Origin of the sequence: Nocardioides imazamoxiresistens (assembly GCF_032378595.1) — a bacterium.
Lineage (GTDB): Bacteria > Actinomycetota > Actinomycetes > Propionibacteriales > Nocardioidaceae > Nocardioides > Nocardioides imazamoxiresistens.
In genome coordinates this window covers 338,579-394,941 of the sequence record NZ_JAVYII010000001.1, presented here as the reverse complement: position 1 = coordinate 394,941, position 56,363 = coordinate 338,579, and the positions used below count along the sequence as shown (strand labels likewise).

Here is a 56,363-nt window from a genome sequence, read left to right as displayed (position 1 = left end):
CGGCCAGTCGGCCTGCCTGGTCGGCGCCGTCGCCACCCCCGTCGCGGTGAACGCCAAGATCAACGGCACCACCACCGGTCGGGTGCAGACCCCATCGCTCGTCGCCGGCTCCGTGCGCCTCGGCGTCACGCTGGTGACGTCGACGCAGATCGCCACGGACAAGGCGTACTGGCTGGTCTCCGCGACGCGCTTCGAGCTCTCGCACTCCGGCACCGCCCCGCGCAACGGCAACCACACCGCGACCATCCTGGGCGCGGCCGCGTTCGAGCCCATCACGGTCACGCTGAACGGTCGCGTCGTGCTGCGCACCAGGGCGGACGTGAACGGTCGCGCGGTGCTGACCTTCCCGGTGGGATCGACCGTGGGCCGCCAGCCCTTCGTGATCCGCGGCGAGTCCGCCGACCGCTACCGCACGTCCACGGTCAACGTGACCCGGTGAGCCTGCTGCGCAGCGTCGTCGCCGCCACCGCCCTCGCGGTGGCGGCGACGGCCGCCCTCGTCGGCCTCCCCGTGCCGGCGGCCGTCGCGGCCGACTGTGCGGGCGTGACCGTCGTCGTCGACGCGTCCCGGCTCTCGGGCGGGATCGACCAGAAGTGCCAGGGCAGCAGCGGCGGCACGGCCCGGGGCCTGTTCGCCGCGGCCGGTCACACCCAGGAGGACGACCCCCGCCAGCCGGGCTTCGTCTGCTACGTCGACTCCCAGCCCTCGCAGCGCCAGTGCGCACGCGACTCCGCGGCCGGCAGCTACTGGTCGCTGTGGGTCTCCGACGGTCGCTCCGGCACGTGGAGCTACTCCTCGCTGGGCGTCGACGGGCTCAGCGTGCCCGCCGGCGGCTACGTCGCGTGGGTCTGGCAGAGCGGTGGCCGGTCGGCGCCCGGAGTCGCGGCGACGCCGCGCTCCAGCGGCTCCAGCGGCTCGGGCGACTCCGGCGGCGGCTCGTCGAGCGGCGGCTCCGGCGGTGGCTCGTCGAGTGGCGGATCCGGCTCGTCCGGCTCCGGTTCCTCGGGCTCCGGCTCCTCCGGCTCGGGCTCGTCCGGCAGCCGTGGCAGCGGCTCCGGCTCGTCCGGTACGCCCGGTGCCCGCGGCTCCGCGGACGCCCCGGGCTCGGCGGCGCCCGGCGCCTCCGGCAACCCGTCCGACCCCGGCGCCTCCGGTGACCCGTCCGACCCTGCGGACCCCTCCGCCGGCGCGAGCGCCGGCGCGGACGCGACCGCCGACCCGTCGGCCGCACCGACCGACGGCGCGAGCACCGAGGGCGGCGAGCCGTCCGCGAGCGGTGACGCGACGGCGTACGACGTCGAGACCGAGGCCGGCCGCGTCGACGACGCGGCGGGCACGGAGCCCGGCGGCACCCTGCCCTGGTGGGTCGTCGTCCCGGTCCTCGTCGCGCTGGCCGGCGGCGGTGGCGCCGCGGTCGTCTGGCGCCGGAAGCAGGCCCCGCAGGGACCCCTGCTGTGACGTGGCGGGCCGGCGTCGCCCGCCTGCCGCGCGAGCTGCACCCGCTCGCGTGGTGGGCGTGGGCCGTCGGCCTCGCCGCGGCGGCGTCCCTGACGTCGAACCCGTACCTGCAGCTGCTCGTCGTCGCGGTCGTCTGCCTCGTCGTCCTGCTGCGCCGCTCCGCCCACCCCTGGTCGCGGGTCTTCGGGCTGTACCTGGCGCTGGGCGTCGTCATCGTGCTCACCCGGGTGTTCTTCCGGGTGCTGGTGGGCGGTGCGTACGGCACCGAGGTCCTGCTCATGCTGCCCGAGATCCCGCTGCCCGAGTGGGTCCGGGGCATCCAGATCCTCGGCCCGGTCACGCAGGAGGCCGTCCTCGGCGGTCTCTACGACGGGCTGCGGCTGGCCACCATCGTGATCTGCGTCGGCGCCGCCAACGCGCTGGCCAACCCCAAGCGCCTCCTGGCCTCGATGCCGGCCGCGCTCTACGAGGTGGGCACGGCGCTGGTCGTCGCGGTGAACGTGATGCCCCAGCTGGCGGCCGCGGTACGCCGCGTGCGCGCGGCCCAGCGGTTGCGTCCGGCCCCGCGGGGTCGCCGCCGGCGGCTCACGAGCGTGCGCCGCGTGCTGGTGCCGGTGCTGGAGGACGCGCTGGAGCGCTCCCTGTCGCTGGCGGCCGGCATGGACACCCGCGGCTACGGCCGCTCCGGTGGACAGACCCGCCGGCAGCGCTGGACGGCCGGCGGTCTCCAGCTCGCCGGGCTGGCGGGCATCGCCGTGGGCGTCTACGGCGTCCTGGACCTGACGGCGCCCCGCTGGCTCGCCCTGCCGATGCTGGCCGTCGGCACCGCGCTGGCGTTCGCCGGGATCGCGGCGTCGGGCCGCCGCGTCGGGCGCACGCGCTACCGCCCCGCCCCCTGGCGCTGGCCCGAGACGGTCGTCACCCTCGCGGGCGTGGCCGTCGCCGTGGGCGTGTGGCTCGTCGGTCGTTCCGAGCCGCTCGTCGCCCAGCCCTCCCTGCTCGCCCCGCCGCTGCTGACCCTCGGCGCGCTGGCGGCACCCCTGGTGGGTCTGGCCGCCCTGCTCGCGCCCCCGCCGCCGCAGACCGACGCCCGGCCCGACGACCGCTCCGACGCCGCCCCGCACGGGCGCGTCGAGCTCGAGGAGGTCGACGCGTGATCGAGCTGCGCGACGTCACGTTCGGCTACGACGACGAGTCCGGGCCCGTGCTGCGCTCGGTCGACCTCGAGGTCGACGAGGGCGAGCTCGTGCTGGTCGCCGGACGCACCGGCGTCGGCAAGTCCACCCTGCTCGGCGTGGTGCCCGGCCTCGTGCCGCGCTTCACCGGCGGCACCCTGCGCGGCGACGTGCTGGTCGACGAGGTCAGCGTGGTCGACCTGCCGCCGCGCGAGCGGGCGCACCTGGTCGGCTACGTCGGTCAGAACCCCGTCGCCGGCTTCGTCACCGACACCGTCGAGGAGGAGCTGGCCTACGGCATGGAGCAGCTCGGGCTGGCGCCCGCCACGATGCGCCGCCGCGTCGAGGAGACCCTCGACCTGCTCGGCATCGCCGACCTGCGCGCCCGCGACCTGCGGGCGCTGTCCGGCGGCCAGCAGCAGCGGGTCGCGATCGGCTCGGTGCTCGCCGTGCACCCGCGCCTGCTGGTGCTCGACGAGCCCACCTCCGCGCTGGACCCCACCGCGGCCGAGGAGGTGCTCGCCACCCTGACCCGGCTCGTGCACGACGTCGGCCTCTCGGTGCTGCTCGCCGAGCACCGCCTCGAGCGGGTCGTGCCGTTCGCGGACCGCACCTGCCTGCTCGTCGGCGACGGCACCGTCCGCGTCGGCGAGACGGCCGAGGTGCTGCGCACCGCCCCCGTCGTGCCGCCGATCGTCGACCTCGGGCGCCGGCTGGGCTGGGACCCCCTGCCCCTCTCCGTGCGGGAGGCCCGGCGGGCCGCACGGCGCACCGGCCTGCCCGCGGCGCCGCGCGTACCCGCCGCCGCGACCCGGCCGCCCGTCCTGCGCGCCGAGGCGCTCACCGTCGCCCACGGCCGTCGCGCCGTGCTGCGCGAGCTCGACCTCGCCCTGCCCGGCGGCGCCGTGACCGCGCTGATGGGCCGCAACGGCGCCGGCAAGTCGACCCTGCTGTGGGCGCTGCAGGGCAGCCGCAAGCGGTACGCGGGCACCGTCGCCGTGGCCGCCGACCTCGCCGACCCGACGGGGCCGACGCTCGACCCGGCCGCGCTCGCGGCCGACGACCGCGTGCGTCGCGTCGGGCTGGTGCCGCAGACCGCGGCCGACCTGCTCTACCTCGAGACGGTCGCGCAGGAGTGCGCCGCTGCGGACGACGGGGCCGGCGCGCCACCCGGCGCGAGCGCGGCGCTGCTGGAGTCGATGGCCCCGGGCATCGACCCGGAGCGGCACCCCCGCGACCTCTCGGAGGGCCAGCGGCTCGCGCTCGTGCTGGCCGTCGTGCTCGTCGCCGAGCCGCCGGTCGTGCTGCTCGACGAGCCGACCCGCGGCCTGGACTACCCGGCCAAGGAGGCGCTCGCCGCCACCCTCGGCCGGCTCGCCGGCGCGGGGCACGCCGTGCTGGTGGCCTCCCACGACGTCGAGTTCGTCGCGCGCGTGGCCGACCGGGTGGTCGTGCTCGCCGACGGCGAGGTCGTCTCGTCCGGCCCGGTGCGCGACGTGCTCGCCGAGTCGCCCTCGTTCGCGCCGCAGGTCGCCAAGATCGCGGGGGAGCGGTGGCTGACCGTCGACGAGGTCGTCGCGGCGCACGAGCAGTCCCACGGGCAGGCGGGCTCGTGAGCGCCCCCGGCGTCGCCGTGCCCCTCGGTCGCCGCTCCGCGCTCGTGCTCGGCGCGGCGTCGGTGGCGGGCCTGATGATGCTGCTGTGGCCGCTGCTGGTGCAGGCGGAGGACGGGGCGCGGGTGCAGCCGCCGTTCCTGTTCCTCGCCCTGCTGCCCGTCGTGCTCGCCGTCGTGCTGGCCGAGATGAGCGAGGGCGGGCTCGACTCGCGGGCGCTGGCGATCCTCGGGGTGCTCGTCGCGATCAACGCCGTGCTGCGCGGGATGGGCGCCGGCGTCGCCGGGCTGGAGCTCGTGTTCTTCCTGCTCATCCTCGGCGGACGCGTGTTCGGCGCCGGGTTCGGCTTCGTGCTCGGCTGCCTGTCGCTGTTCGCCGGCGCGCTGCTCACCGCCGGCGTCGGGCCCTGGCTGCCCTACCAGATGCTGGTCTCGGCGTGGGTCGGGATGGGCGCCGGCCTGCTGCCGCGGCGCGTGGTCGGGCGCTGGGAGGTCGCGATGCTGGCGGCCTACGGGGTGCTCGCGGCGTACGCGTACGGCCTGCTGCTCAACCTCCAGGGCTGGCCCTACCTCCTCGGGATCGGGATCCCCGGCGTCGACGGGCAGGGCCTGATGTTCGTGCCCGGCGACCCGCTGCTCGACAACCTCGGCCGGTTCCTCGTCTACACGCTGGTCACCTCGACCACGAGTTGGGACACCGGCCGCGCGATCACGACCTGCCTGGCGCTGGTCGTGCTGGGCCCGGCGGTGCTCGTCACGCTGCGCCGGGCGGCGCGCCGCGCCCGCATCACCCGCGATGTGATGGGGTGAGCGGGTGGACACCCCGCTGCCTGACTACCTGACCGAGGTCCTCGACACGTGCGGGGGTGACGACGGCGGCGAGCTCGCCGCGTACATCCCCGAGCTCGCCGAGGCCGACCCCGACCGGCTCGCGCTGGCGCTGTGCATGCTCGACGGGGTGGTCTACGCGGTCGGCGACACCGACGCGCGCTTCAGCATCCAGTCCATCTCGAAGCCGTTCGCGTACGCCCTGGCGCTGGCCGACCACGGCCTCGACGCGGTCGTCGAGAAGGTCGGGGTCGAGCCGTCGGGGGAGGCCTTCAACGAGATCTCGCTGGAGGTCGGGTCCGGGCGGCCGTTCAACCCGATGATCAACGCCGGCGCCATCACGGTGCACTCGCTGCTCGACGACGAGCGCGTCCGGGCCGGCTTCTCCGCGTTCGCGGGCCGCGACCTCGAGGTGGACGAGGAGATCCTCGGCTCCGAGCTGGAGACCGCCGACCGCAACTACGCGATCGCCTACATGCTGCGCAACCACGGCGTCATCGACGCCGACCCCCGTGCCGCCGTCGCCGGCTACGTCCGCCAGTGCTCCTACCTGGTCGGGGTCGAGGACCTCGCCGTGATGGCCGCGACCCTGGCCAACGGCGGCGTGCAGCCCGTGACGGGCGAGCGGGTCGTCGAGCGGTGGGTGGCGCGCCAGGCGCTCAGCGTGATGACGACGTGCGGGATGTACGACGCCGCCGGCGACTGGTTCACCAGCGTCGGGATCCCGGCCAAGTCGGGCGTCTCCGGCGGGCTGATCGGCGCGCTGCCCGGCAAGGGCGGCTTCTCCGCGTTCTCGCCGCGGCTCGACGGCCACGGCAACTCGGTGCGCGGCGTGCAGGTCTTCGAGCGGCTCTCGAGCGACATGGGCATGCACGTGCTGGAGACGCCGCCGCCCGCCCGGCCGCCGCTACGCGAGCACGCCTCGGTGCCGCAGGCCTGCGCGCTGGACGGCACGCAGGAGGGCTCGCTCTACGAGATCCAGGGCTCCGTGGACTTCGTGGCGATGGAGCAGCTGCTGCGTGAGCTCGACCGCGACCCGCCGCCCGAGGTGGGCAACGTCGTGCTCGACCTGACGCACGTGCACGAGGTGCGCGACGTCGGGCGGCGGATGCTGCTCGAGGGCGCCCGACGCCTCGACCTCGACGGCCACCACGTGAGCTTCGTCGACCCCGAGGGGATGCTGCGCGCCTTCTCCGACGACGACCCCGACGGCGACGGCACCATCGACGTCGGCGACGGCACCGAGGTGCCGGTCGTCCGCTCCCGCTGACCGGAGCCGCGTCGGTAGGATGAGCGGGTGCCGCGGGGACACCATCGTCGAGATGTTCCGCGCCCGCGGGCCAAGGTCGTGGGCGCGGTGGCCGCTGCCTCCGTGCTGACCGTCGCGCTCGTGGCGGGAGAGGTGCGGCGCGGCGCGGCGCCGTCGGTCGTGGCCGACGCCCCGACCACCGAGGCCGCCACGGGCGCACCGGCCGACCTGGCCGCCGACCGCCCGAAGCGCCGCCCGGCCGGCCTCGCCTCCCCCCACCAGGACGACACCGTCGCCCCGTTCGACCTGTCCGCCCGCTCCACCACCGACCCGGCCTCGCCGTGGGTGGTGGTCAACAAGCAGCGCCCCCTGGACCCGCTCGACTTCCGCCCCGCCACGACCACGGTCGAGGGCCTCGAGGTCGCCGAGGTCGCGGCCGGCCCGCTGGCCGACATGCTGGCCGCCGCCCGCGCCGAGGGCGCCCCGCTCGGCCTCACCAGCGCGTACCGCTCCTTCGACCACCAGAGCCGCATCCACGCCGACCTCGTCGACGACCACGGCCGCGCCGAGGCCGAGCGCCTCTCCGCGCGTCCCGGCCACAGCGAGCACCAGACCGGCCTCGCCGTCGACGTCGTCGACCCGGGCCGGCGGTCCTGCGACCTGTCCGCGTGCTTCGCGGAGACGCCCGGCGGCCGCTGGGTCGCCGCCGAGGCGTGGCGCTTCGGGTTCCTCGTGCGCTACCCCGCGGGTGCGGAGGCGGTGACCGGGTACGCCCCGGAGCCGTGGCACCTGCGCTACGTCGGGACCGAGCTCGCCGCCGAGCTGCGGCGCACGGGCACGGCGACGCTCGAGGAGCTGTTCGCGGTGCCGGGCGGTGGCTACCCGGACTGACCGGATGCGGCGGGCTCGCCCGTGGCGTCGGGGGAGCCGGCCGCGCGGCCCGAGGCCAGGATCGTGGCGGTCACCGTCGTCGCCGCCTCGGTCGTCGTCACGTCCCAGCGGTGGCTGAGGCCCTGCACGATCAGCAGGCCGCGCCCGCGCGGCGCCGCCAGGTCCGGCTCGCGCGCCTCGATCGTGACGCCCGTCCGCCCGGCCGGAGCGCCCGCGGGCGGCTCCAGGGGGTCGACCTCGCCGAAACGGGCGGGGTGGCAGCGCGAGCAGCGCGGGTGCGGGCCGTGGTCGGTGACCCGCAGGTCGACGCGGTCGGGCCGCACGTCCCAGGACAGCTGCAGCGTCTCGTTGGGACAGGGGTACGCGTGGTCGATGCAGTTGCTGACCAGCTCGTGCAGCACCAGCATCGCGTTCTCGGCCAGCACGCGACCGGCGCCGCCCTGGTGGAGGTGGTGGCGCAGCAGCGAGCGCGCCAGCGTGGTGCTGCGCTCGGCGAACGGCAGCTCCGTGCTGAAGCTGATCGCGTCGTCGGTCCTCTCGTCCACGCGCCGGAATCTACCGTCGCGGAGGCCCGTCGGCCCATCCTTCGGGCGTGGGTCTCGTCGCAGGCGTCGAAGTCGTCGCCCCGACCCCCTCAGCCGAGGGTGAGCCGCACGATCCGGTCGTCGCCGTCGCGCGGCTCGACGCGTCCGTCGGTGTTATTGGTCAGCAGCCACAGCGTCCCGTCGGGGGCGGGCGTGACCTGGCGCAGGCGGCCGTACTCCTCCGTGAGGAACGCGGTCGGCTCCCCGCTGACGGCCCCGGCGGCCGGGTCCAGGTCGATGCGCCAGAGCCGCTGGCCGCGCAGGGAGGCCATCCACAGGGAACCCTCGGCGTACGCGAGACCCGAGGGCGAGGCCTCGGAGGGCGCCCAGGTCGCCACGGGGTCGACGAAGCCGGAGCCCTCGCCGCCCGCGCCCTCGACCTCGGGCCAGCCGTAGTTGCCGCCCGCCTCGATCAGGTTCAGCTCGTCGAACGCCTGGTTGCCGAACTCGCTGGCCCACAGCCGGCCCTCGGGGTCGAAGGCGAGGCCCTGCACGTTGCGGTGGCCCAGCGAGTAGACCGGCGAGCCCGGGTCGGGGTTGTCGGGCGCGGGCTGACCGTCGGGCGTGATCCGCAGGATCTTGCCGGCCAGCGAGTCGGGGTCCTGGGCCAGCGACGCCTCGCCCGCGTCGCCGGTCGAGACGTAGAGCAGCCCGTCGGGCCCGAACACCACCCGGCCGCCGTCGTGGCGGTTGGAGCTCGGGATGCCCGTGAGCACGTCGCTCTGCTCGCCGAGCGTGCCGTCCTCGGTGAGCACGCGGCGTACCACCCGGTTGTCCTCGGCGGTGGTCAGGTAGAAGTACAGCGCCCGGTCGCTCCCGAAGTCGGGCGAGACCGCGACGCCGAGCAGCCCGGCCTCGTCCTCGCCGTCGGCCTCGGGGAACTCACCGGCGTCGATCGTGAGCCCGTCGGGGTAGACGATCCGCACCAGGCCGGAGTCGCGCTCCGGCACGATCGCCGCTCCGTCCGGCATGAACGCCACGTCCCACGGCGCGTCGAGGCCGGTCGTGACGTCGCCGTCGGTCTGCGGGGTACGCGGCGGGGTCGCGGTCGGCGAGGCGGTCCCGGTGGTCGGCTCCGTGGCGCTCGGCGTCACCGCGGTGCCCGTGGACGAGGGGTCCGACGAGGAGTCCCCGCCGTCGGCGCAGGCGCTGAGCACGAGCAGGGAGCCGGCCGCAGCGAGGGCTGCGGGCCGCACGAGCGGGCGGGAGAGGGGGCGGCGCATGCCCTCCAGCCTAGGCAGACCGGCGGGAGCGGCTCAGCCCTCCGCGGCCACCTCGGCCACGGCCACCCGGGCCAGCAGCTCGCGCAGCAGCCCGTGCACCACGGCGGGCTTCTCCATCGCGACGAAGTGGGAGCCGTGCAGCTCCACGAACGTCGCGTCCTTCATCCGCGCCGCGGCCGACTCCATCGCGCGGGCACCGGCGAGGATGTCGTGCGACCCGGCCACGAAGGTCGCGGGCACCTCGATCGCGCTGAGCGAGACCCGCTGGTGGCGCGCGGCGTGCAGCGCGAGGTGGAAGTACCAGTCGAACGGCGTGGTGAGGAAGTCGCGCACCGCCACGGCGCTGGCCTCGTCGTCGGCCTGGTCGAACATGAACCGGGTGCGCGCCAGCAGCCGCACCGTCGTGGGCGTGATCGGCAGCGCCGGGGCGACGGCGCTCAGCGCCGGCCCGAGCAGGCGCGCCACCCGCGTGACGTTGACGGCGACCTGCTCGCGCACCGGGGCCGGCAGACGGGTGGGCTCGAGCATCGTGGAGAAGGTCGCGCCGGGCACGCCGGCGACGGCGAAGAGACCGGAGACCCGCTCCGGGTGGCGGTGGGCGAGCTCGAACTGCGTGTTGACGCCCATCGACCAGCCCATGGTGGGGGCCCGGTCGAGGCCGGCGTCGTCCATCACCGCGACGGCGTCCTCGACCAGCGAGGTGATCCCGACGTGGCGTCGGTCGGTCGGCCGCTCCGAGCCGCCGACCCCGCGGTGCTGCCACGACACGACGCGGACGTCGCAGTCGGGCGCCAGCAGGGCGGGCCAGGTGTACGGGTTGGTGCCGAGGCCGTTGCACAGCAGCACCGTCGGGCCGGACAGCGCCCGGTCGGGGTCGTTGGTCCAGGCACGCAGCCGCGTGCCGTCGGCGCTGACGACGTCGCGGAACGTCAGGCGCACGGGGGAGGTGGGCTGGCGGGCGCTGTCGCCGTCGACGGCCCTCAGTGTGGGAGGCACGGCCACCGATTGTGCACGAGCAGGCCCCGTTGTCGAGCCCCCCGCGTCCGCTCCGCGGCTCAGTCGGGCGCGGGCTCGGTCTGCGCCGGGCCGCCGCGCGAGGTCGCGGTCGCGCCCGCGACGGCCGCGACGACGCAGGCCAGCGCCGCGACCTGCAGCGCGGTCAGCAGCTCGCCGAGGACCAGCAGCGCCGCGAGCGCGGCCGCCGCCGGCTCGAGGCTCATCAGGATCCCGAAGACCGACGGCGGCAGGGTGCGCAGCGCGGTCAGCTCGCACGAGTAGGGGATCACCGAGCTCAGCAGCCCCACGGCCAGGCCGACGAGCAGGATCCGCGTGTCGAGGACCTGGCCGCCGTGCGCCAGCAGGACGTACGGCGTCAGCGGCAGCGTCGCGACCAGGCTCGCGACCGCGAGCCCGTCGAGGCCGGGCCAGCGCGCGCCGGTGCGGGCGCTGAGCAGGATGTACGCCGCCCACGCGGCGCCCGCCAGCAACGCCCACGCCACGCCGACCGGGTCGAGGTCGGCCGGCTCGGCGCCGAGCAGCACGACGCCGGCGGCGGCCAGGCCCACCCACAGCAGGTCGCGCAGCCGGCGCGAGCCGACCAGCGCCAGGGTGAGGGGGCCGACGAACTCGATGGTGACGGCGACGCCGATCGGGATCAGCGCGAACGACTGGTAGATCGCCCAGTTCATCGTGCCGAGGCTGAGGCCGAAGCCCAGGACGGTCAGCCAGTCGTCGCGGGTGCGGCCCCGCAGCTGCGGGCGGGCCCAGGCCAGCAGCACGATCGTGCTGGTGAGCAGGCGCAACCACACGATGGTGGTCGGGGAGACCTCGTCGAAGAGGCCCTTGGCGAACGCGGCGCCGAGCTGCACCGACGCGATCCCCACCAGCACCAGACCGACCGCTCGCCTCACGGCGGTGATCGTAGGTCCGGCGCCGGCGGGGGAGCGCGGCGGGCGGGTGCGGCGGGTGCGGCGGGTGGAGCGGGTGCTGCGGTGGCTCAGAGCTCGTCGTCGGGACCCACGACCGGGCTGGGCACACCGGCGGTGATGATCGTGCCGTCGGCACGGTGCCCGCCGATCAGCGGCCGGTCGCCGAGCACGCCGTCGATCCGCTCGCCCTGGTCGGCCAGCGGGACCTCGACGTCCTCGCCGGTGCGCGCGACGTGGTCCTCGCCGCGCACGCGGAACGCGAACTCGCCGTCCCCGTCGACCGCCACGGACAGGGCGTCCTGCGTGACGGTGACCCGGGCGGTGACGCCGTGCCACTGCAGGGCGAACTCGAGCGAGGGCCACTCGGCGGGCAGGCGCGGGTCGAACGAGATCCGTCCGCCGTGGTCGCGCATGCCGGCGAACCCGCTGACCAGCGCCGACCAGACGCCGCCCATCGAGGCGACGTGCAGGCCGTCGACCGTGTTGCCGTGCAGGTTGCCGAGGTCGACGAAGAGGGCGGAGCGGAAGTACTTCATCGCCACCTCGTGGTAGCCGACCTCCGCCGCCATCACCGACTGCACGACCGCCGAGAGCGTCGAGTCGCCCGTGGTGATCGGGTCGTAGTACTCGAAGTCCGCCTTCTTCTCCGCCGCCGTGAACCGGTCGCCCTGCAGGAACAGCGCGAGCACCACGTCGGCCTGCTTGAGCACCTGGAACCGGTAGATCACCAGCGGGTGGTAGTGCAGCAGCAGCGGACGCAGCTCGATCGGCGTGCGGGACAGGTCCCAGACCTCGCGGTCCAGGAAGTGCTCGTCCTGCGGGTGGATGCCCAGCGCCTCGTCGAACGGGATGGTCATCCCGGCCGCGCAGCGGGCCCACTCGTCGACCTCGTCGGCCTTCAGCCCGGTGCGCGCGACCACCTGCGCGTACGCGGCGGGGTCGCTGGCGGCGACCTCGCGCACGGCCTGCACGGCCCGCTCGAGGTTGTAGCGCGCCATCACGTTGGTGAAGAGGTTGTTGTTGACGACAGTCGTGTACTCGTCCGGACCCGTGACGCCGTGGATGTGGAACGTGTCCTCGCCGTTGGTGCGCCAGAAGCCGAGGTCGGCCCACATCCGCGCGGTCTCGATGAGGATGTCGACGCCGTCGCGCGTCAGGAAGCCGGTGTCGCCGGTGGCGTCGACGTACTTGCTCAGCGCGTACGCCACGTCGGCGTCGATGTGCACCTGCGCGGTGCCCGCCGCGTAGTACGCCGAGGCCTCCTCGCCGTTGATGGTGCGCCAGGGGAACAGGGCCCCCTCCTGCGCCATCTCGCGGGCGCGCTCGCGCGCCGCCGGCAGCATCCGGGCCCGGAAGTGCAGCGCGTTGCGGGCGGCGTCCGGCTGCGTGTAGGTCAGGAACGGCAGGACGTAGACCTCGGTGTCCCAGAAGTAGTGGCCCTCGTAGCCCGAGCCGCTCACGCCCTTGGCGGGCACGCCCTGCTGGTCGGCGCGGGCGCTGGCCTGGGCGAGCTGGAAGAGGTTGTAGCGGATCGCCTGCTGCAGCTCGGGGTGGTCGGCCACCCGGACGTCGGCGTGGCTCCAGAACCGGTCGTACCAGGCGCGCTGGTCGGCGACGTAGTGGTCCACGCCGAGCCGGCGCGCCCGGTCGAGGGTGCGGTCGCAGCGGTCGGAGAGCTCGCGCACGGGCACGCCGCGCGAGGAGTGGTACGCCACCAGCTTGTCGAGGCGCACGACCTTGCCCTGGGTGGCGTCGACGCGCAGGACGTACTTCGCCATGTCCTCCTCGGCGTGCCGGATCACCTCGTGGGTGTCCTCGCAGGTGAGCACGTGGTCGACGGCGACCGCGACGGTCATCTTGGAGCGGGCGCACTGGTAGCCCAGCATCATCCGCTCGTCGTCGGCGTAGTGGCCGCGCGGGAGCAGCACGCGGTGCTCGAAGCCGGCCGCCTTGCGCGGGTCGATGCCCTCGCCGAGGGAGGCGCCGGGCACGTGGTACTCGTCCTTGCCGTCCTGCCGGTTGAGCACCTGCGACGAGATCACGATCGGTGCGTCGCCGTCGAGCATCTCGACCTCGAGCGCCAGCAGCGAGAGGTGCCGCTCGGTCATCGAGACCATCCGCGACGACTTCACGCGCACCCGCTTGCCCGCCGGCGTGCGCCACACCAGCGAGCGGGTGAGGATGCCGGAGGCGAAGTCCAGGCTGCGCTCGTAGTGCTCCAGGTCCGCCGTGCCGAGGTTGAGCGGCTCGTCGTCGACGTAGAGCTTCATGACCTTGACGTCGGGGACGTTGACGATCGTCTGGCCGGTGCGCGCGAAGCCGAACGCGCTCTCCGCGTGCTTGATCGGCCAGGTCTCGTGGAAGCCGTTGATGAAGGTGCCGTGCGCGTGCGCGTCGCGGCCCTCGGCCGGATTGCCCCGCATGCCGAGGTAGCCGTTGGCCACCGTGAACAGCGTCTCGGTCAGACCGAGGTCGCCGGGGAAGTGGTCGGTCTCGACGAGGCGCCACGGGTCGACGGGGAACCGTCCGCGGTCCATCGGGTCGTCGGCGATGTCCTCGATCATCGTCGCCATCAGCGGGTTCCTCCGGTGGTCGTCGGGTCGGCGGGCACCAGGTCGGCGAGGTCGGCCACGACCACCGTCGCGCCCGCGGCGCTCAGGTGCTCGGCCCCCACGCCGCGGTCGACGCCGACGACGGCGGCGAAACCGCCCGCGGCGCCGGCGCGGACGCCGGAGACGGCGTCCTCGATCACGACGCTGGTGGAGGCGTCGGCGCCGAGCACCTCGGCGGCGTGCAGGAACGTGTCGGGAGCCGGCTTGCCCGGCAGGCCGAGCTCCTTGGCGACCGCCCCGGAGACGACGGTCTCGAAGCGGTCGGCCAGCCCGGCGGTCTCGAGCACCGCGGGCGCGTTGGCCGAGGAGGAGACGACGGCGAGGCGGACGTCGAGGGTGGCGAGGTGGTCGAGCAGCGCGACGGAGCCCGGGTACGCGCGTACGCCCTCGCGCTCGAGCACCGCGTTGAACGCGTCGTTCTTGCGGTCGCCGAGGCCGTGCACCGTGTCGGCGTCCGGCCCGTCGGCCTCCGAGCCCTCGGGCAGCTCGATGCCGCGCGAGGCCAGGAAGTCGCGCACGCCGTCGTAGCGCGGCTTGCCGTCCACGTGGTCGAAGTAGTCGCGGTCGGTGTAGCGCGAGGTGTCACCCGCACCGTCCCAGCCGGCGAGGAACTCGTTGAACATCACCTCCCACGCCCGCATGTGCACCTCGGCCGTCGGCGTGATCACGCCGTCGAGGTCGAACAGGGCGGCCCGGAAGGAGGTCCATTCGATCGATCCAGTCACGGGCATCAGGCTAGGCCCCCCGGCGCCGTCGTGCGGACGGAGCGTCGGCATCGGTGCACGAAGATCGGTGGATCAGATCACACCGAGGGCGAGCATGGCGTCCGCGACCTGGATGAAGCCGCCGATGTTGGCGCCCGCGACGTAGTCGTCGGGCAGGCCGTAGGCGTCCGCGGTCGTCAGGCAGCGCTCGTGGATCCCGCGCATGATCTCGCCGAGGCGCGCCTCGGTGTGCTCGAAGGTCCAGGAGTCGCGGCTCGCGTTCTGCTGCATCTCCAGCGCGCTCGTGGCGACACCGCCGGCGTTGGCCGCCTTGCCCGGGCCGAAGGCGACCTTCGCGTCGGCGAGCACCTGCACAGCCTCGGGGGTGGTCGGCATGTTGGCGCCCTCGGCGACCAGCACGCAGCCGTTGCCGACCAGCGTGCGGGCGTGGGTCTCGTCGAGCTCGTTCTGCGTCGCGCACGGCAGCGCGATGTCGCACGCCACGTCCCACACCGATCCCGTGGTGACGTGCGTGGCGTCGCGGACGTCGGCGTACGCGCTCAGGCGCGCGCGGTCGCGCTCCTTGACCTGGCGCAGCACCTCGAGGTCGATGCCGGCCTCGTCGACGACGTAGCCCTGCGAGTCGGAGCAGGCCACGACCGTGCCGCCCAGCTGATGCACCTTCTCGATGGCGTTGATCGCGACGTTGCCCGAGCCGGAGACCACGACGCGGCGACCGTCGAAGTCGGTGCCGCGGTGGGCCAGCATCTGCTCGGCGAAGTAGACGAGGCCGTAGCCGGTGGCCTCGGGACGCACCTGCGAGCCGCCCCACGTGACGCCCTTGCCGGTCAGCACGCCGGACTCGTAGCGGTTGGTGATCCGCTTGTACTGCCCGAACAGGAAGCCGATCTCGCGCGTGCCCACGCCGATGTCGCCGGCCGGCACGTCGGTGTGCTCGCCGAGGTGGCGGTAGAGCTCGGTCATGAAGGACTGGCAGAAGCGCATCACCTCGGCCTCGCTGCGACCCTTCGGGTCGAAGTCGGAGCCGCCCTTGCCGCCGCCGATGGGCATGCCGGTGAGCGCGTTCTTGAAGATCTGCTCGAAGCCCAGGAACTTCACCGTGCCGGCCAGCACGCTGGGGTGGAAGCGCAGCCCGCCCTTGAAGGGACCGAGCGTGGAGGAGAACTCGACGCGGAAGCCGCGGTTGATCTGCACCCGGCCGGCGTCGTCGACCCACGGCACGCGGAAGACGATCTGGCGCTCCGGCTCGCACAGGCGGGTGATGACGCCGGCGTCGGTGTACTCCGGGTGGCGGGCGACGACCGGACCCAGGGACCCGAGCACCTCGCGGACGGCCTGGTGGAACTCCAGCTCGCCGGGGTTGCGTCGCAGGACGTCCTCGTAGGTGTCCCGCAGGTGGGGGTCCAGGTGCTCCGTCACGCTCGTCCTCCGCTCGTCGTGCTCACGTCGCGGCCGCGGTCGCAGCCGGCTGAGACGCTAGTGCCACGACGGAACGGGTGTTTCAGCGGGGACGCGCGGACCGCGGGCGTCCGGCCCACCCGGTCCGAGCACCGGCCGCCGAGCGCCGGCGCGTCCGCGCAGGTCTACCCTGACGCCATGACCGGTGGCACGCCCTCGACGACCCCTGCCGCGACCGCGGCTCCCAGCACGCCCGACATCAAGCCGCGCTCGCGCGACGTCACGGACGGCCTCCAGGCGACGGCCGCGCGCGGCATGCTGCGCGCCGTCGGCATGGGTGACGACGACTGGCAGAAGCCGCAGATCGGCGTCGCGTCGTCGTGGAACGAGATCACGCCGTGCAACCTGCCGCTCGACCGGCTCGCGAAGGCCGTGAAGAACGGCGTGCACGCGGCCGGCGGCTACCCGCTCGAGTTCGGCACCATCTCGGTCTCCGACGGCATCTCGATGGGCCACGAGGGCATGCACTTCTCGCTGGTCTCGCGCGAGGTGATCGCCGACTCCGTCGAGACGGTGATGATGGCCGAGCGCCTCGACGGCTCCGTGCTGCTCGCGGGCTGCGACAAGTCGCTGCCCGGCATGCTGATGGCCGCGGCCCGCCTCGACCTGGCCAGCGTCTTCCTCTACGCCGGCTCGATCATGCCCGGCAAGGTGGACGGCCGCGACGTCACGATCATCGACGCCTTCGAGGCCGTCGGCGCCTGCCTGGCCGGCAAGATCTCGCAGGAGGAGGTCGACAAGGTCGAGCGGGCGATCTGCCCCGGCGAGGGCGCCTGCGGCGGCATGTACACGGCCAACACCATGGCCGCCGTGGCCGAGGCGCTCGGCATGTCCATCCCCGGCTCGGCCGCGCCGCCGGCCGTCGACCGCCGTCGTGACGGCTTCGCCCACAAGTCCGGCGAGGCGGTCGTGGAGATGCTGCGCCGCGGCATCACCGCGCGCCAGATCATGACGAAGGAGGCGTTCGAGAACGCCATCACCGTCGTGATGGCCCTGGGCGGCTCCACCAACGCGGTGCTGCACCTGCTGGCCATCGCCCGCGAGGCCGAGGTGGACCTGACCCTCGACGACTTCAACCGGGTCGGCGACAAGGTCCCGCACCTGGGCGACCTCAAGCCCTTCGGCAAGTACGTGATGTACGACGTCGACCAGAAGGGCGGCATCCCGATGGTCATGAAGGCCCTGCTCGACGCGGGCCTCCTGCACGGCGACTGCCTCACGGTGACGGGTCGGACGATGGCGGAGAACCTCGCCGACATCGCCCCGCCGCAGGTCGACGACGACGTGATCCGCAAGCTCGACCGCCCGATCCACGCCACGGGCGGCCTGACGATCCTGCACGGCACGCTGGCCCCGGAGGGCGCCGTCGTGAAGTCGGCCGGCTTCGACGAGTCGGTCTTCGAGGGCACCGCGCGCGTCTTCGACGGCGAGAAGGCCGCGATGGACGCCCTCGCGGCCGGCGAGCTGAAGGCGCGCGACGTCGTGGTGATCCGCTACGAGGGCCCCAAGGGCGGTCCCGGCATGCGCGAGATGCTCGCCATCACCGGTGCGATCAAGGGCGCCGGTCTCGGCAAGGACGTGCTGCTGCTGACCGACGGCCGCTTCTCCGGTGGCACGACCGGCCTGTGCGTCGGCCACGTCGCGCCCGAGGCCGTCGACGCCGGTCCGATCGCGTTCGTGCGCGACGGCGACCCGATCACCCTCGACGTGGCCAACCGCCGCCTCGACGTCGACATCGACCCCGAGGAGCTCGAGCGCCGCAAGGTCGGCTGGGAGCCGCTGCCCCCGAAGTACACCCGCGGCGTGCTCGGCAAGTACGCCCGCACCGTGCAGTCGGCGGCGCACGGCGCCGTCACGGGCTGACGAGCACCCGCGTGACGCACCGCGACCCGGCGGGCCTCGACCGCGAGGACCCGCTGGGTCCGCTGCGCGAGCGCTTCGTCGGCGCCGGCACCGACCTGGTCTACCTCGACGGCAACTCGCTGGGCCGCCCGCTCGCCGCGACGGCGGCCCGGATGGCCGCCTTCGTCGAGCAGGACTGGGGCACACGGTTGATCCGCGGCTGGGACGAGGGCTGGTTCGACCTGCCGCTCACCCTCGGCGACGAGCTCGGCCGCGTCGTCCTGGGCGCCGGGCCCGGGCAGACGGCGGTGGGGGACTCCACCACCGTGCTGCTCTACAAGATGCTGCGTGCCCTCGTGGCCGAGGCCCGCGACCGCGACCCGGCCCGGGTCGAGATCGTCGTGGACACCGACAACTTCCCGACCGACCGCTACGTCGTCGAGGGCGTGGCCGCGGAGACCGGCGCTGTCGTGCGCTGGCTCGAGGTGCCCACCGACGGCGGCATCGAGGTGGAGGCCCTCACCGGCGTGCTGGGCCCGACGACGGCGGTCGTCCTGGCCAGCCACGTGGCGTACCGCTCGGGGCACCTGCTGGACCTCGCCGCCCTCACCGCGGCCGCCCACGCGGCCGGGGCGACGGTGCTCGCCGACCTGTGCCACTCCGCCGGGGCGGTGGAGGTCCGGCTCGACGCGGCGGACGTCGACGTCGCGGTGGGGTGCACGTACAAGTACCTCAACGGCGGCCCGGGCTCCCCGGCGTACGTCTACGTCGCCCGCCGGCTGCAGGAACGGCTGCGCCAGCCCATCACGGGCTGGATGGGGCACGCCGACCCGTTCGCGATGGGGCCGGGCCACACGCCGGCGACCGGGATGCGCCGCTTCCTCTCCGGCACCCCCGCCGTGCTGGCGATGCAGCCGCTGGCCGCGACCGTCGCCCTCCTCGACGAGGTGGGCGTGGCCGCGGTGCGGGAGAAGTCGGTGGGGCTGACGGGGTACGCCGTCGAGCTCGCCGACGACCTGCTCGCCCCGCTCGGGGTGGAGCTCGCCACCCCGCGCGACCCGGCCCGCCGCGGTGGGCACGTCACGCTGCGCCACCCGGCGATGCGCGAGGTGGTCGCCGCGCTATGGCGCCGCGACGTGCTCCCCGACTACCGCGATCCCGACGGGCTGCGGGTGGGCCTGGCGCCGCTCTCGACGTCGTACGCCGAGGTGCGCGCCGGTCTCGTCGCGGTGCGCGACGAGCTGGTCCGGGTCGGTCAGGCCGGCGAGGCGTAGACCACGCGGTTCTCCGTGTAGCGCCCGATCGCGCGGTCGTAGGGACCGGTGCAGGTGATGAGGCGCAGCTGGTCGTCCGGGGTCGCCCCGAAGACCGCGGTGGTGGGGAACTCGTCCTGCGGGACGTCCTCGGTGCGGTCGACGACGTAGCGCACCGCCGTGCCGTCGGCCGTGGTCACCACGACCTCGTCGCCGGCGACCAGGTCGGGCAGGTCGGCGAAGACCGCGGGCCCGTCCACGGCGTCGAGGTGACCGACCACGACGGTCGGCCCGCGACCGCCCGGTCGTCCTCCGCCGGTGAACCACCCGACGCGGTCCGGGTCCTCGGGCACCTCCAGCTCGCCGTTGGCGGCCGTGCCCAGGTCGATGGGCGCCTCGTCGACGCCGATGGCCGGGATCTCGACGCGCACGGGCTCGTCGCCGTCGCCGGTCCCCTCCGGCGTCCCGTCCGATGACTCGGCCGTCACCCCCGGTGCGGCCGAGCCCGACGAGGTGGGCGCCGGGGCGTCGTCCGAACCCGCGGCGCCGTCACCGCTGTCACCGCCGCCACCGCCGCACCCCGCGAGGAGCACGGCGGCGACGACGGCGACGGCTGCGGCGCGGCGACGACGCCGGGACGCGGGTCGGGTCACGCCTTGCGGCGCAGGGCGACCGCGCCGGCGGCCCCGACCACGGTCAGGAGCGCGACGCCGGTCAGGGCCGCGGCGGTGGCCCCGGTGCCCGCGGCCTCGGTGGTGGTGGCGAGGCCGCCCGCACCGGTGTCCACGCCGCCGACCGGGATCTCGGTCAGCTGGCCGCGCACGGCGCCCGCCACGAACTCGGCGGTGTGCGTGTCGGCCGAGAAGGAGGCCGGGTCGGCCTCGAGGTCCGCGAGCGTGAAGCCGTCGCCCGTGTCCGCGCCGTCGGCCTCGACGCCGGTGGTGAACGGACCCTGCAGGCAGCCGCTGGAGGTGCGCGACGAGTCGTCACCCTCCGGGTTCGGGAACGCGATGCGCGGGGGACCGCCCTGGCCGGCCGGGGCCGCGTGGATGTGCGTGGCGGTCTTCGCCGGGCTCTCGTACTCGCCCGTCACGCCCTGGAGGGTGATGTCGTAGCAGATGATCTCCTCGTCGGAGTTGACCCGGAAGGTGAAGGTGCCGGTGGCGCCCTCCTCGCCCGGGACGGCCTCGCCGTCCGGGTTGATGATCGTGTCGGGCGTCGCCATGACGGTGAACGCGCTCGTGAAGGAGTCGGGCTCCGGCACCTCGGTCTCGGCGGAGGCCGGCGCCGCGGTGGCGGCCAGGGTGAGGGCGGCGGCGCCCGCGAGGGCGGTGAGCCGGAGGACGGGTCGGGTCGTGGACATTCCATCTCCTTCGTCGTCGGGCACGCCGAGCGACGCACCTCGGCAGGGAGTACGCCGCCCGCGGCCGCCGCGTTCACCCCCGTCCCGGATTTCTTCCCGGGCGACCCGATCGGGGCGGGAGTGAACGCGGCGGCGACCCACGGCGTACCCCTTGCGTGTCCCTCGCCCCCGACCTGCCCGCCGCGCCCGTGGCCCTCGGCGCTCGGCCCCGGCTGGCTATCGTGACCGCGATGGCCGACCTCGACCTCGCCGAGGCCCACCGGCTCCACGCGCCGGAGCTGCTGGGCTTCGCCCTCAACGCGCTGCGCGACCGCGGCACGGCGGAGGAGTGCGTGCAGGACACCTTCACGCGGGCCTGGCAGGCACGCGAGCGCTACGACCCCCGCCGGGCCGGCGTGCGGACCTGGCTGTTCGCGATCGCCCGCAACGTCGTCGTCGACCACGTCCGCGCCCGCGACCGCCGGGCCCGCCGGAGCCTCGTGGCGGTCGGCAGCGAGGAGGCCGCCCACCCGGGGCACGCCGAGACCGTCGAGGACCGCGTGACCCTCGTCTGGGCGCTCGCGCAGCTGAGCGAGGAGCACCGCGCCGTGGTGGTGGCGGTGCGCCTGGAGCAGCTGACGTACGCCGAGGTCGCCGAGCGCGAGGGCGTGCCGATCGCGACGCTGCGCACGAGGATGTACCACGCGCTGCGCGCGATGCGGCGCCTGCTGGAGGACGCCGACCGGACCACGGGTGGGGAGGACGCACGATGAGCACGACACCGGAGCAGCAGCGCCGCGAGGAGCTCGTCGCCGCGGCGGCCACCGGCGACCTCGACGCCGCGGAGCGCGCCGAGCTCGACGCGCTGTGCGCCGCGGACCCGGCGCTGGCGGCCGAGGTCGCGGAGCTGACGCTCCTGTCCGACCGCGTCGGCGACCTCGACCCCTGGCTGGTGCCGACGCCCGCCGAGCCCGCCGCCGAGCCCGCCGTCGCGCCCGTCGCGTCGCGGCCGCGTCGCGCGCCGCTCCTGGCCGCCGCGGCGGCGCTGGTCGTGGGCGCCGGCCTGGGCGCCGTCGCGACGGGCGTGCTCTCCGACGGCGACCCCGCGGGCGGACCGGGCGACGCCCCGGCGGCCGCGCCGACCGGACCGCCGGGCACCCTCGGGGCGCACGAGCCGGTGCGCTTCGAGGGGGAGAGCAGCCCCGGGGCGGACGACCCCGACGGCGCCACGGACGTCGACGCCGTGCTCGTGGCGCACACCTGGGGCACCGAGGCCGTCCTGGACGTCGAGGGCCTGGAGGCCGGCGCGACCTACGAGGTGAGCTTCGTGGCGAGCGACGGCGAGCGCTACAGCGCGGGCGCCTTCCTCGGCTCCGAGGTGCCGATCCACTGCAGCCTCAACGCCGCGGTGCTGCGCGAGGACGTGCGCGAGCTCGTCATCGAGGCCCCCGACGGCGCCGTCGTGCGCACCGCCGCGCTGCCCGTCGTCGACGGCTGACCCGCAGCAGCGGCCCGGGGGACGACGAACGGCCGCCGCCCCCGGAGGGGCGACGGCCGTCGCGCGGTGGTGCGGTGGTGCGATCAGCTCACGCCGGGCACCGAGACGATCTCGCCACGGCGACCGGGGGCCCCGTAGAGGTGGAGGACGAGCGCGTCCGCGCCGCCCGCACCGCTGAGGTCGATCGTGGCGCCGTCGTTGTCCTCGAACAGCGGACCGGCGGTGGAGATGGCCGGCGTGCCGGCGTCGAAGGTGATGTCACCCGTCGAGTCGGCGTCGCCACCCGTGTAGGCGTCGAAGACGCCCACGCTGTAGGTGATCGGTGCGCTCGAGCCGTCGGTCGAGAGGCCGACGGCCTCCTTGGAGACCGGCAGCAGCACGACGTCGGTGTCGAACACGTTGGTGTCGACGTCGGCGTCGAAGAAGTTCACCGGCTGCAGGTCGAGCGTCGCGCCGTTCGAGAGGTCCACCGTCACGGAGTAGAGCACGTCCGTGTCCGGCAGGAACTGCAGGGACGTCTCGACGTCGGGGGTGCCGTCGCCGTCCACGTCGTAGGTGACGTACGGGATCGCCGTGCGACCCTGCGTCGCCCAGTCGGCCCACGTGTCGATGCCGAACCAGAGCCACTCGTCGGTGGCGCCGGCGCCCACGGCCTGCAGGTCGTTGCCGCGGTCGGAGCCCTGGTCGACGCAGCCGACGACCTGGGTCGGCGTGCACACGGGCAGCTGGCCCGAACGCTCGCCGAGCTCGAGGACCGAGACGAGGGAGCGCTGGCGCGAGGTGGACTCGCCCTGGTCGACCCCGGCGCCGTCGAGGACGAGCTGGTTGTTGGCCAGGCTGGTCGACGTCGTCGAGTTCGGACGGGCCACGCCGTGCACCGGCACGCGGTGCTGCAGCTTGCCGGACGCCTGGACCGTGATGCGGCCCGAGGCGGCGCTGACGAACTGGCGCGGGACGCCGAGCTGGTCGAGCTCCATCGTCGGGTCGATCGTGCGCCCGAGGGCGTCGGTGTCGACCACCATCGTGACCGTGAACGTCCGCGAGGAGCGGGCGGGCACCGTCAGCGACCGCGACGAGAGGGTGTAGCTGACGCCCGGCTGCTCGGTCGCGGCCTCGTAGCCGAGGGCGTACGTCTGCGACCGCGCGTCCGCGTTGCGGACCGTGATCGTCTTGGAGCGCGTGACCTGGCCCTCGGTGATCGGCACGTTGACCACGCCGAACGTCGCGGACACCGGGCTGTTGGCGCCCTGGGCCCACACCTGGGTGCGGGTCGTGGTGGCGGAGCGCGCGTCGATGCGACCGGCGCCCACGCGGGCCGGGCCGTAGACCTCGCCCGAGCGGTCGGCGCCCGTGTAGAGGTCGTTGTTGGCCGTGTTCATGACCGCGGCCTTGACCTCGCCCGGCGTGAACGTCGGGTTCTGCGCGAGCACGAGGGCGGCGACACCGGCGGTGACCGGGGCGGCCATCGAGGTGCCCGAGAGCGACGCGGCGCCGTTGCCGCTGCCGACGGCGGCCGAGCTGATCGTGTCGCCGGGAGCGGCGACGTCGGGCTTGACCACGCTGCGGGTGCCGTGGCCGCCGCGCGAGGTGAAGCCGGAGACCGTGTCGGTGATGTCGTCGTCGTAGGTCGGCAGGCTCTGCGCGAGGTCGCCGTCGAAGGTCACCTCGAGGGTGCCCTCCTCCGCCGCGGCGCGCAGGCGCTCCGTCTCGGTGCCCGTGAGCTGGACGACCGGGATCTCGGTGTCGCCGGAGATGCCGGCGCCGAAGACGTCGAGGTCGCTGGTGAACAGCGAGCCGATCGCCCCGGCCTCACGAGCGTTCTGGGCGCGGGCGACGGAGCCGCACGCGCGGGTCGCGTCGTTGTCGTCCCACTCCAGCCAGGCGACCTTGCCGGCCACCAGCGCGGCCTGCTCGCTGGTGAAGGGCGCGCAACCGTCGAGGTTGCCGGGGACCGTGGCGACGGTGCCGGAGACCGGCGGCTCGCCCGCCCAGTCGTAGGCGACCGAGAACTGGCCGGCGGCCTGGCCGGCGACGGAGGACGGAGCCGTGACCTCGATGGCGTCACGCGTCTGCAGCGCGTCCACCGAGCTGGCGACCGTCAGGGCGCTCGTGGCGCTGCCCGGGGAGCCGCCGGCGTCGGTGAGGTCGCCGGAGTTGCCGTTGGAGGCGACCGTCAGCACGCCGTGGCGCGTGAGCTCGTCGATGACCGCGTTCTCCGGGTCGTCGGTCGGCGCGAACGACGAGCCGAGCGACATGTTGACGATGTCGAGGCGGTCGTCGAAGCGACCGTCGCCGTTGGGGTCGAGCGCCCAGTCGAGGGCGGCGATGACCTGGTCGGTGCTGCCGGCGCAGCCGAAGACGCGCAGGCCGTAGAGGCTGGCGCGCGGCGCCATGCCCGGCCCGATCTGCATCTCCTCGAGCGCGTCGGCGTCGAGCGAGCCGTACTTGCCCGCGAACGTGTCGCCGTCGCCCGTCACGCCGTAGCCGCCGGCGCTGCCCGCGACGTGCGTGCCGTGGCCCTCGCAGTCGAGCGGGTTCGGGTCGGGCGCGGGGACCGGGTTGTACGCCTCGCCGGCCTCGGGGTCGGCGTTGTAGTCGTCGCCGACGAAGTCGTAGCCGCCGGCGATCTTGGCCTGGCCCAGGGCGGGCAGCGCCTCGCGCCAACCGGCCTCCGTGCCGGCCGCGAACGCCTCCTCGTAGGCCTCGCGGGTGCCCTCGCCGCCGAACGTGGCGTGGGTGTAGTCGATGCCGGTGTCGATGACGCCGATCTTGACCCCGGCGCCCGCGTTGGCGGCCGCCTGCCACACCGTGTTGGAGCGCAGCAGCGCCGCGGCGCTGGAGTTGTTCGTCTCGTGGCGGCGCACCGGCGAGACCTTGACGACGCCGCGCTGGTTGGCCAGCGCGCGGATGCCGACCGAGTTGGCCGTCACGGCGACGCCGGGCACCGCGTTGGTGACCGTGTACGCCTCCGTCGCGCCGCTGTCGGCACGCTGGGCCGCGCCGACGACGGTCTCCGCGGTCGACTCGATCTGCGAGCGGCGCTGGGTGGCCGTCGACTGGGCGCGGGACGCCGACGCGGCGGCGGCCGCGGACGCGGCACCCTGGCCGGAGAGCTGGACGAAGACCGTCTGACGGCCCTGGCGGTCGAGGTCGAGGCTGGGGGAGAGGACGGTGCGACCGCCCTCGGGAGCCGCGGACTCGGGGATCTCGACCGGCTCGGCGCCGGTCGCGGCCCCGCCCTCGGTCGGTGTGGACGAAGCGGGGGAGATGCTCAGCAGGGACGCGCCGAGAGCGGCGACGGCGATGCCGACCCATCTGCGGGACGGACTCAGGGACACCGGGTATTCCTTTCGACCGACGGGCGCGACCTCGATCCCGATCTCGAGGGCGGAAGACGTCCGGCGGTTGCTGCACCTTAGACCGCGGATCGCCGGTTGCCCACCGGTGCGCGGACGGAATTTTCCAGACCGTGACCCGTCGTGACCGAGGCCGACGAAGCGGGTCCGGCGGCCCCCATGGGGGTCCCGTCGCGGACGTCGCGGTGCTTTCATGGACCCCATGGCCACCGTTCCCACGCTCACGGGCGAGCAGGTGCTCGCCGCCGACCTGCCGGACTGGCGGCTGCTGCTGACCCGGCTCCACGCCCGCTTCGTCGTCGACGACTACCGCACGGCCACCGAGCTCACGGCCCGCGTCGCCGCAGCGGCCACCGAGCTCGACCACCACCCCGAGCTCGACCTGCGCTTCGGTGCGCTGCGCGTGGTGACCTGGAGCCACGACGCGAACGGCGTGACCGAGCGCGACGTCGAGCTCGCACGCCGGGTGAGCGCCCTGGCCGCGGAGCTCGGCGCCCGTGCGCAGCCGCGCACGGTCCAGGCGCTCGAGATCGCGCTGGACACCCCCGACCACGCCGCGGTCAAGCCCTTCTGGCGAGCCGTGCTCGGGATGGAGGACGGACCGCTGCCCGACGACCTCGCCGACCCCGCCACCGGCCTGCCCGGGATGTGGTTCCAGGAGTGCGAGCCCGAGCCGGCCGACGCCCCGGCGGGGCGGATGCGCTTCCACCTCGACATCACCGTGCCGCACGACGTGGCGCTCGGCCGGGTGGACGCCGCCCTGGCCGCCGGCGGCCGGCTGGTCAGCGACGCGGCGGCCAAGGCCTTCTGGGTCCTCGAGGACGCCGAGGGCAACAAGGCCTGCGTCTGCACCTGGCAGGACCGGAGCTGACCTGCGCCGCTCGGCCGAGGGCCGCGATGGTCGGAATGTGGGACCGGCGTACCAGAGTGTGGGACGCGATGGCAGACTGGTTGACGTGGTGAGGCCCACCGGCGACCGTTGGACCCATGCGCACCGACCTTCTCGTACGCACGCGACGCGTGAGCTGAGGCCTACCGGCCCCAACGCCCACGTGTCATCCCCTCGTCGCCGACAGGCCGAGGGGTTTTTTGTTGGCCCGACCCGGGCGGAGGACACTGGTCCGCAGCCGGAGCGGGCCGGCGCCGACCAGCACGACCACGACGAGCAGCGCCGGAGCGAGCACGCACCGGCCGACGAGGAAGTTCGACTGATGAGTGAGCAGAGCGAGGCGGCGTCCGCGACGATGACCGGGGCCCAGAGCCTCGTCGCGTCGCTGGAGAGCGCCGGTGTGGACACCATCTTCGGCATCCCGGGCGGGGCGATCCTCCCGGCGTACGACCCGCTGATGGACTCCACCCAGATCCGCCACATCCTGGTGCGCCACGAGCAGGCCGGCGGCCACGCCGCCCAGGGGTACGCCACGGCGACCGGCCGCGTCGGCGTCTGCATGGCCACCTCCGGGCCCGGTGCGACGAACCTGGTCACGCCGCTGGCCGACGCCCACATGGACTCCGTCCCGATGGTGGCCGTCACCGGCCAGGTCGGCGCCTCCATGATCGGCACGGACGCCTTCCAGGAGGCGGACATCCGCGGCATCACCATGCCGATCACCAAGCACAACTTCCTCGTCACCGACCCGGCCGAGATCCCGGTGCGGATCGCCGAGGCCTTCCACATCGCGCAGACCGGCCGCCCCGGTCCCGTGCTCGTCGACATCGCGAAGTCCGCGCTCCAGGCGCAGACGACGTTCCGGTGGCCGACCGAGCTGAACCTGCCGGGCTACCGGCCCGTCACCCACCCGCACGCGAAGCAGATCCGCGAGGCGGTCAAGCTCATCCTCGAGGCGCGCAAGCCGGTGCTCTACGTCGGCGGCGGCGTGATCCGCTCCGGCGGGTCGCGCGAGCTGCTCGCGCTCGCGGAGTTCACCGGCATGCCGGTCGTGACGACCCTGATGGCGCGCGGCGCCTTCCCCGACAGCCACCCGCAGCACCTCGGCATGCCGGGCATGCACGGCACGGTGGCCGCGGTCGCGGGCCTGCAGAAGAGCGACCTCATCATCAGCCTCGGCGCGCGCTTCGACGACCGCGTCACCGGCAACCTCGACTCGTTCGCGCCCGGCGCGAAGGTCGTGCACGCCGACATCGACCCGGCCGAGATCGGCAAGAACCGCCACGCGGACGTGCCGATCGTCGGCGACGCCCGCGAGGTCATCGCCGAGCTGCTCGCGCTGCTGCGCACCCAGGCCGACGCCGGCCACACCGGCGACTACGAGGGCTGGGTGGCATTCCTCTCCGGCGTCAAGAGCAAGTACCCCCTCGGCTACGACGCGCCGGCCGACGGCTCGCTGGCGCCGCAGCTGGTGATCGAGCGCCTCTCGGCGATCGCCGGTCCCGAGGCCATCTACTGCGCCGGCGTGGGCCAGCACCAGATGTGGGCCACGCACTTCGTGCAGTACGAGAACCCCCGCACCTGGATCAACTCCGGCGGTCTCGGCACCATGGGCTTCTCCGTGCCGTCCGCGATGGGCGCGAAGGTCGGCCGCCCCGACACGACGGTGTGGTCGATCGACGGCGACGGCTGCTTCCAGATGACCAACCAGGAGCTCGCGACCTGCGCGATCGAGGGCATCCCGATCAAGGTCGCCGTGATCAACAACGAGTCGCTCGGCATGGTGCGCCAGTGGCAGACGCTCTTCTACGAGGGCCGCTACTCCAACACCGACCTGCACTCGAAGCGGATCCCCGACTTCGTGAAGCTCGCGGACGCGTACGGCTGCGTGGGCCTGGCCTGCGAGCGCCCCGACGACGTCGACGCGGTGATCGAGAAGGCGATGTCGATCGACGACGTGCCCGTCGTCGTCGACTTCCGCGTCCACCGCGACGCCATGGTGTGGCCGATGGTCGCCGCCGGCACGAGCAACGACGACATCAAGTACGCGCGAGACCTCGCGCCCGACTTCGACGAGGACGACCTCTGATGAGCAGCAGCAAGCACACGCTGTCCGTGCTGGTCGAGGACAAGCCCGGCGTGCTGGCGCGCATCGCGGCCCTGTTCAGCCGGCGCGGGTTCAACATCGACAGCCTCGCCGTGGGCCCCACCGAGCACCCCGACATCTCTCGGATGACGATCGTCGTCGACGTCGAGTCGGTGCCGATGGAGCAGGTCGTCAAGCAGCTCAACAAGCTGGTCGAGGTGATCAAGATCGTCGAGCTCGACCCGACGAACTCGGTCAACCGCGAGCTGGTCATGGTCAAGGTGCGCGCCGACGCCGAGACCCGCGGCCAGGTCCTCGACACCGTGCAGCTCTTCCGCGCCAAGGTCATCGACGTGGCGCCCGACGCCGTGACGATCCAGATCGCGGGCAACGCCGGCAAGATCGCCGACTTCCTGCGGATCCTCGAGCCCTTCGGCATCCGCGAGCTCGTCCAGTCCGGCATGGTCGCGATCGGGCGCGGCTCCCGGTCGATCACGGAGCGCACCGCGCGTCCCGTGCCGGTCCCGGCGCCCGCCTCCGCGCGGGTCGCACCGGTCGCCGGCTGAGCGCCGGCACCACCGACGTACCCCCTGAAGTAGTCAACCCAGAAGGAGAAGCCCGACGTGGCTGAGATCTACTACGACGACGACGCCGACCTGTCCCTGATCCAGGGCAAGAACGTCGCCGTCATCGGTTACGGCAGCCAGGGCCACGCCCACGCGCTCAACCTGCGCGACTCCGGCGTCGACGTCCGCGTCGGCCTGCCCGAGGGCTCGAAGAGCCGGGCCAAGGCCGAGGACGAGGGCCTGCGGGTCGTCACGCCCGCCGAGGCCGTGGAGGAGGCCGACGTCATCGTCGTGCTGGCGCCGGACCAGGTGCAGCGCCACCTCTACAAGGAGTCGATCGAGCCCCACATCGCCGAGGGCGACACCCTCGTGTTCGGCCACGGCTTCAACATCCGCTTCGGCTACATCGAGGCGCCGGCCGGCGTCGACGTCATCCTCGTCGCCCCGAAGGCGCCGGGACACACCGTGCGCCGCGAGTACGTCGCCGGTCGCGGCATCCCCGACATCATCGCGGTGGAGCAGGACGCCAGCGGCTCGGCCTGGGACCTCGCGAAGTCGTACGCCAAGGCGATCGGCGGCACCCGCGCCGGCGTCATCAAGACGACCTTCACCGAGGAGACCGAGACCGACCTGTTCGGCGAGCAGGCCGTGCTGTGCGGCGGCGTGAGCCACCTCGTCCAGGCCGGCTTCGAGACGCTGACCGACGCCGGCTACCAGCCGGAGATCGCCTACTTCGAGGTGCTCCACGAGCTCAAGCTCATCGTGGACCTCATGTGGGAGGGCGGCATCGCCAAGCAGCGCTGGAGCGTCTCCGACACCGCGGAGTACGGCGACTACGTCTCCGGCCCCCGCGTCGTCGACGCCGGCACGAAGGAGCGGATGAAGGGCATCCTCGCCGACATCCAGGACGGCACCTTCGCCAAGCGCTTCATCGACGACCAGGACAAGGGCGGCGAGGAGTTCAACCGCCTGCGCGCCGAGGAGGCCGGTCACTCGATCGAGAAGACGGGCAAGGAGCTGCGCGCCCACTTCTCGTGGCAGCAGACCGACGCCGACTACACCGAGGGCACCGCGGCGCGCTGAGCCGCCGCGTCCGGCGGGCGTACCGCGCGCACGTCCACGAGGCCCCCGGGACCAGCTGGTCCCGGGGGCCTCGTGCTGCGCGGGTGCCCGTCTCGGCGAGGGTCTCGGTGACGGCTGGGCCTCACTTCACCTCGGAGCGGCGCACGAACCACAGGCCCAGGGCCAGGGGCAGGACCAGCCACGGCAGCGAGGCGACCGCGAGCTGCGCCCACTGCTCGCCGTCGGGCCAGCCCTCGAAGAGGGCGGTCTGCGCGTAGCCGAAGTCGGCCCACGGCTGCAGGTCGGCCCACCACTCCTGGAACGCGGCCAGCGTCATCGAGAGGGTCGGCACGACGAACGAGAAGACGAAGTAGCCGACGATCGCGGCCGGCGAGCTGCGCAGCACCACGCCGAGCATGAAGCCGACCGCCATGCCGAGCAGGTTCGCGATCACGATCGACACGACGTTGGCGGCGCCGACGTCCCAGACCGGGCCGACGCCCGCCAGCCCCGTGCCCAGCAGCATCCCGAGGGCGCCGACGCCCAGGGCCACGAGCATCGAGACGACACCGACCAGCACGGTGACCACGGCCTTGGCCCCGATCACCCGTCCGCGCGAGGGCACCATCGTGAAGGTGGTGAGGCCGGTGCGCTGGCTCCACTCGCTGGTGACCGAGAGGATCGCCAGCATCGGCAGGACGATCGCCATCGGGATCCCGACGGCCGAGGAGAACTGCGCGTAGGTCAGGGCGGAGTCGGGCGCGAACGCGATGACGGCGCCGGTGGCGACGACCGCCAGCACCACGATCGAGACGCAGAGCCAGAAGCCGGCGCGGGTGTCGAAGGTCTTGCGGGCCTCGACCCCGACGAGCCGCGCGAAGGACGGCCGCCGGACGTCGGTGCGGCGGGGGCGGACGACGTCGGTCGGCGCCGGTGCCGCCGTCGCGGTGGCGGGGCGCGGTGTGGTGGCGGTGCTCATGCTGCTGCTCCTTCGGGGTGGGTGGCGTCCTCGCGCTGGGTGTCGGCGGTCAGCTGCAGGAACATCTCCTCGAGCCCGGCTCCGTCCGCGGCCTGCAGCCGGCCGAGGGGTACGCCCGCGGCGTGGGCGAGGCGGCCGACCGTCGTGCCGTCGGCCTCGACGCGCAGGGCGCCGTCGCCGAGGCGCACGACGTCGAGCCCGGCCCCGGCGCAGGCCCGGACGAGCGCGGCGCCGTCCGTGGCCTCGGCGGGCGCGACCACGGTGCCGGCCTGCTCGAGCAGCTCGGCCTTCGTGCCCTGCGCGACGATGCGTCCGCGGCCGATCACGACGATGTCGTCGGCGACCACCTCGATCTCGTGCAGCAGGTGGCTGGAGAGCAGCACCGTGCCGCCGTCGGCCGCGAAGCCGCGCAGCAGGTCGCGCATCCAGCGGATGCCCGCGGGGTCGAGGCCGTTGGCGGGCTCGTCGAGGACCAGCACGTCGGGGTCGCCGATCAGCGCGACCGCGATGCCGAGCCGCTGGCGCATGCCGAGCGAGTAGTCGCGCACCCGTCGGTCGGCCTCGGTGCGGGTCAGCGAGACGAGCTCGAGCATCTCCTCGACGCGGCGGCGGGGCAGCGCGGCGGTCTGGGCGGCGACGGCGAGGATCTCGCGCCCGGTGCGGCCGGCGTGCTGGGCGGACGCGTCCAGCAGCACCCCGACCTCACGGGGCGGGTTGGGCAGTGCGGCGAAGGGCACGCCGCACACGGTGGCGGAGCCCGAGCTGGGCGGCGTCAGGCCGACCATCATCCGCATAGTCGTCGACTTCCCGGCGCCGTTGGGGCCGAGGAAGCCGGTCACGCGCCCGGGGCGGGCGCTGAAGGTCACGTCGTCGACGGCGCGGTGCGCGCCGTACGTCTTGGTCAGTCCCTGGACTTCGATCATGGGGCGAGCCTGTCCGTCGCAGGTGCCGGTCGGCATCGGGGACGGACCCTGGCCCGACCCCCGTCCGACCCCGGGGAACAAACCGGGGTGGGCCGGGGGTTGGGGCGGCGTGCGCATCGAGATCTGGTCCGACGTCGTGTGTCCCTGGTGCTTCATCGGCAAGCGGCGGCTGGAGGCGGCGCTGGCCGACTTCCCCCACGCCGACGAGGTCGAGGTCGTCTACCGCAGCTTCGAGCTGGACCCCTCGGCGCCGCTGCACGGCACCGAGCGCACGGTGGACGCGCTGACCCGCAAGTACGGACCGCAGGCGCCCGCGATGATGCAGCAGGTCGACCAGATCGCGCGGGAGGAGGGCCTGGCGTTCCGCCAGGACGAGACCGTGCACGGCAGCACGGCGGCGGCCCACCGGCTGCTGCACCTCGCGCTCGCCGAGGGCGGTCCCGCCCAGCAGCGCGACCTGAAGGAGACGCTGCTCTCCGCCTACTTCGAGCAGGCCCGCAACGTCTCGGACCCCGCCGAGCTGCGCGACGTCGCGGTCGGTGCGGGGCTCGCGGCCGACCGGGTCGACGAGGTGCTGGCGAGCGAGGAGTACGCCGACGCCGTGGCCGCCGACGTGGCCCGGGCGCGGGCGTACGGCGCGACCGGCGTGCCCTTCTTCGTGCTCGACTCGAAGTTCGGGATCTCCGGTGCCCAGCCCACCGAGGTCTTCGCGCAGGCGCTGCAGCGGGCGTGGGACGACGCGCGTCCGACCCTGGTCGACGTGACCGGTCCCGCCGACGGCGGCGAGGTCTGCGGCCCCGACGGCTGCGAGGTCCCGCAGCGCTGAGCGCGCCGCACCTCGGGCGGCTCAGGCGACGAGCACCGGCGCCGCAGGTCGTCCGGAGCCGCGGGGCTCGTCGCCGTCGACCTCCGCGGCGGCCGCGGCGAGACGGCGTACGCCCCGCTCCAGCTCGTCGGGCGGCGCTACCCACGGCAGCCGCACGAACCGGTCGAGGCCGCCCCCGGGCGCGAACTGCGGCCCGGCCGAGACCGCGACGCCGCGCCGCTCGGCGGCCAGTGCCACGGCGCTGGCGTTCGGCGCGGGCAGCTCGCACCACAGCACCATCCCGCCCCGCGGCACCGTGAACCGCCAGGCCGGGAGGTGCTCGCGCACCAGTGCCACCAGGTGGTCGCGCTGGGCGCGCAGCCGCTCGCGCTGGGCCCTGACCACCTCGGGCCAGGTGGCGAGCAGCCGGGTCAGCACCAGCTGCTCGAGCACCGGCGCCCCGAGGTCGAGCCCGAGCCGGGCCTCGACGAGCTCGGCCGTCGCGGCGGTGGGCATCCGCAGCCACCCGAGCCGCAGGCCGCCCCACACGGCCTTGCTGGCGCTGCCGATGCTGATGGCCTCGGGGGCGTGCGCGGCGAACGGGGCGGGCATCGGCCCGTCGTCGAGCAGCAGGTCGCGGTGCGACTCGTCGACGACCGGCACGGCGTGCGCGGCGCGCAGGTCGGCCGCGAGCCGCTCGCGGCCCGCGTCGTCGAGCAGGTGGCCGGTCGGGTTCTGGAAGTCGCAGATCAGGTACGCCGCCCGGGGCGCGGCCTGGCGCAGCGCCGCGGCGTACGCGTCGAGGTCCCAGGCCGTGGGAGCGACCGGGGCCGTCGCGATCCGGGCGCCCGCGTGGCGCAGCGCGTGGACGGCGTTGGGGTAGACGGGGTTCTCCACCAGCGCCCGGTCGCCGGGACCGAGGACCGCCTGCGCCACGATCGCCGTGCCGGCCAGGGCGCCGGCGGTGACCACGACCTGGTCGGGGCTGGTCGGGACGCCGCGGCGCTCGTAGAGCGCGGCCACCGCCTCGGCCAGGCAGGGCAGGGCGGTGGGGAAGTAGCCGTGCCCGCCCAGATACGCCGGCAGGTCGCCGACCGCGGCGGCGTAGGCCTCCGCGACCCCCGGCGGTGCGCTCCCGGCGGCGCAGACGAGGTCGACCAGGTCGTCGTCGCCCAGCCCGCCCCGGTCGCCGAGGCCGTCGGCGCGCGGCACGGTGCGGGTGGGCCGCGGGGTCAGTGCCCGGTCACGGGCCCGGTCCGGTCCGCCGGGCACGTGCGCGAAGGTGCCCGCGCCGCGGCGGGTCACGGCGTACCCCTGCTCGACCAGCAGCGCGTACGCCCGCGTGACGGTGGTGCGCGAGACCCCCAGCGCGGTGGTGAGCTCGCGCTCGCTCGGCAGGCGGGCGCCGAAGGGCACGCGCCCGTCGCCGACGGCCAGGCGCAGGGCCTCGGCGAGACCGAGGTAGGCCGGCGAGCGGTCGAAGTCGCCGAGCAGCGTGGCCATGCGGGAGGCGGAGACGAGGGGGGCCATGGAGGCCACTGTTCCAGAAGTGGCTATTTGGTGGAAGGCCAATCAGGCGCAGAGTGCTCCCATGAGCACGCTCGTGGACCTGGGACCCGTCGCCCAGCTGCGCGCCGGCCGGCTGCCCCGCCGGCTGGTGCAGATGACGGTCGGACTGACGCTGTACGGCATCTCGCTCGGCATGCTGGTCGCCGCGGCGCTCGGCACGGCGCCCTGGGACGTGCTGCACGCGGGCATCGCGACCCACGTCCCGCTGACCATCGGGCAGGTGCTCACGCTGGCCAGCTTCGTCGTGCTCCTCGGCTGGATCCCGCTGCGCGAGGTGCCGGGGATCGCCACCCTCGCCAACCCCGTCGTGCTGGGGCTCGCCGCCGACGCCACGATCGCGGTGCTGGGCGACGTCACCGCGCCGGTCGAGCGGGTGGCGCTCATGGTCGGTGGCGTCGTGCTCTGTGCGTTCGCGACGGCGCTCTACATCGGTGCGCAGCTGGGCCGCGGCCCGCGCGACGGCCTGATGACGGGCCTGGTGCGCCGCACGGGTGCCTCGGTACGCCTCGTGCGCACGGCCATCGAGGTGTCCGTGGTGGTCGGCGGCCTGCTGCTCGGCGGCGTCGCCGGCGCGGGGACGGTGGTCTTCGCGCTCGCCATCGGCCCGTTGACCCAGTTGATGCTGCCGCGGCTCGTGGTCGACCTTCCCGGGCGCGGCCCGGCCCTCTAGCGCCGCGTCGCGACCACGGCGGAGGCGTCGGAGGCGACCATCACCTCGACGGCGGTGAACCGCTCGTCGGTGAGCCACTGCTCGCGCAGCGTGTCGACGCGGCCGTAGGTGATCGGCGGCCAGAGCTCGCAGGGCACGAAGTCGTCGAGCACGACGATGCCGCCCGGCTCGACGAGGTCGGCGATCTTGTCGACGGCCACCGACGCCGGGTCGCCGGAGTCGAGGAACAGCAGCGAGAACGGGCCCTTGTCGCCCAGGGTCGACCAGTCGGCGGCCAGCACCTCGACCTGGGCGTCGTCGACGAAGATCTCCGCCGCCGCGCCCGCGAGGCGCTCGTCGAGCTCGGCGGTCAGGATGTGCGCGTCCTCGCCCCGCAGTCCGCTGCGCAGCCACGCGGTGCCGACGCCGCACCCGGTGCCGAACTCGGCCATCACGCCGCTGCGCGTGGCCGCGAGCGCGGCGAGGAGTCGACCGGTCTCGTTGCGGCAGAAGGACACGTAGCCCGCGCGGCGGGAGACGGCGAACGCTCGCGTGACGATGTCGGGCAGCTCGGGTGGGGCACTCACCCGCCCGAGTCTGCCATCCACGGACCCACGTCTCAGATGGTGAGCCAGTTCACGAACCCTGCTGCGTGGTCGCAACGTCGGTCGTAGCATCGTCGGCACCATGCGGAGCGTCCTCGTACTTATCGAGTGCCGCGGCGAGGCCCACTGAAGGTGAGGCCACCTCGCCGCGGTGTTCGGCGTTGACGTCCTACCGGCCTCACTGGATCCCCGATCCAGCCCCTCGCTCCCACCCCCGAGCAGCAGGTCCGGACCGGGCTCGACGCCCCGCGGCGGTCGCGCAGGCACTCCTCGCGTGATCCGCAGCTCCGCCTGGTCTCCTCCCTGGTGATCCTCAGGGTCGACACAGCCCCGCCCGGGGCGTCGCTCACCGGCTGACCCGCCGGTCGTCCACCCGCACCAGCAGATCACCGCATCCCTGAGGAGACCGCCATGTACGACATGTATCCCGAGTGGGGCCCCGCCAGCCACGACCCCCGCAACCCGCACAGCCACGAGGCCGTGCAGGCCGCGCTCGACCTGCGGGACACCCGCGGCGAGCGTCCCGACGACAACTAGGCTCCGTGCCCATGACCTCCTCCGACCCGACCTTGGGCGCTCCTGGTTCGCTGCGGCTCGCCGTCATCCCCGGCGACGGCATCGGTCAGGAGGTGACGGCCGAGGCCCTCAAGGTCCTCGAGGCCGCCGCGCCCGCCGGCGTGAAGTTCGAGCCCACCCGCTACGACCTGGGTGCGGAGCGCTACCTCGCGACGGGCGAGGTGCTGCCGGACACGGTGCTGGAGGAGATCCGGGCGCACGACGCCATCCTGCTCGGGGCCGTCGGCGGCAAGCCCGGCGACCCGAACCTGCCCCCGGGCATCCTGGAGCGCGGCCTGCTGCTGCGACTGCGCTTCGAGCTCGACCACTACGTGAACCTGCGCCCGTCGCGGATCTTCCCCGGCGTCACCTCGCCGCTCTCGGAGGCCGTGCTGGCGAAGGGCGACATCGACTTCGTCGTCGTCCGCGAGGGCACGGAGGGCCCCTACACGGGCAACGGCGGCGCCATCCGCGTCGGCACGCCCGCCGAGACCGCCACCGAGGTCTCGCTCACGACGGCCTTCGGGGTCGAGCGCGTGGTGCGCGACGCGTACGCCCGCGCGCAGCAGCGCCGCAAGAAGCTCACGCTGATCCACAAGACCAACGTGCTGACCTACGGCGGCGCCATCTGGACCCGCATCGTCCGCGAGGTCGGCACCGAGTTCCCCGACGTCGCCGTCGACTACCTGCACATCGACGCCGCCACCATCTTCATGGCGACCGACCCCGCCCGCTTCGACGTGATCGTCACCGACAACCTCTTCGGCGACATCATCACGGACCTCGCCGCCGCCGTGACCGGTGGCATCGGCCTCGCCGCGTCCGGCAACGTGAACCCGGACCGCACGGCGCCGTCGATGTTCGAGCCCGTCCACGGGTCGGCGCCCGACATCGCCGGCCAGCAGCTGGCCGACCCGACGGCCGCGATCCTGTCGGCGTCGCTGCTGCTCGACCACCTCGGCCACGCGGACGCCGCGCGCACCATCGAGGACGCCGTGATCGGCGACCTGGCGGCGCGCGCGGGCGCCGAGGCGCGGCGTACCAGCGAGGTCGGCGACGCGATCGCCGTCCGAGTAGCCGGCTGACGCCCGCCACGACGACCACCCACGTCGCGACGCCGGGCCCCCACGGGGTGCCCGGCGTCGTCGTATTTCCGCTCCCGGCCTGACGCCGCACCCATCCGAAGGACTACCGTGCGCACCATGCAGATCAGCACCACCCCCAACCCGAACCCGGTCGACGACGCTCGCCTGGCCGAGATCCTGGCGGCGCCCGGGTTCGGCACGCACTTCACCGACCACATGCTCACGGTCGAGTGGACGCCCGAGAAGGGGTGGCACGACGAGCGGATCACGCCGTACGGCCCGCTCGTCCTCGACCCCGCGACCGCGGTCCTGCACTACGCGCAGGAGATCTTCGAGGGCATGAAGGCCTACCGGCACGCGGATGGGTCCGTGTGGCTGTTCCGCCCCGAGGCGAACGCGGAGCGGATGGAGCGCTCCTCGCGCCGGCTCGCGCTGCCCGTGCTGCCGCCCGCCGACTTCGTCGCGACCGTCGACGCGCTGGTGCGCGCGGACGAGCGCTGGGTCCCGGACGGCGAGGGGGAGAAGAGCCTCTACCTGCGCCCGTTCATGTTCGCCTCGGAGACGTTCCTCGGCGTGCGGCCCTCGCAGCACGTCACCTACATGGTCATCGCCTCCCCGGCCGGCGCGTACTTCAAGGGCGGCGTGCGCCCGGTCAGCCTGTGGCTCACCGAGGAGTACACCCGCGCGGGCCGCGGCGGCATGGGCGCCGCCAAGACCGGCGGCAACTACGCCAGCTCGCTGGTCGCGCAGCAGGAGGCCGCGGCCCACGGGTGCGACCAGGTCGTCTTCCTCGACGCCCAGGAGGGGCGCTACGTCGAGGAGCTCGGCGGGATGAACATGTACTTCGTGCACCGCGACGGCTCGATCACGACCCCCGAGACCGGCACGATCCTCGAGGGCATCACGCGCAGCTCGATCATCGACCTGGCCGGCAAGCTCGGCCACCCCGTCACCGAGCGCCGCTTCTCCATCGACGAGTGGCGCGACGGCGTGCTCAGCGGCGACATCGTCGAGGTCTTCGCGTGCGGCACGGCCGCGGTCGTGACCCCGGTCGGCGCGCTGAAGTGGGACGGCGGCGAGGTGCCGTCCGCGACGGGCGACGCCGAGGGCGGCCCCGTCACGACCACGGTGCGCCAGGCGCTCGTCGACATCCAGTACGGCCGCGCCGACGACACGTTCGGCTGGATGCACCGGGTGGTCTGAGCCTCTCGCCTGAAATCGCCTGCGCGGGCGGCGGGGGCGGACATAGGCTCCGCGCCCATGTCCTCCTTCGCCGCCACCGGTGACGCCACCGCCCAGGTCCCGCCCGTCGCGACCGTCCTCGGTCCCTTCGAGACCGAGCACCAGGGCGTGCCGCTGTGCTGGGTCGAGGCTCCGGGAACGGTCGTCGGCGGCCTGACCTTCGGCGTCGGTGCCGCGGACGAGCCGGCCCACCTGGTCGGCATCACGCACCTCGTCGAGCACCTGCTGTTCCGCAGCATGGGCACGACGAACCTGCGGGCCAACGCGGTCACCGGCGTCGACACGGTGACCTTCTTCACCGTCGGCACCGTCGACGAGGTGGTCGACTTCCTCCACGACGTGGCGCGGGCCGTGCGCGAGCCGCGCTTCACCGAGGCGGACCTCGAGCGCGAGCTGCACGTCGTGCGGGCCGAGCGGCCGAACGGCGTCGACGCCGTGCCCGGGCTGCTGACCCACCGGTTCGGCCTCGGCGGCCCCGGCAACGCGGCCGCCGGCTGGCCGGCGCTGCCGGCCGTGACGCTCGACGAGGCACGCGGCTGGGTCGCCCGCTGGTTCGTGGCGCAGAACGCGGCGCTGACGCTCAGCACCGCGCCGCCGGCCGACCTCGACGTGCGACTGCCCGCCGGTCGTCGTCCGAGCCGCACCGAGCCGGTGGAGCGCGTCCGCGTGCCTACGCTGGTCGCGACCCCGAAGGCCGGCGTCGGGATCTCGCTCCTCGTGCCGGCCGAGCACGCCGACCTGCTCGCGGACTGCCTGCTGCAGGAGGTCACGACCGAGCTGCGCACCCGTCGGGCGCTGGTCTACTGCGTCGACACCGAGACCGTCCCCGTCGGGGCCGACCGCTGCCAGGTCGAGCTCCTGCTCGACCCCCTCACCGCCGACGTGCCGGCGGTCGCGGAGGGCGCCGTGCTCCTGCTGCGGCGCCTCGCGCACGACGGCTTCGCGGCCGAGGTCCTCGCCGAGGCGGTCGACGCCCTCGCCGCCGGGCGCGGTCTGCTGGACGAGCCGCTGCAGCGGCTCGGACGCTGGGCGGACGCCGCCGTCATCGGTCGCCGTCCGCCCCCGGACCCCGCGGACGAGGTCGCGCGCGCCCGCGCGGTGACCTCGGCCGACCTCGCGGCCGTCCTGGCCGGGGCCCTGCCGACCCTCGTGGTCGCGCACGAGGAGGACGCACCCGTGGAGGAGCGGGCCTCGGCGCTGGGTCTCGAGGTCGACGACGGGCTGCCCTTCGAGGAGACCCGCGACCGGGTGCCCCGCGGTGTGCGGATGCGCCGCCCCCGCGGTGGCGGCCCGCGTCTGGGTGTCGACGCCCACCACGTGTGGGGCCGCGTGGGCGGCACGGCACGGCGCATCCCCCTCGCCGACGTCGTGCTGGTCGTCGTGGACGAGGACGCGGCCGTGCTGGTCGTCGACCGGATGGGGCGGGCGCTGGCGCTGCGACCCGAGCAGTGGCCGCGGGCCGAGGCGATGGCCGAGCAGATCGCGGCCGGCGCGCCCGACGCGGTCGTCCGCCGCGCGGTGTGGCCGGACCGCGGCCGCTCGCGCTTCCGCCGCTCGGGTCTCTGACCGGGCCGGTCGCGGATGCGACGACGCGCCCCCGCACCACGCGTGCGGGGGCGCGTACGCGTCTCACTTGCGGTTGTAGAGCCGCATCGTGACCGGGCCGAACACGGCGACGAAGCCGGCGCTGACGGCCAGCACGGTGGTGACCTCGCCGGCGTCCGGCGTGCCCGCGCACAGCGAGCGCACGCAGTCGACGACGAGCGTGATCGGGTTGACCTGCACGAACGCCTCGAGCCAGCCGGGCATCGTCGAGGGGTCGACGTAGGTGCTCGAGAGGAACGTGAGCGGCATCAGCACCATCATGCTGACCCCCATCACCGACTTCTCCGAGCGCAGCAGCAGGCCGAACATCGTCCACACCCACGAGAACGCGAAGCAGAAGAGCAGCAGCACGGCCACGCCGGCGGCGACGCCGAGCACACCGCCGTCGGGCCGGAACCCCAGGACCAGGCCCATCGTCACGATCACGACCGCCGCGACCAGGTAGCGGAAGAGGTCGCCGAGCAGGTAGCCGACCATCGGCGCGGGCCGCCAGATCGGCAGCGTGCGGAACCGGTCGAACACGCCCTTCTCGATGTCGGTGTTGACCGAGACGCCCGTGTACATCGTGATCATCGCGATGCTGGCGACGAGGATGCCCGGCAGGAAGAACTGCAGGTACGCCGTCGTGGAGCCCGCCAGCGCGCCTCCGAAGAGGTACGTGAACATCAGCGTCATCATGATCGGGAACAGCGTGACGTCGAACATCTGCTCCGGGACGTGCTTGATCTTCAGCACCGCGCGCCAGCCGAAGGTCATGGACGCCGACCACGCGCTCGGGCGGGACGGTGCGGGCTCGGCCAGCAGGATCCGTGCGATGTCGGCGGTGGCGGGGGAGCCCGTCGCCGGCGCGGTGGTGGGCGTCGCGTCGGTGGTCGTCATGCCGCACGCTCCTCGTCGGTGGCGGGATGGTCGGTGAGGGCGAGGAAGACCTCGTCGAGGCTGGGCTGGCCGAGCGAGAAGGTGTCGACGACGATGCCCGCCTCGGCGAGGGCCCGCAGCGCGGCCGCCGAGCGGTCCGCGGCCAGCGCGGTCGCCGCGTCGCCCGCGTCGCTCGAGCCGGGCTCGCCCGGCTCGATCCGCACGGTGAGGGCGACCGGGTCGCTCTCCCGCTGGGCGGGGGCGCCGAGGATCTCGGCGAGCAGGCCCGCCGCCTCCTCGCGACGCTCGGCGTCGCGCAGCCGCACGTGCACCGAGCCGAGCCCGACCGACGCCTTGAGCTCGCCCTTCGTGCCCTCGGCGATGACGCGGCCCCGGTCGATGACGGCGATGCGCGAGGCGAGCTGGTCGGCCTCGTCGAGGTACTGCGTCGTCAGCAGCACGGTGGTGCCCTGGGCGACCACGGCCCGCACGATGTCCCACACCTGGTTGCGGCTGCGCGGGTCCAGGCCGGTGGTCGGCTCGTCGAGGAACAGCAGGCGCGGCGTCGAGAGCAGGCTGGCGGCGATGTCGAGGCGCCGGCGCATGCCGCCGGAGTAGCTCTTCGCCTGCCGCCCGGCCGCCTCGGCCAGCCCGAAGGCCTCGAGCAGGTCGCCGGCGCGGGCGCGGGAGCGGGCCTTGGAGTGGCCGAGCAGCCGGCTGAGCAGCACCAGGTTCTCGGTGCCGGTGAGGTCCTCGTCGACGGAGGCGTACTGGCCCGTCAGGCTGATCAGGCTGCGCACCCGGTCCGCCTCGCGGGCGACGTCGTGGCCGAAGACCCGGGCCTCGCCGCCGTCGGGGCGCAGGAGGGTCGCGAGCAGCTTGACGGTCGTCGTCTTCCCGGCGCCGTTGGGCCCGAGCAGGCCGTAGACGGTGCCCGGCGCGACCGTCAGGTCGACGCCGTCGACGGCGCGGTTCTCGCCGAAGGTCTTGACGAGGCCGTGGGCCTCGATCGCCGGCGGTGAGGTGGTCACGGTCGGTCCTCTCGTTCCGGTGGCCGCCCGGGGGCCCGGGACGGCGTTCGGGGGTGCTGACCGGCGCCGTGCCCCGAACTCATCGGCCGGTCGACGGGTTGGCGGGCCGGGGAGGCTGGTGGCGTGGCGCACGTGATCCCGTACGACGACTCGCACCCCTGGTTCGAGCGCGTGCGCGCGCTGGCGCGGGCGTACCCCCGGGTCACCGAGGACGACTCGCACGGCCGCCCGACGTTCCGCGTCGGCCGGGTCTTCTGCGTGCTCGGCAACGAGGAGCGGCGGCCCGACGGCTCGCGGGTGCCGCGACCACGGTCGCTCGCGGTGCGGATCGACCCCGTCGAGCTGCCGGCCCTCGACGCCGACGACCGGTTCTTCGAGCCGCGGTTCTGGTACGCCCACGGGTGGCGCGGCGTGGACCTCGACCCGGGACGGGTGACCTTCGAGGAGGTGGCCGAGCTCGTCGACGCCTCGTACCGGCTGCTCGCGCCCCGCGGCGCCCTCGCCGAGCTGGACGCGCGCGGCTGACGCGGTTGGGAGGCCCGCCCGCGGGTACATTCGGCGCCGTGCCGACGACCGCGCCCCCGGACCCCGCGCGCCCTCCCGAGGGCCTGCGCGTCGGTCCGTACCGCCTCCTGACCCGGATCGGGGAGGGCGGCATGGGGGTCGTGCACCTCGCCCAGCGACCGGGCGGACCACGGGTCGCGCTCAAGGTCCTGCGCCCCCACGTGGTCGGCGACGACGAGGCCCGCTCCCGCCTGGCGCGCGAGGTGAACTCGCTGAGCAGGGTGCGCTCGAGCCGCGTCGCCCAGATCATCGACGCGGACCCGTGGGCCGAGATCCCCTACGTCGCGACCCGCTACGTCCCCGGCCTGAGCCTCCACGACCACGTCAAGGAGGAGGGCCCGATCGAGGGCGCCGAGCTGGTCCGGTTCGCGGCCGAGCTGTGCGCCGCCCTCGACGCGGTGCACCGCGTCGGCGTGCTGCACCGCGACGTCAAGCCCTCCAACGTGCTGATGGAGGGCCGCAACCCGGTGCTCATCGACTTCGGGCTCGCGCGTGTCGCCGACGACCCGAAGCTCACGCACACGGGCTGGCTGCTGGGCACGCCCGGCTACCTCGCGCCCGAGATCCTCTACGGCGAGGACGCGGCGCCCGCCGCGGACGTCCACGCGCTGGCCTCGACGATCGCGTACGCCGGCCTCGGCCGCGCCCCCTTCGGTCGGGGCCCGGCGATGGCCGTCATGGACCGGGTGCGCCGCGGCCAGCACGACCTCGACGGGCTGCCCGACGACGTCCGCGCCGTGGTCACCCGGGCCCTCGAGCCGGACCCCCGGCGCCGACCCACCCTCGCCGAGCTGCGGGGCTGGCTGGACCCCTCGACGCTCGACGCCTCGACCCGCAGCCGGCCCGCCGTGGGTGTCGTCGCCGCCGGAGCCGCCGCCGGCGTCGCCGCGAGCGCGGCGGCGACCACGCTGCGCTCGCCGGACCCGGTCGCCACCCCTGCCGAGCCGGCGGTCTCGCCCCACGCGGGCACGCAGGTGCTGCCGCCGGTCGGCGACCCGCCCGAGGGGCGCACCAAGGTGCTGCCGCCGTTCGAGCAACCGACGCTGCCGCCCCCGCCCGCGGCGCGCGAGCCGTACCGGCAGCCGCCGCCCCCGGCGTACCCCGCCCGTCCCGCGCCCCAGCAGCCCCCTCGGCAGCCGCCCCCGCAGGCCCCGCAGCAGCAGCGACCGGCCCCGCAGCCGTACGTCGCGCCGTACCCGCCGGCCCCGGAGCGGCGCAGCGCCGTGGTGCGGTTCCGCTCGGGCGTGCTGGCCCTGGGGCTCGGCACGGTGCTCACCTCGTGCGCGGTGCTGGCGCCGTGGCTGACCCTGGCCGGCACCGCCGGTCTCGTCCTCGTGCTGCGGGCGGTCTCGCTCGCGGCCAGCGCCGGGCGCAACCGGCGCGAGCGACGCGGCCAGCAGCACTGGTCGGACGGGCCGCGCGTGGTGGTGGCCACGCCGTGGTACCTCCTGCTGGCCCTCCCCGGAGCCCTCGCGCTCGTCGTGTGGTCGGTGATCCTGGCGCTGAGCGCGGGGCTGCTGGCCCTCGCCCTGGGGGCGGGGGAGGCCGCGATCCTGGCCGCGGCCGGCGCCGTGTTCGCCCTGGCCACCTGGACGGGGCCGGGAGCCTCGCGGGTCCGCGGACCGGTACGCGTCGCGACGGACGCCGTCGCCCGCCCCGCCGCCCTGTGGCTCGCGGCCGTCGCTCTCGTGGCCGCGGCCGCGGCCGGCCTCGTGCTGGTCGCCGACCAGCAGGGTCCGGCCTGGTCGCCGGCCGCCGACGCCCCCGCGGCCCCCTCGTCGCCCCAGCAGCTGTGGGACGACGCGGTCGACCGCGTCGCGTTCTGGCGCTGACGGACGCAGGAGACGCCCCGCCCGATCCGTGGCACACTGGCCGGGTGCCCACCACCGTCGTGATCGTCATTACCTAGCGCGTCCCGAGCCTCCGGACGCGCCGACCTCTCGTGACCCGAGAGGTTTTTTCATGCCCGGACGCCTCGTGACGCGCGCCGCCGTGCCCGGCCGGACCCGTCCGGTCGGCTGCCCGACCGCACCCACGAGACCCGAGGACCACGATGACGAACGCCCCCACCGCCACCACCGGCCCGACCGCGCCCACCGACCTGCAGGGCGCCTTCCACGTCTACGACACGACGCTGCGCGACGGCGCCCAGCAGGAGGGTCTCAACCTCTCGGTCGGGGACAAGCTGGCGATCGCGCGGCTGATCGACGAGCTGGGCGTGGGCTACGTCGAGGGCGGCTGGCCCGGCGCGAACCCGAAGGACACCGAGTTCTTCCGCCGCGCGCGCACCGAGCTGCAGCTGCACCACGCCCGCCTCGCCGCCTTCGGGTCGACCCGGCGCCCCGGCGCGGTGGCCGCCGACGACCCCCTGGTGGCCGCGCTGCGCGACTCGGGGGCCGGCACGGTCTGCCTGGTGGCGAAGTCCCACGACCGCCACGTCGAGCTCGCGCTGCGCACCACCCTGGCCGAGAACCTGGCGATGGTGCGCGACACCGTCGCCCACCTGCACGGGGAGGGCCTGGAGGTCTTCGTCGACGCCGAGCACTTCTTCGACGGCTTCCGGCGCGACCGGGCGTACGCCCTGGAGGTCGTGGCCGCCGCGCTCGACGCGGGCGCGGGCCTGGTGGCCCTGTGCGACACGAACGGCGGGATGCTGCCGCACCAGGTCGGCGAGACGGTGGCCGACGTGGTGGCCGCGACCGGCGGGCGCGTCGGCATCCACGCCCACAACGACACCGGCTGCGCGGTGGCGAACTCGGTGGCGGCCGTGCAGGCCGGGGCGACGCACGTGCAGGGCTGCCTCAACGGCTACGGCGAGCGCACCGGGAACGCCGACCTCGTCGCCGTCGTCGCGGCCCTCGAGCTCAAGCTCGGTCGGCCGGTGCTCCCCGCCGGCCGGCTGGGGGAGGCGACCCGGATCGCCCACGCGGTCGCCGAGGTCACGAACGTCCCGCCGGCCTCGCGCCAGCCCTACGTCGGCACGTCCGCCTTCGCCCACAAGGCCGGCCTGCACGCCAGCGCGATCAAGGTCGACCCCGACCTCTACCAGCACATGGACCCCGCGGGCGTCGGCAACGACATGCGCCTGCTGGTCTCCGACATGGCCGGTCGCGCCTCGATCGAGCTCAAGGGCCGCGAGCTGGGCTTCGACCTGTCCGTGGACAGCACCGAGGGCAAGGAGCTCGTCGGCCGGGTCACCGAGCGGGTCAAGGTGCTGGAGTCGCGCGGCTACACCTTCGAGGCGGCCGACGCCTCGTTCGAGCTGATGCTCGTCGAGGAGGTCGCCGGCGCCCGCCCGGCCTACGTCGACGTCGAGTCGTGGCGGGTGATCACCGAGAGCCGCGCGGGCGGCGAGGCCGTCTCGGAGGCGACGGTCAAGCTGCACGCCGGCGGAGCGCGGATCGTGGTCACGGGGGAGGGGAACGGGCCCGTCAACGCGCTCGACCAGGCGCTGCGCACGGCGATCGGGCGCGCCTACCCGGAGGTCGAGAAGTTCCGGCTCATCGACTACAAGGTCCGCATCCTCGACCAGGGCCACGGCACCGACGCGGTGACGCGGGTGCTGATCGAGACCTCCGACGGCGAGTCGTCGTGGGTGACGGTGGGCGTCGGCGCCAACGTGGTCGAGGCCTCTTGGGAGGCCCTGCTCGACGGGTTCACGTTCGGCCTGCACCGCCGCGGCGTGCTGCGCCCCGGGTCGTGACCGACGCGCGTACCCCTGCCTGGCAGGATGCGCGCATGACCCTCTTCGGTGCCCACGAACCCGAGCGCGAGCCCACCCCGGGGGTGTTCGGCGTCGACGACCAGGCCCGGCCCGGCTGGCTCTCGCAGGAGGGCCTCGCGGAGACGCGCGGGCGGGTGCCGATCCTCTACGTCGAGGCCGTCCCGGTGCGCGTCGACCACCTCGGCCAGGTCGAGCAGGTCGGCGTGCTGCTGCGCGCCTCCTCCGACGGTCGCCTGACCCGCAGCCTCGTCTCGGGGCGGGTGCTCCTCGGCGAGACCGTGCGCCGCGCCCTGCTGCGCAACCTCGAGAAGGACCTCGGCCCGGCGGCGCTCCCCCAGCTGCCGGTGAGCCCGACGCCGTTCACGGTGGCGGAGTACCTGCCGCTGCCCGGCGTGTCGGCGCTGCACGACCCGCGCCAGCACGCGGTCGCGCTCGTCTTCGTGGTGCCGGTGACGGGCGAGTGCCAGCCGCGCCAGGACGCGCTGGAGCTGACCTGGCTCACGCCCGAGGAGGCGCTGGCCCCCGAGGTGCTCGGCGACATGGAGGGCGGCCGCGGGCTGCTGGTCCAGCAGGCGCTCGCGCACCTCGGCACGCTGCGCTGAGCTAGCCCCGGGCCTGGTCCCGGGCCCCGACGACCCGGTCGGCGAGGTCGCACCACGCGGCCTCCAGCCGGGCCACCGGCAGGTGCTGCACCTCGATCTGCGCCCGCAGCAGCGGCACCTCCAGGGGCGCCAGCAGTGCCGCGGCGAGCAGCGGCAGGTCGCCCTCGACCCCGAGCTCGACCAGCAGGTGCCGCACGTGCAGGACGCCGAAGGTGTACGCGGCGTGCGAGCGGCCCCCGCCGGCCGCCTCGATGAGGTCGATCCGCTGCAGGGTCGCCGCCAGGCGGGCCACGCCGAACGCCCGCAACCGCTCGTACGCCGGGGCGCCCGGCCCCAGCGGCGGCGGGCCGGACATCACCGAGGTCTGGAAGTGCGCCTCGGACTCGTCGAGCACCGCCGTCATCACGCCGCAGCGGTTGCCGAAGCGGCGGAAGATCGTGCCCTTGCCGACGCCCGCCTCGGCCGCGAGGCGGTCCATCGTCACGGCCTGGGCGCCCTCCTCGGCCACCATCCGCGCGGCGGTGCACAGCAGAGCGTCGCGGTTGCGCGCGGCGTCGGACCGCACCCGGGGCTGGTCGGCCATCGGGAGCGCGAACGGCTCGGCGGGGGTGGTCACGGGGTCCAGGGTAGACGATCCCCGATGAAACGGACTATGGTCCGGGAATGGATTCGGACCGAGGTCCGTTTCGAACCGTCGACTGGCCGCCCCCGGGGCGGCCGCGCCCACGAGCTCCGAGGAGACCCACATGAGCACCACGCCCGTCCGCGTCCTGGCCCTGGTCGGCAGCGTCCGCACCGGCTCGGTCAACCGCCGCCTCGCCGAGCTGCTGGCCGAGCGTGCCCCCGAGGGGGTCGAGGTCGCCATCGCCGAGGGCCTCGCCGACCTGCCGTTCTACGACGACGACGTCGACGCCGCCGGCGCCCCCGCCGCGGTGACCCGCGTGCGCGAGCAGATCGCCGCCGCCGACCGCGTCCTCTTCGTGACGCCGGAGTACAACGGCCGCATGCCCGCCGTGCTCGCCAACGTCATCGACTGGGGCTCGCGCCCCTACGCCGCCGGCGCACTCAAGGGCAAGCCGGTGGCCGTCGTCGGCGCCTCCTTCGGTCGCTTCGGCGGGGTGTGGGCCCACGACGAGGCCCGCAAGTCGGTCGGCATCGCCGGCGGCGTCGCCATCGAGAAGGGCCTCTCCGCCACCCCGACCACGCCCGACCTCGCCGGCGACGAGCAGCTCGTCGCCGACGCCCTCGCGGTGCTCGCGGACCTCGTGGCGCACGAGGGCGAGACCGTCGCGGCCTGACGCACCGCGCGTACCGGGGAACGGCCCGGGGAACGGTCCGAAGAAAACGCGGACCGGCGGCGGGAGAACGCGGACGGAGAGGCCCGGGGAGGCGATCTCCGTCCGCGTTTTCTCGTGTGCGGCGCCGACCCGGGGCCGGGTCAATCGTCGCCGACGCCGCGGGCGTGCAGCGCCTCGCCGGTGGCCCGGGCGTGGGCGACGACGCGGATGACGAGCGGGGTGAGGTACGCCCGCGGGTTGCGCTCGAGCCCGCGGGCCCGCGCCGCCTGCCGCGTCTCGCGGGCCAGCTCGAGCACGATCGGGATGCCGCGGATCATCAGGGAGAAGGCCAGGCCCACCAGCTCGGGGCGCAGGCCGAACCGGTCCAGCGGTCGGGCCAGCCGCGTGATCACGTCGATGATCTCGTCGACCGGCGTGGTCACGGTCAGGACCGTGGCGAGCAGCACGAGGGAGCCGAGCGCGCCGACCACGGTGAAGGCCTGCTCGGGTCCGCGTTGCCACGACTGGTAGGCGGCGAGCAGGCCGAGCATGCCGACGAGGCCGCGCAGGACGCGGAGCAGGTGGCGTACGCGGACGCGGGCGACGAGCAGCAGCGCCACCGCGAGCGCCAGCAGTCCCAGCGAGGTCTCCCACCGCCGCGCCACCACGGTGACCAGGCTGAGCGCGGCGAGCCCGCCCAGCTTGGCGCCGGCGGGCAGGCGGTGCAGCACGCTCCGGCCGGGCTGGTAGGCCCCGAAGAGGTCGGTCGCGGACACGGTCGTCGCCTCAGCGCGTCGCGGCGACGCGGGCGCGGTACTCCGCCACCACCGCCGCCGGGTCGCCGTCCGCCACGACCCGGCCGTCGGTGACCAGCAGCGCCCGGTCGCAGCGCTGCGCCAGGTCGAGGTCGTGGGTGGCGAGGACGACCTGCTGGGGCAGCCCGAGCAACGTCTCGGCGACGAGCGCGGAGTTGGCCAGGTCGAGCAGGGTGGTCGGCTCGTCGGCGACGAGGACGTCGGGGTCGGTGGCCAGCACGCCCGCGAGGGCCACCAGCTGGCGCTGCCCGCCCGAGAGCGTGTGCACGCTGCGGTGGGCCAGGTCGGCGAGGCCGTAGTGGGCGAGCGTCGCCAGGGCGGCGTCGGTGCGGGCCTGCTTGCTGCGGTGGTGGCGGCGCAGCGAGAGCACCACGTCCTCCAGCACGGTGGGCATCACGAGCTGCGCCGACGGGTCGGTGAACGCGAACGCCACGCGACGGCGTACCTCCCGGCCCTTGCGCGCCACGTCGAGCCCGTCGACCACGACCCGCCCGGTGGTCGCGGCGACGAGGCCGTTGAACAGGCGCGCCAGGGTCGACTTGCCCGAGCCGTTGGGGCCGACCAGCGCGACGCGACGCTCGGTCAGCTCCAGCGTCGTGGGGTGCAGCACCACCACCTCGTCGCTCTCGCCGCCCGGGGTCGGTGCGGTGACCCCGGCGTCGACGAGCTCGATCCGGCTCACGCGGGGCTCACGCGGAGGTGGCGGCCGGGTCGGGGGAGTCCGCCCGGTCGTCGGCGGTGCGCCGCGGACGGGCCAGCAGGTCGGGGAACGCGCGGTGCACGGAGGTGGCGACCAGGGCCATCAGGATGTTCTTCACGATGTCGCCGGGGAAGAACCGGGCGTCGAAGAGGAACGCGTCGAGCAGGTCCATGTCGGCGCGCCAGGCCAGGTTGAGCGGCCCGAGGGTGTGCACGAAGGCGAAGCTGCTCAGCAGGCCGGCGGTGAAGACCAGGGTGAAGTCGGTCGCCCGCCGGCGGTTGAGACGGACGATGAGGCCGACGAGCGCGGCCGCCAGGGGGAAGGCCACCAGGTAGCCCGCGGTCGCCCCGGTGAAGTGGCCGATCCCGGCGCTGCCGCCCGAGAAGATCGGCAGGCCCGCCGCGCCGCCCGCGAGGTAGAGCGTGACCGCGAGGAAGCCGCGCACCGGCCCGAGCACCGCGCCGGCGAGCAGCACCCCGAAGGTCTGCAGGGAGAACGGCACGCCCAGCCCGGTCTTGATGTCGGGCAGCACGGCCGTCGCCGCGATGAGCGCCGCGAACGCGGCGACGAGCGCGACGTCCATGGCGGTCGGCGGGGCGACGAGGGGGGTGCGGGCTCGGGTGCTCATGCGGAAGCTCCTGGGGTGCGGACCTGAACGGTGGTCAGGTGAACGGCGTTCAGGTTAGGGTCGTGCCCGGGTCCCGTCAACGTCGGCCCGGACGACAGCCCCCTGAGGACAGCCCGAGGAGGAGAGCGCATGGCCGCTGGTCGCTACCACCGCGCCGAGGTCGTCGCGCGCGCGGTCGAGGTGCTCGACCGCTACGGGCTCGCCGACCTGTCGATGCGCCGCCTCGGCGCCGAGCTCGGCGTGCAGCCCAGCGCACTCTACCACCACTTCGCGACCAAGCAGCTGCTGCTCGCCGCGGTGGCCGACGAGATCCTGGCGCGCCGTCCGGTCGAGGACCTGCCCGACGCGTGGGACGACCGCGTCGCCGCGGTGTGCCGGGCGACCCGCGACGCCATGCTCGCCCGGACCGACGGCGCCGACGTCGTGGCGACGGCGTACGCCTTCGGCCTGGGCGCCCGGGCCCCCTACGACGCGCTGGTGGCCGCCCTGCGCTCGGCGCCCGGCGCGGACGAGGAGGTCGTCGGGGTCGGCGCCCGCACCCTGCTGCACTTCGTGCTGGGCCACGTCGCCGACGAGCAGACGCACCTGCAGGCCGCCAGCGCGGGCGCGATCGAGGACGCGCCCCGCGACGGCAGCGAGTTCGACGTCGCGCTCGGCATCGTGCTCGACGGGCTGCGGGTGCGCATCGGCACGGCGGTCGCGCCCGGCTGAGCCGCACCGCCACGGGCCGCGACGGAAATCCCTCGACCGGCGGGGGAGCGCGGTGGCAGGGTGGCCAGGGCAAGCCGTCCGCAGCGAGACCCTGGAGGCGACCATGACCGGATCGACGAACAGTGCCAGCGACGACGTGAAGGCGAAGATGCGCGAGGCCCTGCGGCGCAAGCAGGCGCACACCCACCCCGACGACTCGGTCGGTGGCGACGGCAAGGCCCACGGGCCCGAGGTCGTCGGCGGTGCCGCGCCGCAGATGCACCGCCGCAAGGCGGGTGGCGGCGGCTCCTGAGCCGCCCCGGGCTCAGAGCTTGCGCATCCGCACGTAGCGCACCGAGTGGTCGCGGTCCTTGCGGAGCACGAGCGTCGCGCGCGAGCGGGTCGGCAGCACGTTCTGCGTGAGGTTGGGTCCGTTGATCGCGTTCCAGATCCGCGTCGCCTCGGCGACCGCCTCGGGCTCGGTGAGCGAGGCGTACTTGCGGAAGTACGACGCCGGGTCCTGGAACGCGGTCTCGCGCAGGCGCAGGAAGCGCTCGACGTACCAGCGCTGGATGTCGCTGGTCGCGGCGTCGACGTAGACGGAGAAGTCGAAGAAGTCGCTGACCGCGAGGCCGGTACGCCCGTCGTCGCGCGTCGTGGCCGGCTGCAGCACGTTGAGGCCCTCGACGATGACGATGTCGGGATGGCGCACGACGACCTTCTCGTCGCGGCGGATGTCGTAGACGAGGTGCGAGTAGATCGGCGCCTCGACCTCGTCGCGGCCGGACTTGATGTCGACCACGAACCGCATCAGCGCCCGGCGGTCGTAGGACTCCGGGAAACCCTTGCGCCCCAGCAGCCCGCGGCGCTCGAGCTCGGAGTTGGGGTAGAGGAAGCCGTCCGTGGTCACCAGCGCCACGTTGGGGTGCTCCGGCCAGCGGGCGAGCAGCTCCTGCAGCACGCGGGCCGTCGTGGACTTGCCGACCGCCACCGAGCCCGCGACGCCGATGACGAAGGGCGTACGCCGGGGCTGCTGGCGCCCGAGGAACTGCTCGGTGCGCCGGTGCAGCTGGCCCGCCGACTCGACGTAGAGGCTGAGCAGCCGCGAGAGCGGCAGGTAGATCTGCTGCACCTCCTCGAGGTCGAGGTGGGTGCCGAGGCCGCGCAGCCGGCGGATCTCGTCGTAGGTGAGCGGGTTGGTGCTCGCCTGGGCGAGGCTCGCCCAGGTCGCACGCTCCAGCTCGACGTAGGGCGAGGAGGGGTCGCGGCTGCCGTCAGCGGTCGCGAGCACGTCGCCGAAGGCAGACATGGCGGGCATTGTTGCAGGACGGTCACCGCAGCGTGACGCAGACCTCGCCGCGCGCCACGACGCGTACCGGTGCGCCGCCCCGCGCGTGCCGGTTCCACCTCGCGAGCGCCGTAGACTCACCACCCATGTGCGGAATCGTGGGCTACGTGGGCGGCCAGTCGGCGCAGGGCGTCGTGATCGAGGGTCTGCGGCGCATGGAGTACCGGGGGTACGACTCCGCCGGGATCGCCCTGGTCAGCGACGGGACGCTCGCGGTGCAGAAGCGCGCGGGCAAGCTGGCGAACCTCGAGAAGGCCATCGACGAGGTGGCGCTGCCGGAGACGACGATCGGGATCGGGCACACGCGCTGGGCGACCCACGGGGCGCCCAACGACGTCAACGCGCACCCGCACGTGGGCGCCCACGGCCGCCTCGCGGTCGTGCACAACGGCATCATCGAGAACTTCGCGGCCCTGCGGAAGCGGATCGAGGACGAGGGCATCAGCGTCGTCTCCGAGACCGACACCGAGGTCGCGGCGCACCTGCTGGAGCTGCAGCTGGAGTCGGGCGAGGACCTGACCACCGCGATGCAGCGGGTCTGCTCGCGCCTGGAGGGCGCGTTCACGCTGGTCGCGGTCGACGCGCTGGACCCCGACCGCGTCGTCGCCGCGCGGCGCAACTCGCCGCTGGTGGTGGGCCTGGGCGAGGGGGAGAACTTCCTGGGCTCGGACGTCGCGGCGTTCATCGAGCACACCCGCGAGGCGCTCGAGCTCGGCCAGGACCAGGTCGTCACGATCACCCGTGACGGGGTGCAGGTGACCGGTTTCGACGGCACGCCCGCGGAGGGCTCGCGCTACCACGTCGACTGGGACCTCTCGGCCGCCGAGAAGGACGGCCACGACTGGTTCATGCGCAAGGAGATCTTCGAGCAGCCCCGCGCGGTGGCCGACTCGCTGCTGGGCCGGATGAGCCCCGAGGGGCTGCTGCAGCTCGACGAGGTGCGCCTGTCCGACGACGAGCTGCGCGAGATCGACAAGATCATCATCATCGCGTGCGGCACGTCGTTCTACGCCGGCATGGTGGCGAAGTACGCCATCGAGCACTGGTGCCGGATCCCCGTCGAGGTCGAGCTGGCCAGCGAGTTCCGCTACCGCGACCCGATCCTCAACTACTCGACCCTGGTCGTCGCGATCAGCCAGTCCGGCGAGACCGCCGACACCCTGCAGGCGATCCGTCACGCCCGGGTGCAGCGCTCCAAGGTGCTCGCCATCTGCAACACCAACGGCTCGACCATCCCGCGCGAGTCCGACGCGGTCATCTACACCCACGCCGGCCCCGAGATCGGCGTGGCCTCCACCAAGGGGTTCCTCACCCAGCTGGTCGCCTGCTACCTCCTCGCCCTCTACCTCGCACAGGTCAAGGGCACCCGCTACGGCGACGAGGTGCACCAGGTCGTGCGCCAGCTCGAGGCCGTCCCCGCGCAGATCCAGGACGTGCTCGACCGCGCGGAGGACGTGTACGCCCTGGCGCGGGAGTACGTCGACGCCTCCTCGGTGCTCTTCCTGGGCCGCCACGCCGGCTACCCGGTGGCCCTCGAGGGCGCGCTGAAGCTGAAGGAGCTGGCGTACCTGCACGCCGAGGGCTTCGCGGCCGGCGAGCTCAAGCACGGCCCGATCGCGCTGGTCGACGACGGCCTGCCGGTGCTGTGCATCGTGCCGAGCCGGGGCCGGGACCACCTGCACGACAAGATGGTCTCCGGCATCCAGGAGGTCCGCGCCCGCGGCGCCCGCACGATCTGCCTCGCCGAGGTCGGCGACACCGCGATCGAGCCCTACGCCGACGTGCTCTTCCGCCTGCCCAAGGTGCCGACGCTGCTGCAGCCGCTCGTCGCGACCGTGCCGCTCCAGCTCTTCGCCTGCGAGCTGGCCACCGCCAAGGGCCACGACGTCGACCAGCCGCGCAACCTCGCCAAGTCCGTCACGGTGGAGTGACGTGCCGATCGTCGGCGTCGGGGTCGACGTCTGCGAGGTGGGACGCTTCGCGGCCTCGCTGGAGCGCACGCCCGCGCTGAGGCAGCGGCTGTTCACGCCCGCCGAGGTCGCCGGCCGCTCGCTCGAGTCGCTCGCGGCCCGGTTCGCCGCGAAGGAGGCGCTGGCCAAGGCGCTGGGCGCACCGGGAGACCTCGCGTGGCACGACTGCGCCGTGCTGCGCGGGGACGGCGAGCCGCCCCGCTTCGAGCTGAGCGGCACCGTGCAGGCGCGGGCGGCCGCGCTCGGCGCCCGCAGCAGCCACCTCTCGCTGAGCCACGACGGCGGCATCGCGACGGCGTTCGTGGTGCTGGAGGGCTAGTCGGTCGGGTCGTTGCGCCGGCGCGCCGCCGCGGCGCGGGCCCCGCGGGGGGCTCGCCAGCAGTGGGCTGGCCAATCGTGATCGGCCCAGCCAGGATCTGGGTCGTGAACCTCGACGATGACGACGAACGCCCCGTCCCGGAAGCCTGGCGGTCCGCGATATCCGAGCTCGTCGAGTGCCTCGTGGTGCGGGACAAGTCGCTGGTGTCTTCGATTCCGCAGGTCGAGCCAATCTCGTGGGACACGTGGAACGCTTGCCTGTCCTACATGAAGGAGTACGGGGGCACTCTCGTCACGCTGCCGCAAGCCGCATGGCTCACGTCGGTCGCCATTCGGTACGACGAGGAGTGGAGGTGTCTGGTCGACCTGTGGACATCGGAGGAGGGGCAAAGCGACCTGGTCCTCGACATCCGTGTCATCGACTTCCCGGATCGGTTCGAGATCGCGGTGCACGCGATCTACGTGCCCTGAGCAGCGGTACGACACTCACAGCTCATTTTCGCTCGCAGCCCCCGTGGGGCCGGGCGGGGCCCTCCGCCGGCGCGCCGCCGCGACCAGGACGGCCACGAGCACGCCGACCGCCAGCGCCGCGACGAGCACGCCCCAGCCGGCCAGGTAGGGACGGTCGAGCAGCGTCGGGTTGTCCTCGAGCGCCCCGAACCGCCCGAGCACCGGCACGGCCGCCAGCGTCACCGTGGCGAGCGCGACGGCGGCCGCGGCCACCGGCGGCCGGGCGAGGGACGGCACCGCGCGGGGCAGGGCCCAGCCCGCCGCGACGGCCAGGGGCGCGAGCACGAGGTCGTGCACGACGATCCCGACGGCCGCCCAGGTCGCGACCTCGAGGACCTGCGCGCTCTCCTGGCGCGAGAGCAGGAGCACGACGCCGTACGCGGCCACCAGCACCCCGACGACACCGAGGCCGACCCGCACCACCCGCTCAGTCATCGACGACCTCGATCCGGGCCAGCCACTTGGTCTGCAGCACGCCGGGCCGGTTGGGCGCGATGAGGCGCACCGGGTAGCCGTGGTCGAGGTCGAGCGGCTCGCCCGCCAGCTCGAGGGCCAGCAGGGTGCGGTCGTCGTCGACGAAGTTGCCCGGCAGGCGGGTGCGCCGGAACGGGCCGGACTCCTGGAGCGAGGTCAGCACCACCGCCGTGCCGGCTGGGGCGTCGACCAGGGCCAGCACGTCGCGCAGCCGGACGCCGCCCCACGTGCCGCTCGCGCTCCAGCCCTCGACGCACGCGATCGGCAGCGTCTCGCGGCGCTGCGGCAGCGCCGCGAGCTCGTCGAGCCCGAGCCGCACCGTGGCGTCGCCGTGCACGACCTCGAGGCGGTACGCGGGGTCCGCGGCCACCGTGCGTACCCCCGCGCGCTCCGCCGACGTGTTCACCGGGACGCCGCCGGGGCCGTCGCCCGAGCGCACCCCGAACACGGAGACGCGGCGCAGCCAGGGCACAGCGCTGCCCGCGGTGGACAGCAAGGCGAGCGCGGCGGCGCCGGCCGTCACGCCGAGCAGGCCTCGCCGGCTCAGGGCCCCCGCCCGCGTGGCGGTGGGACGATCGAGGGCCGCGGACTCGACGTCGGCGCCGAGGGCGGAGCGGATGACGGGCAGCTTGACCGCGACGTGCAGCACGAGCGCGCCGATCGCGACCCAGGCAATGGCGTAGTGGGCGGTGCGGAAGGAGAAGGACTGCCAGGGGTACCAGCGCGCCGCGTTGGCCAGCCCGGTCGCGAGCTGGAAGACCGCCGACCCCACCAGCACGGCGATCGAGCCCCGCTCGGCCAGCTCGAGCAGCACCCGTCGCGACGGGCCGAGGGGCCGCAGCAGGCGCGGCTGCACGCTCCACAGCTTGACCAGCAGCAGCGGCACGCAGGCGACGCCGGTGAACACGTGCAGCCCCTGGGTGACGCGGTAGCCCCACGCCGGGGAGGTCGGGAACGGCACGGCCGGCCGCGGCAGCTGCGCCCAGTGGCTGACCAGCCCGGTGACGAAGCAGACGGCGAAGCAGATCCCGAGCCAGACCCCGACCCGGGCAGCGATCGCGGGGCTGCGCAGGCGGGACGTGAACGACGCCTCGGTGGGCACCCTCACGGGTGGCTCACCGGCGCACCAGCACCGCGGTCCAGCGGTCGTCGGCGGTGACCTGGAGCGTCCGCAGCTCGAAGCCGGTGGCGGCGGCCAGC

General features: G+C 74.4%; 55 protein-coding genes (2 of these 55 running past the window's edge). 31 read left to right on the top strand and 24 right to left on the bottom strand.

Annotated features, from left to right (window positions below; genetic code table 11):
* From RDV89_RS01910 to RDV89_RS01880, 7 genes are all read left to right on the top strand, one after another.
* Nucleotides 1–439 carry the 3' portion of a prenyltransferase/squalene oxidase repeat-containing protein gene (locus tag RDV89_RS01910; protein ID WP_315730841.1) on the top strand. 1,244 nt of this gene lie to the left of the window's left edge, so the window shows 439 of its 1,683 coding nt (coding positions 1,245–1,683); its start codon lies beyond the left edge, outside the window; its stop codon occupies nt 437–439.
* Nucleotides 436–1,458, top strand: a complete 1,023-nt coding sequence (locus RDV89_RS01905) for a hypothetical protein (RefSeq protein WP_315730839.1) — start codon at nt 436–438, stop codon at nt 1,456–1,458. Before RDV89_RS01910 ends, RDV89_RS01905 begins: the two co-directional genes overlap by 4 nt.
* A complete protein-coding gene (locus RDV89_RS01900) occupies nt 1,455–2,615 on the top strand; it encodes a CbiQ family ECF transporter T component (protein ID WP_315730838.1) in 1,161 nt (386 codons plus the stop codon). Before RDV89_RS01905 ends, RDV89_RS01900 begins: the two co-directional genes overlap by 4 nt.
* Complete coding sequence (locus RDV89_RS01895; protein WP_315730837.1) at nt 2,612–4,249, top strand: ATP-binding cassette domain-containing protein; 1,638 nt, start codon at nt 2,612–2,614, stop codon at nt 4,247–4,249. The genes RDV89_RS01900 and RDV89_RS01895 overlap by 4 nt, the downstream gene beginning before the upstream one ends.
* Nucleotides 4,246–5,055 carry an ECF transporter S component gene (locus RDV89_RS01890; RefSeq protein WP_315730836.1) on the top strand — a complete coding sequence of 270 codons (810 nt, stop codon included), beginning with the start codon at nt 4,246–4,248 and terminating at the stop codon, nt 5,053–5,055. Before RDV89_RS01895 ends, RDV89_RS01890 begins: the two co-directional genes overlap by 4 nt.
* 4 nt (nt 5,056–5,059) lie before the next feature.
* A complete protein-coding gene (locus RDV89_RS01885; protein WP_315730834.1) occupies nt 5,060–6,343 on the top strand; it encodes a glutaminase in 1,284 nt (427 codons plus the stop codon).
* A gap of 87 nt (nt 6,344–6,430) precedes the next feature.
* On the top strand, nt 6,431–7,213 hold the full coding sequence (locus RDV89_RS01880; RefSeq protein WP_315730833.1) for a M15 family metallopeptidase: 783 nt from the start codon (nt 6,431–6,433) through the stop codon (nt 7,211–7,213).
* Here RDV89_RS01880 and RDV89_RS01875 read toward each other — a convergent pair.
* From RDV89_RS01875 to gdhA, 7 genes are all read right to left on the bottom strand, one after another.
* Nucleotides 7,201–7,758 (bottom strand): ATP-binding protein, encoded by a 558-nt coding sequence (locus RDV89_RS01875; RefSeq protein ID WP_315730832.1) that lies wholly within the window; start codon nt 7,756–7,758, stop codon nt 7,201–7,203. The genes RDV89_RS01880 and RDV89_RS01875 overlap by 13 nt on opposite strands.
* An 89-nt stretch (nt 7,759–7,847) precedes the next feature.
* Nucleotides 7,848–9,020 carry a PQQ-dependent sugar dehydrogenase gene (locus RDV89_RS01870; protein ID WP_315730831.1) on the bottom strand — a complete coding sequence of 391 codons (1,173 nt, stop codon included), beginning with the start codon at nt 9,018–9,020 and terminating at the stop codon, nt 7,848–7,850.
* Nucleotides 9,021–9,053: 33 nt separating this feature from the next.
* The gene (locus RDV89_RS01865) at nt 9,054–10,016 is read right to left on the bottom strand and encodes an alpha/beta fold hydrolase (protein ID WP_315730830.1); all 963 of its coding nucleotides are present in this window, start codon (nt 10,014–10,016) and stop codon (nt 9,054–9,056) included.
* A gap of 59 nt (nt 10,017–10,075) precedes the next feature.
* Nucleotides 10,076–10,930, bottom strand: a complete 855-nt coding sequence (locus RDV89_RS01860; protein ID WP_315730829.1) for an EamA family transporter — start codon at nt 10,928–10,930, stop codon at nt 10,076–10,078.
* 86 nt (nt 10,931–11,016) lie between these two features.
* Nucleotides 11,017–13,509, bottom strand: coding sequence for a glycoside hydrolase family 65 protein (locus RDV89_RS01855; RefSeq protein WP_438823254.1), 2,493 nt, complete (start codon nt 13,507–13,509; stop codon nt 11,017–11,019).
* An 11-nt stretch (nt 13,510–13,520) separates the two neighbouring features.
* Nucleotides 13,521–14,291 carry an HAD family hydrolase gene (locus RDV89_RS01850; RefSeq protein WP_315730828.1) on the bottom strand — a complete coding sequence of 257 codons (771 nt, stop codon included), beginning with the start codon at nt 14,289–14,291 and terminating at the stop codon, nt 13,521–13,523.
* A 66-nt stretch (nt 14,292–14,357) separates the two neighbouring features.
* Nucleotides 14,358–15,692: an NADP-specific glutamate dehydrogenase gene (gdhA, locus tag RDV89_RS01845; RefSeq protein WP_315731508.1), complete on the bottom strand. Its 1,335-nt coding sequence runs from the start codon at nt 15,690–15,692 to the stop codon at nt 14,358–14,360.
* A gap of 189 nt (nt 15,693–15,881) precedes the next feature.
* Here gdhA and ilvD point away from each other — a divergent pair, with 189 nt between their 5' ends.
* Both ilvD and RDV89_RS01835 read left to right on the top strand, forming a co-directional pair.
* Nucleotides 15,882–17,606, top strand: coding sequence for a dihydroxy-acid dehydratase (ilvD, locus tag RDV89_RS01840; protein WP_315730826.1), 1,725 nt, complete (start codon nt 15,882–15,884; stop codon nt 17,604–17,606).
* An 11-nt stretch (nt 17,607–17,617) separates the two neighbouring features.
* On the top strand, nt 17,618–18,859 hold the full coding sequence (locus RDV89_RS01835) for a kynureninase (protein ID WP_315730824.1): 1,242 nt from the start codon (nt 17,618–17,620) through the stop codon (nt 18,857–18,859).
* Here RDV89_RS01835 and RDV89_RS01830 read toward each other — a convergent pair.
* On the bottom strand, nt 18,841–19,491 hold the full coding sequence (locus tag RDV89_RS01830; protein WP_315730823.1) for a class F sortase: 651 nt from the start codon (nt 19,489–19,491) through the stop codon (nt 18,841–18,843). The genes RDV89_RS01835 and RDV89_RS01830 overlap by 19 nt on opposite strands.
* Nucleotides 19,488–20,201, bottom strand: a complete 714-nt coding sequence (locus RDV89_RS01825) for a CHRD domain-containing protein (protein WP_315730821.1) — start codon at nt 20,199–20,201, stop codon at nt 19,488–19,490. The genes RDV89_RS01830 and RDV89_RS01825 overlap by 4 nt, the downstream gene beginning before the upstream one ends.
* Before the next feature lie 230 nt (nt 20,202–20,431).
* Here RDV89_RS01825 and RDV89_RS01820 point away from each other — a divergent pair, with 230 nt between their 5' ends.
* The gene (locus RDV89_RS01820; RefSeq protein ID WP_315730820.1) at nt 20,432–20,953 is read left to right on the top strand and encodes an RNA polymerase sigma factor; all 522 of its coding nucleotides are present in this window, start codon (nt 20,432–20,434) and stop codon (nt 20,951–20,953) included.
* Nucleotides 20,950–21,678, top strand: a complete 729-nt coding sequence (locus tag RDV89_RS01815) for a hypothetical protein (protein WP_315730819.1) — start codon at nt 20,950–20,952, stop codon at nt 21,676–21,678. The genes RDV89_RS01820 and RDV89_RS01815 overlap by 4 nt, the downstream gene beginning before the upstream one ends.
* Nucleotides 21,679–21,761: 83 nt before the next feature.
* Here the strand turns inward: RDV89_RS01815 and RDV89_RS01810 are convergent, their stop codons facing one another.
* A complete protein-coding gene (locus RDV89_RS01810; protein WP_315730818.1) occupies nt 21,762–25,016 on the bottom strand; it encodes a S8 family peptidase in 3,255 nt (1,084 codons plus the stop codon).
* A 220-nt stretch (nt 25,017–25,236) separates the two neighbouring features.
* Between RDV89_RS01810 and RDV89_RS01805 the strand changes: the two genes are divergently transcribed.
* The 4 genes from RDV89_RS01805 to ilvC are packed head-to-tail and all read left to right on the top strand — an operon-like array spanning nt 25,237 to nt 29,658.
* A complete protein-coding gene (locus tag RDV89_RS01805) occupies nt 25,237–25,905 on the top strand; it encodes a 4a-hydroxytetrahydrobiopterin dehydratase (protein WP_315730817.1) in 669 nt (222 codons plus the stop codon).
* Nucleotides 25,906–25,942: 37 nt separating this feature from the next.
* The gene (locus RDV89_RS01800) at nt 25,943–28,012 is read left to right on the top strand and encodes an acetolactate synthase large subunit (RefSeq protein ID WP_315730816.1); all 2,070 of its coding nucleotides are present in this window, start codon (nt 25,943–25,945) and stop codon (nt 28,010–28,012) included.
* Complete coding sequence (gene ilvN, locus RDV89_RS01795; protein WP_315730815.1) at nt 28,012–28,575, top strand: acetolactate synthase small subunit; 564 nt, start codon at nt 28,012–28,014, stop codon at nt 28,573–28,575. Before RDV89_RS01800 ends, ilvN begins: the two co-directional genes overlap by 1 nt.
* Before the next feature lie 57 nt (nt 28,576–28,632).
* Entirely contained in the window at nt 28,633–29,658 is a 1,026-nt protein-coding gene (gene ilvC / locus RDV89_RS01790; protein ID WP_315730814.1) for a ketol-acid reductoisomerase, read from the top strand.
* A gap of 121 nt (nt 29,659–29,779) precedes the next feature.
* Here ilvC and RDV89_RS01785 read toward each other — a convergent pair whose 3' ends face one another.
* Both RDV89_RS01785 and RDV89_RS01780 read right to left on the bottom strand, forming a co-directional pair.
* A complete protein-coding gene (locus tag RDV89_RS01785) occupies nt 29,780–30,616 on the bottom strand; it encodes an ABC-2 transporter permease (RefSeq protein ID WP_315730813.1) in 837 nt (278 codons plus the stop codon).
* The gene (locus RDV89_RS01780; protein ID WP_315730812.1) at nt 30,613–31,539 is read right to left on the bottom strand and encodes an ABC transporter ATP-binding protein; all 927 of its coding nucleotides are present in this window, start codon (nt 31,537–31,539) and stop codon (nt 30,613–30,615) included. The genes RDV89_RS01785 and RDV89_RS01780 overlap by 4 nt, the downstream gene beginning before the upstream one ends.
* 109 nt (nt 31,540–31,648) lie before the next feature.
* On the opposite strand from RDV89_RS01780, the gene RDV89_RS01775 reads away from it, so the two are divergent.
* On the top strand, nt 31,649–32,365 hold the full coding sequence (locus RDV89_RS01775) for a DsbA family oxidoreductase (RefSeq protein ID WP_315730811.1): 717 nt from the start codon (nt 31,649–31,651) through the stop codon (nt 32,363–32,365).
* A gap of 21 nt (nt 32,366–32,386) precedes the next feature.
* Here RDV89_RS01775 and yczR read toward each other — a convergent pair whose 3' ends face one another.
* Nucleotides 32,387–33,874 carry a MocR-like transcription factor YczR gene (gene yczR / locus RDV89_RS01770; RefSeq protein ID WP_315730810.1) on the bottom strand — a complete coding sequence of 496 codons (1,488 nt, stop codon included), beginning with the start codon at nt 33,872–33,874 and terminating at the stop codon, nt 32,387–32,389.
* A 61-nt stretch (nt 33,875–33,935) separates the two neighbouring features.
* Here yczR and yczE point away from each other — a divergent pair, with 61 nt between their 5' ends.
* Complete coding sequence (gene yczE, locus RDV89_RS01765) at nt 33,936–34,583, top strand: membrane protein YczE (protein WP_315730809.1); 648 nt, start codon at nt 33,936–33,938, stop codon at nt 34,581–34,583.
* Here yczE and RDV89_RS01760 read toward each other — a convergent pair.
* Nucleotides 34,580–35,149, bottom strand: coding sequence for an O-methyltransferase (locus RDV89_RS01760; RefSeq protein ID WP_315730808.1), 570 nt, complete (start codon nt 35,147–35,149; stop codon nt 34,580–34,582). The genes yczE and RDV89_RS01760 overlap by 4 nt on opposite strands.
* Before the next feature lie 429 nt (nt 35,150–35,578).
* Here RDV89_RS01760 and RDV89_RS01755 point away from each other — a divergent pair, with 429 nt between their 5' ends.
* The 4 genes from RDV89_RS01755 (at nt 35,579) to RDV89_RS01740 (ending at nt 39,615) form a co-directional block, all read left to right on the top strand.
* Nucleotides 35,579–35,704 carry a hypothetical protein gene (locus tag RDV89_RS01755; RefSeq protein ID WP_315730806.1) on the top strand — a complete coding sequence of 42 codons (126 nt, stop codon included), beginning with the start codon at nt 35,579–35,581 and terminating at the stop codon, nt 35,702–35,704.
* A gap of 11 nt (nt 35,705–35,715) precedes the next feature.
* Nucleotides 35,716–36,807, top strand: coding sequence for a 3-isopropylmalate dehydrogenase (locus RDV89_RS01750; protein WP_315730805.1), 1,092 nt, complete (start codon nt 35,716–35,718; stop codon nt 36,805–36,807).
* A 117-nt stretch (nt 36,808–36,924) separates the two neighbouring features.
* Nucleotides 36,925–38,010 (top strand): branched-chain amino acid aminotransferase, encoded by a 1,086-nt coding sequence (locus tag RDV89_RS01745; RefSeq protein ID WP_315730803.1) that lies wholly within the window; start codon nt 36,925–36,927, stop codon nt 38,008–38,010.
* A gap of 57 nt (nt 38,011–38,067) precedes the next feature.
* Nucleotides 38,068–39,615: a M16 family metallopeptidase gene (locus RDV89_RS01740; RefSeq protein WP_315730801.1), complete on the top strand. Its 1,548-nt coding sequence runs from the start codon at nt 38,068–38,070 to the stop codon at nt 39,613–39,615.
* Between the two features lie 63 nt (nt 39,616–39,678).
* Here the strand turns inward: RDV89_RS01740 and RDV89_RS01735 are convergent, their stop codons facing one another.
* Complete coding sequence (locus tag RDV89_RS01735; RefSeq protein ID WP_315730800.1) at nt 39,679–40,533, bottom strand: ABC transporter permease; 855 nt, start codon at nt 40,531–40,533, stop codon at nt 39,679–39,681.
* Nucleotides 40,530–41,543 carry an ATP-binding cassette domain-containing protein gene (locus RDV89_RS01730; protein ID WP_315730798.1) on the bottom strand — a complete coding sequence of 338 codons (1,014 nt, stop codon included), beginning with the start codon at nt 41,541–41,543 and terminating at the stop codon, nt 40,530–40,532. The genes RDV89_RS01735 and RDV89_RS01730 overlap by 4 nt, the downstream gene beginning before the upstream one ends.
* Before the next feature lie 123 nt (nt 41,544–41,666).
* Between RDV89_RS01730 and RDV89_RS01725 the strand changes: the two genes are divergently transcribed.
* From RDV89_RS01725 to RDV89_RS01710, 4 genes are all read left to right on the top strand, one after another.
* A complete protein-coding gene (locus tag RDV89_RS01725; RefSeq protein WP_315730796.1) occupies nt 41,667–42,068 on the top strand; it encodes an MmcQ/YjbR family DNA-binding protein in 402 nt (133 codons plus the stop codon).
* Nucleotides 42,069–42,106: 38 nt separating this feature from the next.
* Nucleotides 42,107–43,939, top strand: coding sequence for a serine/threonine-protein kinase (locus tag RDV89_RS01720; RefSeq protein ID WP_315730794.1), 1,833 nt, complete (start codon nt 42,107–42,109; stop codon nt 43,937–43,939).
* Between the two features lie 221 nt (nt 43,940–44,160).
* The gene (cimA, locus tag RDV89_RS01715) at nt 44,161–45,810 is read left to right on the top strand and encodes a citramalate synthase (RefSeq protein WP_315730793.1); all 1,650 of its coding nucleotides are present in this window, start codon (nt 44,161–44,163) and stop codon (nt 45,808–45,810) included.
* A 35-nt stretch (nt 45,811–45,845) separates the two neighbouring features.
* Nucleotides 45,846–46,433 carry an NUDIX hydrolase family protein gene (locus RDV89_RS01710; RefSeq protein WP_315730791.1) on the top strand — a complete coding sequence of 196 codons (588 nt, stop codon included), beginning with the start codon at nt 45,846–45,848 and terminating at the stop codon, nt 46,431–46,433.
* Between the two features lies 1 nt (nt 46,434).
* Here RDV89_RS01710 and RDV89_RS01705 read toward each other — a convergent pair whose 3' ends face one another.
* Nucleotides 46,435–47,049 (bottom strand): TetR/AcrR family transcriptional regulator, encoded by a 615-nt coding sequence (locus RDV89_RS01705; RefSeq protein WP_315730789.1) that lies wholly within the window; start codon nt 47,047–47,049, stop codon nt 46,435–46,437.
* A gap of 130 nt (nt 47,050–47,179) precedes the next feature.
* Between RDV89_RS01705 and RDV89_RS01700 the strand changes: the two genes are divergently transcribed.
* Complete coding sequence (locus tag RDV89_RS01700) at nt 47,180–47,731, top strand: NADPH-dependent FMN reductase (RefSeq protein ID WP_315730787.1); 552 nt, start codon at nt 47,180–47,182, stop codon at nt 47,729–47,731.
* Between the two features lie 140 nt (nt 47,732–47,871).
* Here RDV89_RS01700 and RDV89_RS01695 read toward each other — a convergent pair whose 3' ends face one another.
* From RDV89_RS01695 to RDV89_RS01685, 3 genes are read right to left on the bottom strand one after another with little or no spacing between them, the layout of a single operon-like run.
* Nucleotides 47,872–48,486 carry an energy-coupling factor transporter transmembrane component T family protein gene (locus tag RDV89_RS01695; protein WP_315730786.1) on the bottom strand — a complete coding sequence of 205 codons (615 nt, stop codon included), beginning with the start codon at nt 48,484–48,486 and terminating at the stop codon, nt 47,872–47,874.
* A gap of 10 nt (nt 48,487–48,496) precedes the next feature.
* Nucleotides 48,497–49,207: an energy-coupling factor ABC transporter ATP-binding protein gene (locus tag RDV89_RS01690; RefSeq protein ID WP_315730784.1), complete on the bottom strand. Its 711-nt coding sequence runs from the start codon at nt 49,205–49,207 to the stop codon at nt 48,497–48,499.
* A 7-nt stretch (nt 49,208–49,214) separates the two neighbouring features.
* On the bottom strand, nt 49,215–49,853 hold the full coding sequence (locus tag RDV89_RS01685) for a biotin transporter BioY (RefSeq protein ID WP_315730783.1): 639 nt from the start codon (nt 49,851–49,853) through the stop codon (nt 49,215–49,217).
* A 129-nt stretch (nt 49,854–49,982) separates the two neighbouring features.
* Between RDV89_RS01685 and RDV89_RS01680 the strand changes: the two genes are divergently transcribed.
* Both RDV89_RS01680 and RDV89_RS01675 read left to right on the top strand, forming a co-directional pair.
* Nucleotides 49,983–50,564: a TetR/AcrR family transcriptional regulator C-terminal domain-containing protein gene (locus RDV89_RS01680; protein ID WP_315730782.1), complete on the top strand. Its 582-nt coding sequence runs from the start codon at nt 49,983–49,985 to the stop codon at nt 50,562–50,564.
* 103 nt (nt 50,565–50,667) lie between these two features.
* A complete protein-coding gene (locus tag RDV89_RS01675) occupies nt 50,668–50,856 on the top strand; it encodes a DUF5302 domain-containing protein (protein ID WP_315730781.1) in 189 nt (62 codons plus the stop codon).
* A gap of 12 nt (nt 50,857–50,868) precedes the next feature.
* Here RDV89_RS01675 and coaA read toward each other — a convergent pair whose 3' ends face one another.
* Nucleotides 50,869–51,852, bottom strand: a complete 984-nt coding sequence (gene coaA, locus RDV89_RS01670) for a type I pantothenate kinase (protein ID WP_315730779.1) — start codon at nt 51,850–51,852, stop codon at nt 50,869–50,871.
* Between the two features lie 125 nt (nt 51,853–51,977).
* Between coaA and glmS the strand changes: the two genes are divergently transcribed.
* The 3 genes from glmS (at nt 51,978) to RDV89_RS01655 (ending at nt 54,650) form a co-directional block, all read left to right on the top strand.
* Nucleotides 51,978–53,822 carry a glutamine--fructose-6-phosphate transaminase (isomerizing) gene (gene glmS, locus RDV89_RS01665; protein ID WP_315730777.1) on the top strand — a complete coding sequence of 615 codons (1,845 nt, stop codon included), beginning with the start codon at nt 51,978–51,980 and terminating at the stop codon, nt 53,820–53,822.
* 1 nt (nt 53,823) lies between these two features.
* Complete coding sequence (locus tag RDV89_RS01660; protein ID WP_315730775.1) at nt 53,824–54,180, top strand: holo-ACP synthase; 357 nt, start codon at nt 53,824–53,826, stop codon at nt 54,178–54,180.
* A 104-nt stretch (nt 54,181–54,284) separates the two neighbouring features.
* Nucleotides 54,285–54,650 carry a DUF7668 domain-containing protein gene (locus RDV89_RS01655; protein WP_315730774.1) on the top strand — a complete coding sequence of 122 codons (366 nt, stop codon included), beginning with the start codon at nt 54,285–54,287 and terminating at the stop codon, nt 54,648–54,650.
* A 15-nt stretch (nt 54,651–54,665) separates the two neighbouring features.
* Here the strand turns inward: RDV89_RS01655 and RDV89_RS01650 are convergent, their stop codons facing one another.
* The 3 genes in view from RDV89_RS01650 to RDV89_RS01640 are tightly spaced (at most 7 nt apart) and all read right to left on the bottom strand, a layout consistent with a single transcriptional unit that may run on beyond the window.
* Complete coding sequence (locus RDV89_RS01650) at nt 54,666–55,124, bottom strand: hypothetical protein (RefSeq protein WP_315730773.1); 459 nt, start codon at nt 55,122–55,124, stop codon at nt 54,666–54,668.
* Nucleotides 55,117–56,271, bottom strand: coding sequence for a molybdopterin-dependent oxidoreductase (locus RDV89_RS01645; RefSeq protein WP_315730771.1), 1,155 nt, complete (start codon nt 56,269–56,271; stop codon nt 55,117–55,119). Before RDV89_RS01645 ends, RDV89_RS01650 begins: the two co-directional genes overlap by 8 nt.
* Before the next feature lie 7 nt (nt 56,272–56,278).
* A protein-coding gene (locus RDV89_RS01640) for a class I SAM-dependent methyltransferase (RefSeq protein WP_315730770.1) crosses the window boundary here: on the bottom strand, nt 56,279–56,363 show its final stretch. 596 nt of this gene lie beyond the right edge of the window; 85 of the gene's 681 nt are visible here — the last part of the coding sequence; its start codon lies beyond the right edge, outside the window; it ends in the stop codon at nt 56,279–56,281.

Bases quoted from the DNA above. Each gene is read 5' to 3' on its own strand.
- RDV89_RS01870 (WP_315730831.1), bottom strand. From the start codon at position 9,020: ATGCGCCGCCCCCTCTCCCGCCCGCTCGTGCGGCCCGCAGCCCTCGCT.
- RDV89_RS01850 (WP_315730828.1), bottom strand. From the start codon at position 14,291: ATGCCCGTGACTGGATCGATCGAATGGACCTCCTTCCGGGCCGCCCTG.
- ilvD (WP_315730826.1), top strand. From the start codon at position 15,882: ATGACCGGTGGCACGCCCTCGACGACCCCTGCCGCGACCGCGGCTCCC.
- RDV89_RS01825 (WP_315730821.1), bottom strand. From the start codon at position 20,201: ATGTCCACGACCCGACCCGTCCTCCGGCTCACCGCCCTCGCGGGCGCC.
- RDV89_RS01820 (WP_315730820.1), top strand. From the start codon at position 20,432: ATGGCCGACCTCGACCTCGCCGAGGCCCACCGGCTCCACGCGCCGGAG.
- RDV89_RS01815 (WP_315730819.1), top strand. From the start codon at position 20,950: ATGAGCACGACACCGGAGCAGCAGCGCCGCGAGGAGCTCGTCGCCGCG.
- RDV89_RS01805 (WP_315730817.1), top strand. From the start codon at position 25,237: ATGGCCACCGTTCCCACGCTCACGGGCGAGCAGGTGCTCGCCGCCGAC.
- ilvN (WP_315730815.1), top strand. From the start codon at position 28,012: ATGAGCAGCAGCAAGCACACGCTGTCCGTGCTGGTCGAGGACAAGCCC.
- RDV89_RS01785 (WP_315730813.1), bottom strand. From the start codon at position 30,616: ATGAGCACCGCCACCACACCGCGCCCCGCCACCGCGACGGCGGCACCG.
- RDV89_RS01780 (WP_315730812.1), bottom strand. From the start codon at position 31,539: ATGATCGAAGTCCAGGGACTGACCAAGACGTACGGCGCGCACCGCGCC.
- yczR (WP_315730810.1), bottom strand. From the start codon at position 33,874: ATGGCCCCCCTCGTCTCCGCCTCCCGCATGGCCACGCTGCTCGGCGAC.
- yczE (WP_315730809.1), top strand. From the start codon at position 33,936: ATGAGCACGCTCGTGGACCTGGGACCCGTCGCCCAGCTGCGCGCCGGC.
- RDV89_RS01755 (WP_315730806.1), top strand. From the start codon at position 35,579: ATGTACGACATGTATCCCGAGTGGGGCCCCGCCAGCCACGACCCCCGC.
- RDV89_RS01750 (WP_315730805.1), top strand. From the start codon at position 35,716: ATGACCTCCTCCGACCCGACCTTGGGCGCTCCTGGTTCGCTGCGGCTC.
- RDV89_RS01745 (WP_315730803.1), top strand. From the start codon at position 36,925: ATGCAGATCAGCACCACCCCCAACCCGAACCCGGTCGACGACGCTCGC.
- RDV89_RS01740 (WP_315730801.1), top strand. From the start codon at position 38,068: ATGTCCTCCTTCGCCGCCACCGGTGACGCCACCGCCCAGGTCCCGCCC.
- RDV89_RS01735 (WP_315730800.1), bottom strand. From the start codon at position 40,533: ATGACGACCACCGACGCGACGCCCACCACCGCGCCGGCGACGGGCTCC.
- cimA (WP_315730793.1), top strand. From the start codon at position 44,161: ATGACGAACGCCCCCACCGCCACCACCGGCCCGACCGCGCCCACCGAC.
- RDV89_RS01710 (WP_315730791.1), top strand. From the start codon at position 45,846: ATGACCCTCTTCGGTGCCCACGAACCCGAGCGCGAGCCCACCCCGGGG.
- RDV89_RS01700 (WP_315730787.1), top strand. From the start codon at position 47,180: ATGAGCACCACGCCCGTCCGCGTCCTGGCCCTGGTCGGCAGCGTCCGC.
- RDV89_RS01685 (WP_315730783.1), bottom strand. From the start codon at position 49,853: ATGAGCACCCGAGCCCGCACCCCCCTCGTCGCCCCGCCGACCGCCATG.
- RDV89_RS01680 (WP_315730782.1), top strand. From the start codon at position 49,983: ATGGCCGCTGGTCGCTACCACCGCGCCGAGGTCGTCGCGCGCGCGGTC.
- RDV89_RS01675 (WP_315730781.1), top strand. From the start codon at position 50,668: ATGACCGGATCGACGAACAGTGCCAGCGACGACGTGAAGGCGAAGATG.
- coaA (WP_315730779.1), bottom strand. From the start codon at position 51,852: ATGTCTGCCTTCGGCGACGTGCTCGCGACCGCTGACGGCAGCCGCGAC.
- glmS (WP_315730777.1), top strand. From the start codon at position 51,978: ATGTGCGGAATCGTGGGCTACGTGGGCGGCCAGTCGGCGCAGGGCGTC.
- RDV89_RS01650 (WP_315730773.1), bottom strand. From the start codon at position 55,124: ATGACTGAGCGGGTGGTGCGGGTCGGCCTCGGTGTCGTCGGGGTGCTG.